General features: G+C 62.6%; 56 protein-coding genes. 40 read left to right on the top strand and 16 right to left on the bottom strand.

The window, feature by feature from the left end:
* Window positions 1-91 precede the first annotated feature (91 nt).
* The 4 genes from rpoN to lptC form a co-directional block, all read right to left on the bottom strand.
* Window positions 92-1,657 carry an RNA polymerase factor sigma-54 gene (rpoN, locus tag ACVTFQ_RS00280; protein WP_470423658.1) on the bottom strand — a complete coding sequence of 522 codons (1,566 nt, stop codon included), beginning with the start codon at window positions 1,655-1,657 and terminating at the stop codon, window positions 92-94.
* A 193-nt stretch (window positions 1,658-1,850) separates the two neighbouring features.
* On the bottom strand, window positions 1,851-2,633 hold the full coding sequence (gene lptB / locus ACVTFQ_RS00275) for an LPS export ABC transporter ATP-binding protein (protein ID WP_047507090.1): 783 nt from the start codon (window positions 2,631-2,633) through the stop codon (window positions 1,851-1,853).
* Between the two features lie 37 nt (window positions 2,634-2,670).
* On the bottom strand, window positions 2,671-3,288 hold the full coding sequence (locus ACVTFQ_RS00270) for an LptA/OstA family protein (protein WP_111561591.1): 618 nt from the start codon (window positions 3,286-3,288) through the stop codon (window positions 2,671-2,673).
* A gap of 11 nt (window positions 3,289-3,299) precedes the next feature.
* Window positions 3,300-3,965, bottom strand: a complete 666-nt coding sequence (lptC, locus tag ACVTFQ_RS00265; protein WP_111561590.1) for an LPS export ABC transporter periplasmic protein LptC — start codon at window positions 3,963-3,965, stop codon at window positions 3,300-3,302.
* 210 nt (window positions 3,966-4,175) lie between these two features.
* Here lptC and sppA point away from each other — a divergent pair, with 210 nt between their 5' ends.
* From sppA to ACVTFQ_RS00245, 4 genes are all read left to right on the top strand, one after another.
* Window positions 4,176-5,126: a signal peptide peptidase SppA gene (gene sppA, locus ACVTFQ_RS00260; protein WP_111561589.1), complete on the top strand. Its 951-nt coding sequence runs from the start codon at window positions 4,176-4,178 to the stop codon at window positions 5,124-5,126.
* Window positions 5,127-5,155: 29 nt separating this feature from the next.
* The gene (locus ACVTFQ_RS00255) at window positions 5,156-5,455 is read left to right on the top strand and encodes an integration host factor subunit beta (RefSeq protein ID WP_018898213.1); all 300 of its coding nucleotides are present in this window, start codon (window positions 5,156-5,158) and stop codon (window positions 5,453-5,455) included.
* A 121-nt stretch (window positions 5,456-5,576) separates the two neighbouring features.
* Window positions 5,577-5,909: a LapA family protein gene (locus tag ACVTFQ_RS00250; protein ID WP_111561588.1), complete on the top strand. Its 333-nt coding sequence runs from the start codon at window positions 5,577-5,579 to the stop codon at window positions 5,907-5,909.
* Between the two features lie 168 nt (window positions 5,910-6,077).
* Window positions 6,078-6,983 carry a S1C family serine protease gene (locus tag ACVTFQ_RS00245; protein WP_018898210.1) on the top strand — a complete coding sequence of 302 codons (906 nt, stop codon included), beginning with the start codon at window positions 6,078-6,080 and terminating at the stop codon, window positions 6,981-6,983.
* A gap of 5 nt (window positions 6,984-6,988) precedes the next feature.
* On the opposite strand, the gene ACVTFQ_RS00240 is transcribed toward ACVTFQ_RS00245, so the two are convergent.
* Both ACVTFQ_RS00240 and ACVTFQ_RS00235 read right to left on the bottom strand, forming a co-directional pair.
* Window positions 6,989-7,426, bottom strand: coding sequence for a GNAT family N-acetyltransferase (locus ACVTFQ_RS00240; RefSeq protein WP_018898209.1), 438 nt, complete (start codon window positions 7,424-7,426; stop codon window positions 6,989-6,991).
* Between the two features lie 62 nt (window positions 7,427-7,488).
* Complete coding sequence (locus ACVTFQ_RS00235) at window positions 7,489-7,941, bottom strand: SRPBCC family protein (RefSeq protein WP_111561586.1); 453 nt, start codon at window positions 7,939-7,941, stop codon at window positions 7,489-7,491.
* Window positions 7,942-8,058: 117 nt separating this feature from the next.
* Here ACVTFQ_RS00235 and ACVTFQ_RS00230 point away from each other — a divergent pair, with 117 nt between their 5' ends.
* From ACVTFQ_RS00230 to olsB, 5 genes are all read left to right on the top strand, one after another.
* Window positions 8,059-9,162: a class I SAM-dependent methyltransferase gene (locus ACVTFQ_RS00230; RefSeq protein ID WP_111561585.1), complete on the top strand. Its 1,104-nt coding sequence runs from the start codon at window positions 8,059-8,061 to the stop codon at window positions 9,160-9,162.
* Complete coding sequence (locus ACVTFQ_RS00225) at window positions 9,159-10,019, top strand: TrmH family RNA methyltransferase (RefSeq protein WP_111561584.1); 861 nt, start codon at window positions 9,159-9,161, stop codon at window positions 10,017-10,019. The genes ACVTFQ_RS00230 and ACVTFQ_RS00225 overlap by 4 nt, the downstream gene beginning before the upstream one ends.
* Window positions 10,016-10,519: a signal peptidase II gene (gene lspA / locus ACVTFQ_RS00220; protein ID WP_047507075.1), complete on the top strand. Its 504-nt coding sequence runs from the start codon at window positions 10,016-10,018 to the stop codon at window positions 10,517-10,519. Before ACVTFQ_RS00225 ends, lspA begins: the two co-directional genes overlap by 4 nt.
* A gap of 55 nt (window positions 10,520-10,574) precedes the next feature.
* Complete coding sequence (locus ACVTFQ_RS00215) at window positions 10,575-12,842, top strand: hybrid sensor histidine kinase/response regulator (RefSeq protein ID WP_111561583.1); 2,268 nt, start codon at window positions 10,575-10,577, stop codon at window positions 12,840-12,842.
* A 109-nt stretch (window positions 12,843-12,951) separates the two neighbouring features.
* Window positions 12,952-13,827: a l-ornithine N(alpha)-acyltransferase gene (olsB, locus tag ACVTFQ_RS00210; protein WP_111561582.1), complete on the top strand. Its 876-nt coding sequence runs from the start codon at window positions 12,952-12,954 to the stop codon at window positions 13,825-13,827.
* Between the two features lie 230 nt (window positions 13,828-14,057).
* Here olsB and ACVTFQ_RS00205 read toward each other — a convergent pair whose 3' ends face one another.
* Window positions 14,058-16,340, bottom strand: a complete 2,283-nt coding sequence (locus ACVTFQ_RS00205; protein WP_111561581.1) for an NADP-dependent malic enzyme — start codon at window positions 16,338-16,340, stop codon at window positions 14,058-14,060.
* A 304-nt stretch (window positions 16,341-16,644) separates the two neighbouring features.
* Here ACVTFQ_RS00205 and mutS point away from each other — a divergent pair, with 304 nt between their 5' ends.
* From mutS to murJ, 4 genes are all read left to right on the top strand, one after another.
* Window positions 16,645-19,365 carry a DNA mismatch repair protein MutS gene (gene mutS / locus ACVTFQ_RS00200; RefSeq protein ID WP_409527892.1) on the top strand — a complete coding sequence of 907 codons (2,721 nt, stop codon included), beginning with the start codon at window positions 16,645-16,647 and terminating at the stop codon, window positions 19,363-19,365.
* 4 nt (window positions 19,366-19,369) lie between these two features.
* On the top strand, window positions 19,370-19,645 hold the full coding sequence (locus tag ACVTFQ_RS00195; protein ID WP_047507061.1) for a hypothetical protein: 276 nt from the start codon (window positions 19,370-19,372) through the stop codon (window positions 19,643-19,645).
* Between the two features lie 110 nt (window positions 19,646-19,755).
* On the top strand, window positions 19,756-22,653 hold the full coding sequence (locus ACVTFQ_RS00190; protein WP_111561579.1) for a [protein-PII] uridylyltransferase: 2,898 nt from the start codon (window positions 19,756-19,758) through the stop codon (window positions 22,651-22,653).
* Window positions 22,654-22,700: 47 nt separating this feature from the next.
* Window positions 22,701-24,284 (top strand): murein biosynthesis integral membrane protein MurJ, encoded by a 1,584-nt coding sequence (gene murJ / locus ACVTFQ_RS00185; protein ID WP_111561578.1) that lies wholly within the window; start codon window positions 22,701-22,703, stop codon window positions 24,282-24,284.
* A gap of 22 nt (window positions 24,285-24,306) precedes the next feature.
* On the opposite strand, the gene ACVTFQ_RS00180 is transcribed toward murJ, so the two are convergent.
* Window positions 24,307-24,735, bottom strand: a complete 429-nt coding sequence (locus ACVTFQ_RS00180; RefSeq protein ID WP_026282947.1) for a YcbK family protein — start codon at window positions 24,733-24,735, stop codon at window positions 24,307-24,309.
* A 1,009-nt stretch (window positions 24,736-25,744) separates the two neighbouring features.
* On the opposite strand from ACVTFQ_RS00180, the gene trpS reads away from it, so the two are divergent.
* The 18 genes from trpS to ACVTFQ_RS00090 all read left to right on the top strand — a co-directional run bounded on the left by trpS (window position 25,745) and on the right by ACVTFQ_RS00090 (window position 40,427).
* Complete coding sequence (gene trpS, locus ACVTFQ_RS00175; RefSeq protein WP_018898196.1) at window positions 25,745-26,809, top strand: tryptophan--tRNA ligase; 1,065 nt, start codon at window positions 25,745-25,747, stop codon at window positions 26,807-26,809.
* 103 nt (window positions 26,810-26,912) lie between these two features.
* Window positions 26,913-27,344, top strand: a complete 432-nt coding sequence (locus tag ACVTFQ_RS00170; protein ID WP_111561577.1) for a cupin domain-containing protein — start codon at window positions 26,913-26,915, stop codon at window positions 27,342-27,344.
* Window positions 27,345-27,432: 88 nt separating this feature from the next.
* Entirely contained in the window at window positions 27,433-27,924 is a 492-nt protein-coding gene (locus ACVTFQ_RS00165; RefSeq protein ID WP_047507053.1) for a universal stress protein, read from the top strand.
* 111 nt (window positions 27,925-28,035) lie between these two features.
* Window positions 28,036-28,602: a NifU family protein gene (locus ACVTFQ_RS00160; protein WP_018898193.1), complete on the top strand. Its 567-nt coding sequence runs from the start codon at window positions 28,036-28,038 to the stop codon at window positions 28,600-28,602.
* A 97-nt stretch (window positions 28,603-28,699) separates the two neighbouring features.
* The gene (gene tsaB, locus ACVTFQ_RS00155) at window positions 28,700-29,359 is read left to right on the top strand and encodes a tRNA (adenosine(37)-N6)-threonylcarbamoyltransferase complex dimerization subunit type 1 TsaB (protein WP_111561576.1); all 660 of its coding nucleotides are present in this window, start codon (window positions 28,700-28,702) and stop codon (window positions 29,357-29,359) included.
* Window positions 29,356-29,856 (top strand): GNAT family N-acetyltransferase, encoded by a 501-nt coding sequence (locus ACVTFQ_RS00150; RefSeq protein ID WP_181459208.1) that lies wholly within the window; start codon window positions 29,356-29,358, stop codon window positions 29,854-29,856. The genes tsaB and ACVTFQ_RS00150 overlap by 4 nt, the downstream gene beginning before the upstream one ends.
* A 36-nt stretch (window positions 29,857-29,892) precedes the next feature.
* Window positions 29,893-30,321, top strand: coding sequence for a Fur family transcriptional regulator (locus ACVTFQ_RS00145; protein ID WP_018898190.1), 429 nt, complete (start codon window positions 29,893-29,895; stop codon window positions 30,319-30,321).
* A 30-nt stretch (window positions 30,322-30,351) separates the two neighbouring features.
* Complete coding sequence (gene olsA, locus ACVTFQ_RS00140) at window positions 30,352-31,152, top strand: lyso-ornithine lipid O-acyltransferase (protein WP_111561920.1); 801 nt, start codon at window positions 30,352-30,354, stop codon at window positions 31,150-31,152.
* A gap of 64 nt (window positions 31,153-31,216) precedes the next feature.
* Entirely contained in the window at window positions 31,217-31,429 is a 213-nt protein-coding gene (locus ACVTFQ_RS00135; RefSeq protein ID WP_111561574.1) for a hypothetical protein, read from the top strand.
* 5 nt (window positions 31,430-31,434) lie between these two features.
* Window positions 31,435-32,844, top strand: coding sequence for a tRNA (N6-isopentenyl adenosine(37)-C2)-methylthiotransferase MiaB (miaB, locus tag ACVTFQ_RS00130; RefSeq protein ID WP_111561573.1), 1,410 nt, complete (start codon window positions 31,435-31,437; stop codon window positions 32,842-32,844).
* An 18-nt stretch (window positions 32,845-32,862) separates the two neighbouring features.
* On the top strand, window positions 32,863-33,915 hold the full coding sequence (locus ACVTFQ_RS00125) for a PhoH family protein (RefSeq protein ID WP_111561572.1): 1,053 nt from the start codon (window positions 32,863-32,865) through the stop codon (window positions 33,913-33,915).
* Window positions 33,915-34,430, top strand: a complete 516-nt coding sequence (gene ybeY / locus ACVTFQ_RS00120) for an rRNA maturation RNase YbeY (RefSeq protein WP_018898185.1) — start codon at window positions 33,915-33,917, stop codon at window positions 34,428-34,430. The genes ACVTFQ_RS00125 and ybeY overlap by 1 nt, the downstream gene beginning before the upstream one ends.
* On the top strand, window positions 34,427-35,578 hold the full coding sequence (locus ACVTFQ_RS00115; protein ID WP_047507047.1) for a hemolysin family protein: 1,152 nt from the start codon (window positions 34,427-34,429) through the stop codon (window positions 35,576-35,578). Before ybeY ends, ACVTFQ_RS00115 begins: the two co-directional genes overlap by 4 nt.
* A 77-nt stretch (window positions 35,579-35,655) precedes the next feature.
* Complete coding sequence (gene lnt, locus ACVTFQ_RS00110; protein WP_111561571.1) at window positions 35,656-37,263, top strand: apolipoprotein N-acyltransferase; 1,608 nt, start codon at window positions 35,656-35,658, stop codon at window positions 37,261-37,263.
* A 151-nt stretch (window positions 37,264-37,414) separates the two neighbouring features.
* Complete coding sequence (locus ACVTFQ_RS00105; protein WP_018898182.1) at window positions 37,415-37,834, top strand: helix-turn-helix domain-containing protein; 420 nt, start codon at window positions 37,415-37,417, stop codon at window positions 37,832-37,834.
* Between the two features lie 180 nt (window positions 37,835-38,014).
* Complete coding sequence (gene metK / locus ACVTFQ_RS00100) at window positions 38,015-39,256, top strand: methionine adenosyltransferase (protein WP_111561570.1); 1,242 nt, start codon at window positions 38,015-38,017, stop codon at window positions 39,254-39,256.
* A gap of 4 nt (window positions 39,257-39,260) precedes the next feature.
* A complete protein-coding gene (gene trmB, locus ACVTFQ_RS00095; RefSeq protein WP_111561569.1) occupies window positions 39,261-39,962 on the top strand; it encodes a tRNA (guanine(46)-N(7))-methyltransferase TrmB in 702 nt (233 codons plus the stop codon).
* Window positions 39,963-39,983: 21 nt separating this feature from the next.
* Window positions 39,984-40,427, top strand: coding sequence for an NUDIX domain-containing protein (locus tag ACVTFQ_RS00090; protein WP_111561568.1), 444 nt, complete (start codon window positions 39,984-39,986; stop codon window positions 40,425-40,427).
* A gap of 35 nt (window positions 40,428-40,462) precedes the next feature.
* On the opposite strand, the gene ACVTFQ_RS00085 is transcribed toward ACVTFQ_RS00090, so the two are convergent.
* From ACVTFQ_RS00085 to ACVTFQ_RS00075, 3 genes are all read right to left on the bottom strand, one after another.
* Window positions 40,463-41,122 carry a carbon-nitrogen hydrolase family protein gene (locus ACVTFQ_RS00085; protein WP_313760107.1) on the bottom strand — a complete coding sequence of 220 codons (660 nt, stop codon included), beginning with the start codon at window positions 41,120-41,122 and terminating at the stop codon, window positions 40,463-40,465.
* Window positions 41,123-41,267: 145 nt separating this feature from the next.
* Window positions 41,268-41,525, bottom strand: coding sequence for a BQ00720 family protein (locus tag ACVTFQ_RS00080; protein ID WP_018898177.1), 258 nt, complete (start codon window positions 41,523-41,525; stop codon window positions 41,268-41,270).
* Between the two features lie 50 nt (window positions 41,526-41,575).
* Window positions 41,576-42,007, bottom strand: coding sequence for an Hsp20 family protein (locus ACVTFQ_RS00075; protein ID WP_047507035.1), 432 nt, complete (start codon window positions 42,005-42,007; stop codon window positions 41,576-41,578).
* A 288-nt stretch (window positions 42,008-42,295) separates the two neighbouring features.
* Here ACVTFQ_RS00075 and ACVTFQ_RS00070 point away from each other — a divergent pair, with 288 nt between their 5' ends.
* Window positions 42,296-43,240, top strand: a complete 945-nt coding sequence (locus ACVTFQ_RS00070; protein ID WP_112436640.1) for a nucleoside hydrolase — start codon at window positions 42,296-42,298, stop codon at window positions 43,238-43,240.
* Window positions 43,241-43,283: 43 nt separating this feature from the next.
* Here the strand turns inward: ACVTFQ_RS00070 and grpE are convergent, their stop codons facing one another.
* Window positions 43,284-43,904: a nucleotide exchange factor GrpE gene (gene grpE, locus ACVTFQ_RS00065; protein ID WP_018898174.1), complete on the bottom strand. Its 621-nt coding sequence runs from the start codon at window positions 43,902-43,904 to the stop codon at window positions 43,284-43,286.
* A gap of 219 nt (window positions 43,905-44,123) precedes the next feature.
* On the opposite strand from grpE, the gene ACVTFQ_RS00060 reads away from it, so the two are divergent.
* Window positions 44,124-44,558, top strand: a complete 435-nt coding sequence (locus ACVTFQ_RS00060) for a GFA family protein (protein ID WP_111561566.1) — start codon at window positions 44,124-44,126, stop codon at window positions 44,556-44,558.
* A 2-nt stretch (window positions 44,559-44,560) separates the two neighbouring features.
* On the opposite strand, the gene hrcA is transcribed toward ACVTFQ_RS00060, so the two are convergent.
* Entirely contained in the window at window positions 44,561-45,649 is a 1,089-nt protein-coding gene (gene hrcA, locus ACVTFQ_RS00055) for a heat-inducible transcriptional repressor HrcA (protein WP_018898172.1), read from the bottom strand.
* Window positions 45,650-45,832: 183 nt separating this feature from the next.
* Between hrcA and rph the strand changes: the two genes are divergently transcribed.
* The 5 genes from rph to ACVTFQ_RS00030 all read left to right on the top strand — a co-directional run bounded on the left by rph (window position 45,833) and on the right by ACVTFQ_RS00030 (window position 50,187).
* Window positions 45,833-46,549, top strand: coding sequence for a ribonuclease PH (gene rph, locus ACVTFQ_RS00050; RefSeq protein WP_111561565.1), 717 nt, complete (start codon window positions 45,833-45,835; stop codon window positions 46,547-46,549).
* Window positions 46,550-46,727: 178 nt separating this feature from the next.
* Window positions 46,728-47,132: a VOC family protein gene (locus tag ACVTFQ_RS00045; RefSeq protein WP_111561564.1), complete on the top strand. Its 405-nt coding sequence runs from the start codon at window positions 46,728-46,730 to the stop codon at window positions 47,130-47,132.
* A 10-nt stretch (window positions 47,133-47,142) separates the two neighbouring features.
* Entirely contained in the window at window positions 47,143-47,787 is a 645-nt protein-coding gene (rdgB, locus tag ACVTFQ_RS00040; RefSeq protein ID WP_111561563.1) for an RdgB/HAM1 family non-canonical purine NTP pyrophosphatase, read from the top strand.
* A gap of 10 nt (window positions 47,788-47,797) precedes the next feature.
* On the top strand, window positions 47,798-49,000 hold the full coding sequence (gene hemW / locus ACVTFQ_RS00035; protein ID WP_111561562.1) for a radical SAM family heme chaperone HemW: 1,203 nt from the start codon (window positions 47,798-47,800) through the stop codon (window positions 48,998-49,000).
* Between the two features lie 119 nt (window positions 49,001-49,119).
* Window positions 49,120-50,187, top strand: a complete 1,068-nt coding sequence (locus tag ACVTFQ_RS00030) for an IS5 family transposase (RefSeq protein ID WP_162718251.1) — start codon at window positions 49,120-49,122, stop codon at window positions 50,185-50,187.
* A 338-nt stretch (window positions 50,188-50,525) separates the two neighbouring features.
* Here ACVTFQ_RS00030 and ACVTFQ_RS00025 read toward each other — a convergent pair whose 3' ends face one another.
* Window positions 50,526-51,443 carry a DMT family transporter gene (locus ACVTFQ_RS00025; RefSeq protein ID WP_111563249.1) on the bottom strand — a complete coding sequence of 306 codons (918 nt, stop codon included), beginning with the start codon at window positions 51,441-51,443 and terminating at the stop codon, window positions 50,526-50,528.
* 213 nt (window positions 51,444-51,656) lie between these two features.
* Here ACVTFQ_RS00025 and gcvA point away from each other — a divergent pair, with 213 nt between their 5' ends.
* Window positions 51,657-52,541 (top strand): transcriptional regulator GcvA, encoded by an 885-nt coding sequence (gcvA, locus tag ACVTFQ_RS00020; protein WP_470423657.1) that lies wholly within the window; start codon window positions 51,657-51,659, stop codon window positions 52,539-52,541.
* Window positions 52,542-52,667: 126 nt separating this feature from the next.
* Window positions 52,668-53,432 (top strand): siderophore-iron reductase FhuF, encoded by a 765-nt coding sequence (gene fhuF / locus ACVTFQ_RS00015; protein ID WP_111563247.1) that lies wholly within the window; start codon window positions 52,668-52,670, stop codon window positions 53,430-53,432.
* 53 nt (window positions 53,433-53,485) lie between these two features.
* Here the strand turns inward: fhuF and ACVTFQ_RS00010 are convergent, their stop codons facing one another.
* Both ACVTFQ_RS00010 and dnaA read right to left on the bottom strand, forming a co-directional pair.
* Window positions 53,486-54,568 (bottom strand): saccharopine dehydrogenase family protein, encoded by a 1,083-nt coding sequence (locus tag ACVTFQ_RS00010; RefSeq protein WP_111563246.1) that lies wholly within the window; start codon window positions 54,566-54,568, stop codon window positions 53,486-53,488.
* A 133-nt stretch (window positions 54,569-54,701) separates the two neighbouring features.
* Window positions 54,702-56,252, bottom strand: a complete 1,551-nt coding sequence (dnaA, locus tag ACVTFQ_RS00005; RefSeq protein WP_111563245.1) for a chromosomal replication initiator protein DnaA — start codon at window positions 56,250-56,252, stop codon at window positions 54,702-54,704.

Here is a 56,252-nt window from a genome sequence, read left to right as displayed (position 1 = left end):
CGCGGCTTCTAGCCAGAAGTTACCAAAAAGTCAACACACGCCCTGTTTTCTCGCGGGGGCGGGACGCGTCGGCCGCAACAGACCGAACTCCTCAGAAGCCCGCGACCTTCGCGAGCGCCCGCTTTTCCCGCCGGCGCTGGACGGAAGAAACGATATTCATGGCTTCACGATACTTCGCGACCGTTCTGCGGGCAAGCTCCACCCCACTCCCCTTTAGGATGTCCACGATATCATCATCTGAGAGTACGGCGTCGGGGCTTTCCTGCGCTATAAGTGCGCGGATCTTGTGACGGACGGCTTCCGCCGAGTGGCTGTCGCCGCCTTCGACCGCGCTGATCGACACCGTGAAGAAATATTTGAGCTCGAACAGGCCGCGCGGCGTCAGCATGTACTTGTTCGACGTTACCCGGCTGACGGTGGATTCATGCATCTTGATGGCGTCGGCCACGGTCTTCAGATTGAGCGGGCGCAGGTGATCGACTCCGTGGAGCAGGAAGGCATCCTGCTGACGGACGATTTCGGTCGCCACCTTCATGATCGTCTTGGCGCGCTGATCGAGGCTGCGCGTCAGCCAGTTGGCCGTCTGCAGGCACTCCGACAGGAAGGCGTGGTCATCGCCGTTCTTGGTGACCTTGGCGAAATAGGCCTGGTTGACGAGCACGCGCGGCAGCGTATCCGGGTTGAGCTCCACCAGCCAGCTGCCATCGGCGCTGGGACGAACCACGACGTCGGGCATGATGGCCTCCGACACCGCGGTCTCGAAGCCGCTGCCCGGCTTGGGGTTCAGCTGGCGGATTTCGCTCAGCATGTCGAGCAAATCCTCTTCATCGACACCGCAAAGCCGCTTCAGCGTCGCGAAGTCGCGGCGGGCGAGCAATTCGAGATTGCCAACGAAAGCCTGCATCGCCGGATCGAGGCGATCCTTCTGACGCAGCTGGATCGCCAGGCATTCCGAGAGATTACGGGCGAAGACGCCGGGCGGATCGAGCGTCTGCAGTGCCGCCAGAACCCGCTCCACATCCGCAGCGCCAGCACCCAGCCGTTCCGCCGCTTCAGCGAGATCCGCGTGGAGATAGCCTGCCTCATCCAACTGGTCGGCAAGATACTGGCCGATCAGCTGGTCGGCCATATCGGGAAGGACGAAAGGCATCTGCTGGGCGAGATGATCGCGCAGCGAGACCTGGCCGGCGACGAAATCGTCGAGGTCATAGCCATCGGCACCGCCCTCACCGCCACCCGGCATCGACTTCCACTGGCTGATCAATTCGGGAGCGTCGGCGCGCTGCGGCACGCCATCGTCGGGAAAGACGTTGTCATAGTTGGCGTCGAGTTCGTCGCTCATTCTGGTGGCGCCGGCGCCATCTGCGCGATCGGACCAGTCGCCGGACATCACTTCCGAGCGGCTGTCGTAATCTTCGTCGAAGCTCTGCTCTTCGGCCTGGCGGGAATGGCCATCGTCGTCATCGCCGGCGCGATCACTGCCTGTTTCGGCGTCATTTGACGGAAACTCAAGCAGCGGGTTCTTTTCGACTTCCTGGGCGATGAACTGGTTGAGCTCGAAGTGCGTCATCTGAAGCAGCTGGATGGACTGCATCAGCTGTGGTGTCATCACCAGCGATTGGCTTTGGCGCAGGTATAAATTGGCCGAAAGTGCCATGATGGACGCAAAACTCCCGCTCGGTTCCTCCGGGAAACAGTGTCCTATAACGGGGCTAAGACCACTGAAATCCAAGTTGGCCCAAAAATTGCTTTTTTATTCTATTTGGTCAAGCGGAACTATGCGGGAAGGTGAATTTCCGCTGCGGGAGCCCCATGATCAAAGGGGCTCGCGATCAAAAAAAGATAAGCGATCAGAGGCTGAAGTTGTCGCCGAGATAAAGCCTGCGGACTTCGGCATTGTTAACAATGTCGTTTGCCCGGCCATGCGTCAATACTTCGCCCGCATGGATGATATAGGCGCGGTCGATCAGCCCGAGCGTCTCGCGCACATTGTGGTCGGTGATCAAGACACCGATGCCACGCGCCGTCAGGTGATGGACGAGGTTCTGGATGTCGGAGACCGAGATCGGATCGACGCCCGCGAAGGGTTCGTCGAGCAGCATGAAGGTCGGATCTGTCGCCAGCGCGCGGGCGATTTCCAGGCGGCGGCGCTCACCACCGGACAGGGAGACCGCGGCACTCTTGCGCAGCTTGCGAATGTGGAATTCGTCGAGCAGCTCGTCGAGCTTCTTTTCGCGCGCCGCCTTGTCCTTCACATGCACTTCGAGAACGGCGCGGATATTCTCCTCGACCGTCAGCCCGCGAAAGATCGAGGCTTCCTGCGGCAGATAGCCGACGCCGAGGCGCGAGCGGCGATACATCGGCATCGACGTCACATCGTTGCCGTCGATCTCGATCGTGCCTTCGTCGACAGGGACAAGGCCGGTGATCATGTAGAAACAGGTCGTCTTGCCGGCGCCGTTCGGGCCGAGCAGGCCGACGGCCTCGCCACGACGCACGACCAGCGACACACCATTGACGACGCGGCGGGTGCTGTACGTCTTCGTCAGACCGCGCGCGATCAGGGTTCCCTGATAGCGGCTCTTGTCAACGGCGCCATCTGCGGCGGCCTGTTGCCCGGTCTTGCCGAACATATTCGATAGCGAGAATAATTTCACGTGGCAGCCGGGGTCAGTTCTTTTTCTGGGATTGAGGATCGAGCTGGATCTGGACGCGCCCCCCGCAGCTGTCCAATTGTGCCTGACCCGTTTCCATGTGCACCGTCAGCTGGCAGCCGGTGAAGACATTGCCGCCATCGGTCAGAACGACCTTGTCGCCCTTCAGGATGAAGAGCTGCTTTGCCATGTCGAACGAACCGTTATCGGCGGTCGCGGTCTGCGTGCCCGAGGTGAGGTACACCTTGTTCGTCACGATGATGTGGTCGATGTCGGTGTTGCCCGACGACATCGAGGATGTCGGCGTCGTGGTTTCCGACGCCTTGGTCGCAGGCGCGGCACCATCGGCAGCACCCTTTGCCTTGTAGAAGACGGTCATGTGGCCGGCCTGCAGCGTGGTCGTTCCCTGAACGACCTTCACGTTGCCGGTGAAGTCGGCGGTGTGATCCTGATCGTGGATCTCAAGCTTGTCGCTTTCGATCTGGATCGGCTGATCCTTGTTGAGCTTCAGTCCGCTCATCTGGCTGGTCGTCGCCTGCGCCATCGCGGCTCCGGCCAACAGCAGGAGTGCAAGCGCACCGTTCGTGAATACTGCGCCCGCCTTGCGGGTAGAAATGCGACAATCTTTTGCCATGGTGACCCGGGTTAAGTGCCCTGTTTGCGGATAGCGGTGGGGTTCACATTCATTCGAACGTTCCCCTCGAATGTGATCGTCCGTCCCTTATCTGTCATCTTGAGCGAGCGCGCAACAACCGATGCGCCATCTTTTTTGATGTCGACAGGGTCGCTGGTTGTAAGCTTTCCGCCTTTCACATCGACCTGCGCGGTCTGGAATTTGGCGGTCAGGCCGTCGCTCATGTTGATGACGAAGGGTGACGTGATGTTCAGATTGTCGGTCGCGCGATCGTAATCGGCGGTCGTCGCCTCGACGCGGGCGACCAGATCGTCCTTGACCGGAACCACCGCCTTGACGGTTTCGAGCGAGATCAGGTTCGGATTCTTGATGTCCTGCAGCGCCCGTTCGGCGAGCATCGAGTAGTTGATGCCAGCGGCATTGCGGCCAGCGATCGCCGGCTTCAGCATCACGACCTTGCCGTTTTCGATCTTGGCGCCTTCGATCTTGATGTTCTCGGGCAGATAGGTGCGGATGACCGACACGCCGATAAAGGCGAGCGACACGATCACGGCCGCGACCGGCAGCAGAACCTTCAGCCGGCGAACGCGGGCGGAGTGAAACCGCGCGGCGCCATAGGCACTTTGGGCGGGCTTCGCATAGGCAGCCTGTCCGCCATTATCCAAGGTGTTGAGCATTCGTTCGGTCCGTGTCGATGATAGGACGGCGTATATAGGGAGCGCTTTCGCCCGATCACAGTTCGTTTCGCATTATTACACTGACTTGCCAATATGGATTTTTTTCTGCAACAAGCAAGAAAACCGCAAAACCAATCGACACAGCGTTAACGCATATCTATGCACTCTACGTAAGAAGAGTTGCGTCAGACTTGCCGACCGGAGGAATATATGGACAGCTCCATGATCGCAGATCGCCGCACGCTGCGCCGCAAGGTCGGCTTCTGGCGCGTGGTGGCAGTCCTGCTTCTTCTCGCGCTTGCGCTGGCTATTTACGGCTTTCTGTTCGCCGACAATGCAAACCGGCGCCCTCATGTCGCGCATGTGACGATCTCCGGCCTGATCACCGACGACAGCGAATTGCTTGAGCGGCTTGCCAAGATCAAGGACGACGACGCGGTGAAGGCGCTGGTCGTTTCCATTTCCTCTCCCGGCGGCACGACCTACGGCGGCGAGCGGATCTTCAAGGCGATCCGGGCAATCGCCGCCAAGAAGCCGGTGGTTTCCGACGTCCGCACGCTTGCGGCATCCGCCGGCTACATGATCGCGACAGCAGGCGACACGATCATCGCCGGCGACAGCTCGATCACCGGCTCGATCGGGGTCATCTTCCAGTATCCGCAGGTCAAGCCGCTGCTCGACAAGATCGGCGTCTCGATGGAGGAGATCAAATCCTCGCCGCTGAAGGCCGAGCCCTCGCCCTTCCATCCGGCCAGCGAAGAAGCCAAGGCGATGATCAACAACATGATCGTCGACAGCTATGCCTGGTTCGTCGATCTGGTGGCCGATCGCCGCAAGCTGCCGCGCGAGGACGTACTGAAACTCGCCGACGGCACCATCTTTACCGGGCGCCAGGCGCTGAAGATGAAGCTCATCGACCAGCTCGGCGGCGACGACGAAATCCGCGCCTATCTGGCCACCAAGAACGTCAGCAAGGACCTGCCCGAGATCGATTGGAACAAGAAGAGCAGCACGCCGTTCCTGCTTGCAGGCGCGGCCTCGCAGATCCTCACGCTTCTCGGTTACGGCGATCTCGCCAGAAGCCAGGACCTCACGGGAATTCTGCCGCAGAAGTTGCTTCTTGACGGGCTCGTTTCAGTTTGGCAGGTTGGCCATGATTGATAAGAAATCAATAATTTAAGGGGGCCACCGTGATCAAGTCCGAGCTGGTGCAGATAGTTGCGGCTCGCAACCCGCATCTTTACCATCGCGATGTGGAAAATATCGTGAACGCGGTTCTCGACGAGATCACCGATGCGCTGGCGGCGGGCAACCGCGTCGAGCTGCGCGGTTTCGGCGCCTTTTCGGTCAAGAACCGTCCATCCCGCTCGGGCCGCAACCCGCGCACCGGCGACACGGTGTTCGTCGAGGAGAAGTGGGTCCCCTTCTTCAAGACCGGCAAGGAGCTGCGCGAGCGGCTGAACCCGGGACAGGCCGATCAGGACGACTGATCGCCGCCTATAGGTCCGGCTGCGGCGAAACCGCACTTGAACTTCACGAGGTCTTTTCTATCCTGTGGCTGAAAGAACGCGCCGCTTACCATGAGCGTGCGTGAGCATGTGGAGGCCTGCGATGGCGAAGAAGATTATCAACCTCCTGATCCTGCTGCCGCTTGGCATCATCCTGATCATTTTTTGCGTTGCCAACCGCCAGAGCGTGACGCTGGCGTTCAATCCGTTCCGGCCGGAGGATCAGGTGCTGTCGGTCTCGGCGCCGTTTTTCGTGTTCCTCTTCATCGCGCTCATCATCGGCATGTTTGCCGGCTCGGCGGTGACCTGGATGAACCAGGGCAAGCATCGCAAGCGCGCGCGCAGCGAAGCCAAGGAAGCCGTCCGCTGGCAAGGCGAGGCCGACCGCCACAAGGCGCGCTCGGAAGAAATCGCCGGACAGTTGCCGTCGCGGTAAGAATTCACGCTTTTCAGCCTTCCCTGACATCAATGCGCGCGGCGATTTCGGCTTGCCAAGCCCTTGCACCGCGCCATCTGTCTTCATAGCTATGTCCAAAGAACCCGCTGCGCCCTTCTCCCAAAGCAGTTTCACTGCCTCAGCGCGTCGCTTCATGAGGATGAAACCATGAACACAGATCAGATCCTGAAATCGGTCGTCGCCGTCCGCGGCATCATTCCCGATGACGCCTATACCGCCGATACGCTCGGCACCCGGCGCGAGGGCAGCGGCGTGGTCATCAAGGACAGCGGCCTGGTGCTGACGATCGGCTATCTGATCACCGAGGCCGAGGAAGTGTGGCTCACCGCCCATGACGGACGGGTGGTCGCGGCGCATCCGCTCGGCTATGACCAGGAAACGGGCTTCGGCCTGCTTCAGGCGCTTGGCCCTCTCAACCTGCCGGCGCTGGAATTCGGCGATGCCACCTTGGCCGAGCTTGGGCAATCGGTGACGCTGATCGACGGGATCGGTGAGTTCGTCGATGCCAAGATCGTGGCAAAGCAGGAATTTGCCGGATATTGGGAATATCTGCTCGACGAAGCGATCTTCACCACGCCCGCACACCCCTCCTGGGGCGGAGCGGCACTCGTAGATGGCGACGGCAAGCTCATCGGCATCGGTTCGCTGCGCTTGCAGATGAGCCAGGGCGGCGAGGTGGCGGATATCAACATGATCGTGCCGATCAATCTTTTGACGCCGATCCTCGACGACCTGACCACCCGCGGGCAGGTCAACAAGCCGGCGCGCCCGTGGCTCGGTGCGTTCTCGGCCGAAAGCAACGGCGACGTGATCGTGATGAGCGTTGCGGAAGGTAGTCCTGCAGATCAGGCCGGGCTCAAGCGTGGTGACGTCATCTCGGAAATCCGTGATGGCGAGGTCGATGGGCTGGCCGATTTCTACCGCAAGATCTGGAGCAGCGGCCCCGCCGGCGCCGAGATTCCCATGCGTATCTTGAGAGACGGCCGCGAGGCGTGGCTGCGCGTGCGCTCGGCCGATCGCAACAGCTTCCTGCGCAAGCCGCAGATGCAGTAAGCCGATCAGCGCTCGGGGAAGAAGGTCATCTCTTCGTATTCGCCTTCACGCGATGAGCCCTTGCCTGTGACCACGAACCCCCGGGCGCGATAGAAGGCCTTGGCGTTTTCGTTGCGGTCTAGGCACTTCAGCCGGTAGGTCTTGTCAGGCCAGTAGGGCAGCGCTTTCAGGAGAGCCTGGCCGATGCCGAGGCCGCGATACTGTTTCCTGATGTAGAGCATGTGGATGAAATCATCGGGCGACCACAGCGTCATGAAGCCCGCGATCTCGCCATCCGGCATCTCGGCGAGCCACAGAAGTTCGCCCTGCGTGTGCGCGTGAAAATCCTCGTGGCGGAAAACCTGCGGGTCGACCCAGGTGAAGGTGTCGCGACGCACCGCGAGATAGATATCCGCGAGTTCTTCCAGGTCGGCCTTTTCTGGCGATCGGATGGTCCACTGCATGGTTATGGATGTAGCCGAGACGGGATGGGCTGCCAATTACCTCGTTGGGCGGCAGCGGCCTTTTATTCGCCTGCCTTGGCGCTGACCGCCGCATTGAAATCGGAGAAGAACCGTTGCGCGAGCTTCTGCGACGAGGAATCGATCAGCTTGGCGCCGAGCTGGGCGATCTTGCCGCCGACATCGGCGCCGGCGCGATAATGCAGGATGGTTTCGCCGCCGTCGTCCTCGAGCGTCACATCGGCCGACCCCCTGGCGAAGCCGGCGATGCTGCCCTTGCCTTCGGCAGACAGCGTGTAGCTCAGGGGTGCATCGATGTTGGAGACGCGGATTTCGCCGGTGAAGGTCAGCGGCACCATGCCGATCTTGACCCTGATCGTGGCTACGAGCTCGTTCGGACCCGTAAACTCCAGCGATTGGCAGCCGGGTATGCATCCCTTGAGGATATCGGGATCGTTGAGGCCGGCCCACACGGCATCGCGCGGCGCGGTGATCCGCTCTTGTCCGACGAAGTGCATCACAATCCTCCCATTTTCACCTTGTCGAACATATCGCGGCGGGAAAGCGCTTTGCCAAGGTGAAAATGGGATGCTATTTGCACGGGCTCTATCAAAATCAGCACGCGGAACACCACGTTGAGACAAAAAGAACGCCGGCCGGGCCAGAAATCCGGCACCGGCCCCGCCAGTGGACGACGCGGCGACGAGCGCGGCAACAGCCGCCCGCCGAAGCCCGCGAACAGACCCGCAGCGCCGCAACAGGCCGCGCGCGAGCCCGCCTCCGTGCCCGCGGCAATGGAGCGCCCATTGATGGAGCGCACCGGGGAACGCCCGCCCGAACGCGTGCCGATCATTCTCGAATCCCTCGGCGCCGGCGATTTTCACCTGATCGATAGCGGCAATGGGGAAAAGCTCGAGCAATACGGCCCCTACCGGATCATTCGTCCGGAAGGACAGGCGCTGTGGAAGCCATCGCTTCCGAAACACGTCTGGGACAAGGTCGATGCCGCCTTTACCGGCGATACCGATGAAGAAGGCACCGGCCGCTGGCGTTTTCCCAAGGAAGCGCTGGGCGAGACCTGGCCGCTCAACCTTCTCGGCGTCGATTTCCTCGGGCGTTTCACCTCGTTTCGCCATGTCGGCGTGTTTCCCGAGCAGATCGTTCACTGGACGTGGATGAAACAGCAGGTCGAAGCCGCCGGCCGGCCGCTGAAGGTGCTGAACCTCTTCGGCTACACCGGCGTTGCCTCGCTTGTCGCGGCTGCCGCGGGCGCCGAGGTCACGCATGTTGACGCTTCCAAAAAGGCGATCGGCTGGGCGCGAGAGAACCAGGCGATGAGCGGGCTCGAAAAGGCACCGATCCGCTGGATCTGCGAAGACGCGATGAAGTTCATCCTGCGCGAGGAACGCCGCGGCAACACCTACGACATCATTCTGACCGATCCGCCGAAGTTCGGCCGCGGCCCGAATGGCGAGGTATGGCATCTGTTCGAGCACCTGCCCGTCATGCTCGACATCTGCCGCGAGATCCTGTCGCCGAAGGCTGTCGGCCTCGTGCTGACGGCCTATTCGATCCGCGCCAGCTTCTATTCCATCCATGAGCTGATGCGCGAGACGATGCGCGGAGCCGGCGGCGTGGTCGAATCCGGAGAGCTGGTGATCCGCGAAGCCGGGCTTGATGGCAACACGCCGGGCCGCGCGCTCTCCACATCCCTCTTTTCCCGCTGGGTGCCGAAATGAGCCACGAACACCGCGACAACGGTCCGCGCAGGGTCGGCCAGGTGAAGGAAGTCACCTCGCTTGCCAATCCCATCATCAAGGACATCAAGGCGCTCAGCGACAAGAAGACCCGCGAGCAGAGCGGCACCTTCATGGCCGAGGGCCTGAAGCTCGTCATCGACGCGATCGAGCTTGGCTGGACCATCCGCACGCTGGTTTACGCCAAGGCCGCCAAGGGCAAGCCGCTGGTCGAGCAGATGGCGGCAAAGACCGTCGCCTCCGGCGGGCTGGTGCTCGAGGTCAGCGAAAAGGTTCTCTCCTCGATCACCCGCCGCGACAATCCGCAGATGGTGGTCGGCGTGTTCGAAAACCGCTGGAAGCCGCTCCGCGACATTCGCCCGGCCAAGGGCGAGACGTGGATCGCGCTCGACCGGGTTCGCGATCCCGGCAATCTCGGCACGATCATCCGCACCGCTGACGCGGCCGGCGCTTCCGGCGTCATCCTGGTCGGCGAGACCACCGACCCGTTTTCGCTTGAGACCGTACGCGCCACGATGGGTTCGGTCTTCGCCATGCCTGTGTCGCGCGCGACGCCGGAGGAATTCATCGCCTGGAAGAAGCAGGCGGGCGTGTCGCTGGTCGCCACGCATCTGGCTGGTTCGGTCGATTACCGCACGATCGACTACAAGACGAAGCCCGTTGTCATCCTGATGGGCAACGAGCAATCCGGCCTGCCGGAGCAGCTTGCGCGCGAAGCCGATGCGCTTGCCCGCATTCCGCAGCAGGGCCTGGCGGATTCGCTCAATCTGGCGGTCGCCAGCGCCGTCATGATGTTTGAGGCACGCCGCCACCTTCTCTCACTCACCGAGGCCAAATGACCGATCAGACGCTAGACCGCCCGACGCTGTTTTCGCGCCCGCTGCCGATCCTGATCTTCGTCGTTCTTGCCGTGGTGCTCGACCAGATCATCAAGATCGTGGTCGATCACACGCTGCCGCTTCAAGAGGCGGTCCACGTCATCCCGATGCTGGCGCTCTACCGCACCTACAATCTCGGCGTCGCCTTCTCGATGCTCTCAGGCATGGACGGGTGGTTCATCGTCGGCATGCGGCTGATCATCGTCGCCTTCGTGCTCTGGCTCTGGCACCGCACGGGCAAGCAGCGCACCTTTGCCCATCTCGGCTACGCACTGATCATCTCAGGCGCGCTGGGCAATCTCCTCGACCGTTTCCTTTATGGACACGTCATCGATTACATCCTGTTCTATACCGAGACATGGTCGTTCGCGGTTTTCAACTTGGCCGATAGTTTCATCACCATCGGCGCGGGATGCGTGATTTTGGACGAGCTATTGCAACCCAAGACCGCCGATAAGTAAAATCTTAGCAGTTTACTGAAGGCATTTGGAACAGCCGGCGTGCTAATTTGAACCTATGGTCGGACTGGGTCAGTTACACGAGAAGCTTGCCGCTGCCTTCGGCGCGCCTGCCGCTCATCCTCAAGATGAGCAGGCCGCGATCCCGGCTGACATGTCGCCTGCTACCCCTGAGCACAGCCCTATCGTCGCCCCCTCGGCGCGCAAGCTGATCTCCTATTGGCTCGGCGGCACAGGCATTCTTTCCGCTATCCTCTTGCTCGCGCTCGGCTATATGGGCGGCCTGCTCTGGGTCGCGATCGGCATCGGCGGGCTGGTGCTTGCCGCGATCGTCTGCTTCGCCGTTGTCTCCACACGTCGCCATCATATCAAGGCCCGCGCCGGCGACGACACCGTGCGCGGCGGAAGCGATGCGGCGCTGTTCGCCAGCATCCACGATGCGCTCGGCGACATCACCGTGACCCGGACGATGGATCGACGGATAGTCGCTGCAAACGACATGTTCCGCCGGCTGACCGGGCGGCTGAACCCGATCGGGCAGACCTGCGAGGAGATCGGCATCGCCTTTCGCCCCGGCACGGAGCCGCATCGCTACGATGTCGAGATGTCGACGCCGGAGGGGCAGCGCATCTTCTTCTGGCGCGATGTCGTCACCCGCAACCCCTCGGACGGAAAGCTTTTGCTGCACAGCATCGCCCGCGACGTGACGGCCGATCGCATCGCTGCCCAGGAGCGTGAAGAGGCGCGGCAGAAGGCGGAGTTCAACAGCGCCTCGAAATCACGACTGCTTGCGACCGTCAGCCACGAGCTGCGCACGCCGCTCTCGGGCATTCTCGGCATGACGCATCTTCTGACCGAGACTCGGATGACGCAGGAGCAGGACAATTACCTGACCGGCATCCGCCAGTCGGGCCACGCGCTGACCCAGCTGGTCGAGGATCTCCTCGATTTCTCGACCATTGAGGTCGGGCGCTTCCAGCTGCGCCCGCGTTCGGAATCGGTGCGCAAGCTGCTCGAAAGCGTCGTCGAGATGCTCGCACACCGCGCCCACGAGAAGGGCATCGAGATCGGCTCTACCGTGTCGTCGGATGTTCCCGAGCTGATGAATTTCGACGCGGCGCGTCTGCGCCAGGTCTTGTTCAACGTCATCGGCAATGCGGTGAAATTCACCCAGGTCGGCGGCGTGTTCATTCGCGTGTCGCTGCAGGATGGCGAGCTTGCGATCACGGTCACCGACACCGGCCCCGGCATGACGGAAGAAGAGCAGGCGCGTGTCTTCGGCGAATACGAACAGGCGGGCACCATGGTGGAGAAGAGCAACGGCACCGGCCTTGGCCTTGCCATCTCGGCGCGGATCATGCGCGAGTTCGGCGGCGCGCTGACGGTCGCCAGCGAAAAGGGCACCGGCACGGAATTCTGCATCCGCTTCCGTACCGAAGGGGACGAGGAGCCCGCGGCCCGCCGCGACACGCTGCTTTCGGGCAATCTCGTCGTGCTCTTGGCGCCGGCCGGTGCCGCGCGCATGGCGATTTCGGAGACCATCCGCACGCTCGGCGGCCAGTGCCACTTTGTCGAGGATGGCGAGACAGCGCGTTGGATCCTGCTCGACATGGCGGCCAACGGACGGCGTCCGACCGACATCATCGTCGACCACCGCATGTCGGCCGAATTCGCGGCACACCTCGCCGACCGGACGGATATCGCAGCCCTTGGCCTGCGCAAGATCTTCCTGGTCAACCCGGAAGAGCGCAACGCCCATTCGCTCGATCTCTTCGACGCCTGGCTGATCCGGCCGCTGCGCGAACAGTCGCTGATCGACGTCTTGCGCGGGCGCATGCGCGGCATGGAAAAGCGCGACGCGCTCAACGACAACCAGCCCGGCTTCAGCCCCGGCATCCCGGAGGCCGGCATTCAGGGCGGGCTGAAGATCGTGCTCGCCGAAGACGATCCGATCAACGCCATGCTGATCCGCGCCATGCTCGAAAAAGCCGGCCACAGCGTGCAGCATGTCGAACATTTCGAAGCGCTGCTCGACGCGGCGCTGGCGGAAGGAAGCGTGCGGCCGGATATCGTGATCAGCGATCTTTCCATGCCCGGCGGCGACGGGATCGAAATGATTGGCCGGCTACGTGGCCATGAGCGCCGGCTTGAGGTTCCCTCGGTGCCGATCATCGTTCTGACCGCCGACAAACGCGATGAATCGCGTCGTCAAGTCTTGCTGAACGGGGCAAACCGCGTCATGCTGAAACCCATAGACCCCATACGGCTGCTGACGGAAGTTCAGGCTGTCGCCGCGCTTTCGGCACGTCGCGCAGAAGCACTGTAGCTCCACCGCCACCCATGTGTTTCTTGCGTATCTGGGGGTTTAAAATGTCACTTTGCTGTCGCATATAAGTGTTTTATGGCGTCCTAAAGCCGGCAATGAAAGATTCGTCATGTCCGTAGATATCTGCAACCGTGACACCCTCGTCGAGGCTCTTCCCCCTGCGCGGAAAGCCGAACAGATCGAGAGCGACGTGTTCGGCCGGATCGGCAATCTCGAGACACGCCTTGCCCGTACGCCTGGCGAAATCGATGCCGCACAGTCCGTGCGCTACCGTGTTTTCGTCGACGAGATGAAGGCCGAACTGCCTGCGGAAGCGATGCGCCGCAAGCGCGATTTCGACGCCTACGACGACTTCTGCGACCACCTTCTGGTGCTCGATCGCTCGATCGAGGGCGACAGCGAGGACCAGATCGTCGGCACCTACCGCCTGCTGCGGCAGGATGTGGCGATGGCCAATGGCGGCTTTTACTCGGCTTCCGAATTCGACATCGACACGCTGATCGCGCGCCATCCGGATAAGCGCTTCATGGAGCTCGGCCGCTCCTGCGTGCTACCGGACTACCGCACCAAGCGCATCGTCGAGCTCTTGTGGCAGGGCAACTGGGCCTATGCGCTGAAGCACGGCATGAGCGCGATGTTCGGCTGCGCCTCCTTCCCCGGCATTCACCCGGAACAGCATGCGCTGGCGCTTTCCTTCCTGCGCCACAACGTCGCAGCCAAGGACGAGTGGGCCGTCGACGCGCTACCGCATCTCGCCCGCGACATGGACCTGATGCCGGTCGAGGCCGTCAATCCGAAGCGCGCCCTGATGGCGCTGCCGCCGCTGATCAAGGGCTACCTGCGCCTCGGCGCCATGGTCGGCTCCACCGCCGTGGTCGACAAGGCATTCAACACGACGGATGTGCTGATCGTTCTGCCGATCGCGAGCATTTCGGATCGGTATGTGAATTATTACGGTGCCGATGCCGGGCGGTTTGCCAGCTGATTGGCATAACTACCTATAGTTAGCGTTCTACCGTGTAGCCCCCTCATCCGCCTGCCGGCACCTTCTCCCCGTCGGGGAGAAGAGACTCGGGGCTGGCCGCTCGCGCCGACCTCCCCTTCTCCCCCACGGGGAGAAGGTGGCCCGAAGGGTTCAGGTGCAGCTTGCTGCACCGGGGATGAGGGGGCCACACGGCACACCCTCACCCGTAGCCACCTCACCCCATTACCAACTCACGACCCCGTATAAGCCGCAATCGCGGCCATGTTGACGATGTCGCTGTCCTTCGCCCCCATCGAGGTGATCTGCACCGCCTTGTCGACGCCGACGAGGATGGGGCCGATGACGGTGGAGCCGCCGAGTTCCTGCAGCATCTTGGTGGAGATCGACGCCGAGTGGAACGCCGGCATGACCAGGACGTTGGCGGGGCCGGACAGGCGGCAGAAGGGGTATTGCTCCATCGCCTTGCGGTTCAGCGCCACATCAGCCGCCATCTCGCCGTCATACTCGAAATCCACATGGCGGCGGTCGAGGATGGCGACGGCTTCGCGGACGCGCTCGGAGCGTTCGCCGGAGGGGTGGCCGAAGGTCGAGTAGGCGAGCATGGCAACGCGGGGATTGTAGCCCATGCGGCGCGCGAAGCCGGCGGCCTCCACCGCGATATCGGCCAGCTCCTCGGCGGACGGCATATCGTGGACCGCCGTGTCGGCCACGAAGACGGTGCGGCCGCGGCAGAGCGCGATCGACACGCCGATCACCCGGTGGCCGGGCTTCTCGTCGATGCAGCGACGAACATCCTCGAGCGCCGTCGAGTAGTTGCGGGTGATGCCCGTCACCATGCCGTCGGCATCGCCGAGCGCCACCATGCAGGCCGCGAAGTGGTTGCGGTCGTTGTGGATCAGGCGCTGGGCATCGCGGTGGAGGTAGCCTTTGCGCTGCAGGCGCGCATAGAGATAGTCGATATAGGCTTCCACTCGGTTGGAGATGCGGGCGTTGACGATCTCCAGGCCGGGGCGGTTGAGATCGATGCCGGCACGCTCTGCGGTCGCATGGATCAGATCCTCGCGGCCGAGCAGGATGGCGGTGCCGAGCTGCTGGTTGGCGTAGGAGAGTGCGGCGCGCATGACCTGCTCCTCCTCGGCCTCGGCGAAGACCACGCGCTTAGGATGGCGGCGCACGCGCTCATAGAGGCTGGCGAGCGTCGAGGCGATCGGATCGCGACGCGCCGACAGTTCGCGGGCATAGGCGGCCATGTCGGGGATCGGCTTGCGGGCGACGCCGCTTTCCATGGCGGCCTGAGCGACCGCCACGGGGATTGCCGAAATCAGGCGCGGATCGAAGGGCACCGGAATGATGTATTGCGGGCCGAAGCGTGGGCGATTGCCCTGATAGGCGGCGGCGACATCGTCGGGAACGTCCTCTCGGGCGAGGCTCGCCAGCGCCCGGACGGCCGCGATCTTCATATCGTCGTTGATCGTCGTGGCGCGGACATCGAGCGCACCGCGGAAGATATAGGGGAAGCCCAGCACGTTGTTGACCTGGTTCGGATAATCCGAACGGCCGGTCGCCATGATGGCGTCATCGCGGATGCCGGCCACTTCCTCGGGCGTGATCTCAGGATCGGGATTGGCCATGGCGAAGATGATCGGACGGTCGGCCATCGACAGGATCATCTCCTCGGAGAAGGCGCCCTTCTGCGACAGGCCGAAGACGACATCGGCGCCCTTCATCGCTTCTTCCAGCGTGCGCGCCTTGGTCTTGACCGCATGCGCCGACTTCCACTGGTTCATGCCCTCGGTGCGCCCCTGGTAGATCACGCCCTTGGTGTCGCAGAGCACGATATTCTCGGGCGCGAAGCCCATGGCCTTGATGAGCTCGACGCAGGCAATCGCTGCCGCACCGGCGCCGTTGCAGACGAGCTTCGTCGTCTTCAGGTCCCGGCCAGTCAGCTCCAGCGCGTTGATGAGGCCGGCGGCGGCGATGATCGCGGTGCCATGCTGGTCGTCGTGGAAAACCGGAATGTCCATGAGCTCGCGCAGGCGGCTCTCGATGATGAAACAGTCCGGCGCCTTGATGTCTTCGAGATTGATGCCGCCGAAGGAGGGGCCGAGAAAGCGGACGCAGTTGATGAACTCGTCGACATTTTCCGTATCGACCTCGAGGTCGATGCTGTCGACATCGGCGAAGCGCTTGAAGAGGACCGACTTGCCTTCCATGACGGGCTTCGACGCCAGTGCGCCAAGATTGCCGAGGCCGAGGATGGCGGTACCGTTCGAGATGACCGCCACCATGTTGCCGCGCGAGGTATAATCATAGGCGGTGGCGGGATCGGCGGCGATGGCCTTGACGGGAACGGCGACGCCCGGCGAATAGGCAAGCGAGAGATCCCGCTGCGTGGCCATCGGCTTGGTCGGGTTGACCTCGAGCTTGCCGGGTTTTCCCTGCGAATGGAAGTCGAGCGCTTCCTTGTCGGTAATGCCGTTGGCGGGGCGCTGCTTGCTGTTCATGTCGGGCATATCTCCTCCAAATCTCCTGACAACCGGCCTTCGATTGCGCTAGTCGACCCTCTATAGACACGCTCTATGGGGCTGACACGACGCCTTGCGAAAAAGCCGTACGGCTACAATCGATTAAAATATCCGGTGGAACTGACAGGCGCCCTTCCAAGGGGTTCCTGACCTTGCGGCTCGTTGAATACCTCCCTTAATCCTCCTGTGGGCTAACGGCTCCCATTTCCCGATAGCTGTTGTCTTCTATAGCCGCGCTTCGATAGGGTGGCACCCTGTTTTTTAGGGAAAAGCCCACTCCGTGAACGATCGAATGACCTTGAGACACGAAGCCTTTTCGGCTGCCGAGCTTGCAACGGAAGAGAGCCGCGCCTCGGCCACGCCGATGATGGAGCAGTTCATCGAGATCAAGGCGAACAATCCGGATTCGCTTTTGTTCTACCGCATGGGCGATTTCTACGAGCTGTTCTTCGAAGACGCGCTCGACGCCTCGCGTGCACTCGGGATCACGCTGACGAAGCGCGGCCAGCACATGGGGCAGGATATCCCGATGTGCGGCGTGCCGGTTCATGCGGCCGACGACTATCTGCAGAAGCTGATCGGGCTCGGTTTCCGCGTGGCGGTCTGCGAGCAGGTCGAGGATCCGGCGGAAGCGAAGAAGCGCGGCAGCAAGTCGGTGGTCAAGCGCGACGTCGTGCGCCTGGTGACACCGGGAACGATCACCGAGGAAAAGCTGCTTTCGCCTTCGGAATCGAATTACCTCATGGCGCTGACCCGCATTCGCGGCGCCTCCGAGCCTTTGATGGCGCTGGCCTGGATCGACATTTCCACCGGCGTTTTCCGCCTGGCGGAGACCGAGGCATCGCGGCTGCTTGCCGATATCTTGAGGATCGATCCGCGCGAGCTGATCGTGCCGGATACGATGTTCCACGATCCGGAGCTGAAGCCGGTGTTCGACGTGCTTGGGCGCACCGCTGTGCCGCAGCCATCGGTGCTGTTCGATAGCGCCACGGCGGAAGGCCGGATCGCGCGCTATTTCGGCGTCTCGACGCTCGATGGCTTCGGCACCTTCTCGCGCTCGGAACTCGCGGCAGCGGCAGCAGCCGTCGCCTATGTCGAGAAGACGCAGATCGCCGAACGGCCGCCGCTCGGCAAGCCGGAGCGCGAAAGCGCTGCCTCGACGCTCTTCATCGACCCGGCGACACGCGCCAATCTCGAACTTGCACGCACGCTTTCCGGCGACCGCAACGGATCACTGCTGAAAGCCATCGACCGCACCGTGACCGGCGGCGGCGCGCGGTTGCTCGCCGAGCGCCTGATGTCGCCGCTGACCGATCCCGCGCGGATCAACGAACGGCTGGATTCGATCGGCTTCCTGATCGAGGAGCCCTCGCTCTCGGGCGACCTGCGCGATCTCCTCAAACACGTGCCCGATATGCCCCGCGCGCTGTCGCGCCTGGCGCTCGAGCGCGGCGGTCCGCGCGACCTCGCGGCGATCCGGCAGGGGCTGAACGCGGCGACCGACGTGGCGCTGCTCTTGGAAGCCGCGATGCTGCCCGAGGAACTGGCCGGCGCGCTGGCGGGCCTCATCGCCCTGCCGCAACAGGTGGCGGCACTGCTCAGCGAAACACTCGGCGACGAGCTGCCGCTACTGAAGCGCGACGGCGGCTTCCTGCGCGACGGGGCCAATGCAGAGCTGGACGAGGTGCGCGCGCTGCGCGACCAGTCGCGCCGGGTGATCGCCGGGCTGCAGCTGCAATATGCCGACGAGACCGGCATTAAGTCGCTGAAGATCAAGCACAACAATGTGCTCGGCTATTTCATCGAGGTGACGGCGGGCAATGCAGGGCCGATGACCGACACACCGGAAGCCAAGGCGCGCTTCATCCATCGCCAGACGATGGCGAACGCCATGCGCTTCACCACGACCGAGCTTGCCGATCTCGAAAGCCGCATCGCCAATGCCGCCGACCAGGCGCTGTCGATCGAGCTTGCGGCCTTCGACCATATGAGCGCGGCTGTCGTCGCCGAGGCCGAAACCATCAAGGCCGGCGCGCGGGCGCTTGCCATCATCGACGTCGCCGCGGGCCTCGCGCTGCTTGCCGATGAGCAGGCCTATTGCCGGCCGCTGGTCGATGGCTCGACCATGTTTGCCATCGAGGGCGGGCGGCATCCCGTCGTCGAGCAGGCGCTGCGCCGCCAATCCACCGGCCCCTTCGTTGCCAACAATTGCGACCTCTCGCCCGAGGGAGACGGCAAGGATGGGGCGATCTGGCTTTTGACCGGCCCGAACATGGGCGGTAAATCGACCTTCCTGCGCCAGAACGCGCTGATCGCCATTCTCGCGCAGATGGGCTGCTTCGTGCCGGCGACGTCGGCGCATATCGGCATCGTCGACCGGCTGTTTTCACGCGTCGGCGCTTCCGACGATCTGGCGCGCGGGCGTTCGACCTTCATGGTCGAGATGGTGGAGACGGCGGCGATCCTCAACCAGGCGACCAGCCGCTCGCTCGTCATTCTCGACGAGATCGGGCGCGGCACCGCGACCTTCGACGGCCTGTCGATCGCCTGGGCATCGGTCGAGCATCTGCATGAGGCAAACCGCTGCCGCGGGCTGTTCGCCACGCACTTCCACGAATTGACGGTTCTGTCGGAAAAGCTGGCGCGGCTTTCCAACGCGACGATGCGCGTGAAGGAATGGGACGGCGACGTGATCTTCCTGCACGAAGTCGGCCCCGGTGCTGCCGACCGCTCATACGGTATCCAGGTGGCGCGGCTTGCCGGCCTGCCGGCCTCCGTCGTTTCCCGCGCCCGCGATGTGCTGACGCGGCTTGAAGACGCCGACCGCAAGAACCCGGCGAGCCAGCTGATCGACGATCTGCCGCTGTTCCAGGTGGCGGTGCGGCGTGAGGACGTGGCGCGCGGGCCTTCCAAGGTCGACGAAGCGCTGAAGAACATGAGCCTCGACGACATGACGCCGCGCGAGGCGCTGAACGCGCTCTACGACCTCAAGAAGAAGCTGAAGCAGGGGTAGGCGCATGTTCATGGACCGCCTGCTTCGCGAAACGCAGCTGCTCGCCAATATCTTCACGGCGATCGAGGCGCTTCGCCTTGCCGACGAACACGGCAATCCGCGCGGCTGGGCCTCGCCTTTCGGGCTGCTGCAGATCATCGCCTGCTGCTCGCGCATATCGGATCTGACGGCATCCATCGCCAAGGCGGGCTACCGCGAATGCGACAGGGAGATGCTCGAAGAGATCGCCAGCGAAAACCGCAAGGTGCTCTATTCCGTGAACGAGCAGATCGCCGCTTAAAGCTCACTGCCCCGCACGCCGTCTCGCCGCACGATCACCTTTTCGCCAAAATTAAAGGTTCTTGCAGTATGAAAGCCCGTGTCAAACAGCGGGCAAAGAGGCTATAGCGCATGCAGACGAAACGAGAGGCGCAGCAGATGGCCGCGCCGCGCGAACAGGAAGCCGCCCAGCGCATGGCGCCGACGAACGATATCGATTTCTCCGACATTCTCGACACCGACTATCTGCGCAAGCAGTGCGACGCCGTGGTGGAGGCCAACAAGAACCGGCCGGACGCGATGCGCTCCGATCTGCTCGCAATCTTCAAGAAGGCCAGCACGGATGGGCGCAACAAGGCGCGCGAGCTGCTGTCGGCCGACGGCAGCGGCTTGAAATGCGCGCGGCGGATCTCCTGGCTGCAGGACCAGATCATCACCGTTCTCTACGAATTTTCCACCGACCACGTCTTCCCGAAGCAGAAGGACAAGTTCTCGGTGACCGCCGTCGGCGGCTATGGCCGCGACACGCTGGCGCCGGGCTCGGATATCGACCTGCTCTTCCTGTTCCAGCCGAAGCCGGCGGAAGAGACGCATAAGGCGGTCGAGTTCATCCTCTACATGCTGTGGGACATGGGCTTCAAGGTCGGCCACGCCACGCGCACCGTGGAAGAATGCATCGCGCTGTCGAAGTCCGACATGACGATCCGCACGGCGATCCTCGAGATGCGCTACATCTGCGGCCTTCGTTCGCTCGAAACCGAGCTCGAGGCCCGCTTCGACAAGGAGATCGTCACCGGCACCGGCCCCGAATTCATCGCCGCCAAGCTCGCAGAACGCGACGAGCGCCACCGCAAGGCAGGCGACACGCGCTATCTCGTCGAGCCGAACGTGAAAGAAGGCAAGGGCGGACTGCGCGACCTGCACACGCTGTTCTGGATCTCCAAATATTACTACCACGTGCGCGACACCGCCGAACTGGTGGCGCTCGGCGTTCTCTCCAAGCACGAATATCGCCTGTTCGAGAAGGCCGACGACTTCCTCTGGGCCGTGCGCTGCCACATGCACTTCCTCACCAACAAGGCCGAGGAACGTCTGTCCTTCGACATCCAGCGCGAGATCGCCGCAGCACTCGACTATCATTCGCGCCCCGGCCTTTCGGCCGTCGAGCGCTTCATGAAGCACTATTTCCTGGTGGCCAAGGACGTCGGCGACCTGACGCGCATCCTTTGCGCCGCGCTCGAGGACCAGCAGGCGAAATCGACGCCGGGGCTTTCGGGCGTGTTCAGCCGCTTCACCCACCGCACCCGCAAGATCGCCGGCAGCACCGACTTCATGGAGGATCGCGGCCGCATCGCGCTCGCCAGCCCCGATGTGTTCAAGCGCGATCCCGTCAACATCATCCGGCTCTTCCATGTGGCCGATATCAACGGGCTCGAATTCCATCCGGATGCGCTGAAGCGCGTGACGCGCTCGCTCAGCCTGATCGACAACAGCGTGCGCGAGAGCGAGGAAGCCAACCGGCTGTTCCTTTCGATCCTGACATCGAAGCGCGATCCGGCGCTGATCCTGCGGCGCATGAACGAGGCCGGCGTGCTCGGCCGCTTCATTCCCGAATTCGGCAAGATCGTCGCGATGATGCAGTTCAACATGTATCACCACTACACTGTCGACGAGCATCTGCTGCGCAGCGTCGACGTGCTCTCGGAGATCGACAAGGGCAAGGCCGAAGAGCTGCACCCGCTCGCCAACAAGACGATGCCCGGGATCGAGGATCGCGAGGCGCTCTATGTGGCGGTGCTGCTGCACGACGTCGCCAAGGGCCGCCAGGAAGACCACTCGATCGCTGGCGCCCGCGTCGCCCGCAAGCTCTGCGCCCGCTTCGGCCTGTCGCACAAGCAGACGGACACCGTGGTCTGGCTGATCGAGGAACACCTGACCATGTCGATGGTGGCGCAGACGCGCGACCTCACCGACCGCAAGACGATCACCGACTTCGCCGACCGCATGCAATCGCTCGAGCGGCTGAAGATGCTGATGATCCTGACGGTCTGCGACATCCGCGCCGTCGGCCCGGGCGTCTGGAACGGCTGGAAGGGCCAGCTCTTGCGCACGCTCTATTACGAGACCGAGCTTCTGCTTGCCGGTGGTTTCTCCGAGGTGTCGCGCAAGGAACGCGCTGCCGTGGCCGCCGAGGCGCTGTTCAACGCACTTGCCGACTGGAGCCAGAAGGATCGCAAGATCTACAGCAAGCTGCACTACCAGCCCTACCTGCTTTCGGTACCGCTGGAAGACCAGGTGCGCCATGCCGGCTTCATCCGCCAGGCCGACAAGGCAGGCCAGGCGCTGGCGACGATGGTGCGCACCGACAGCTTCCATGCGATCACCGAGATCACCGTGCTCTCGCCCGACCACCCGCGCCTGCTCGCCGTCATCGCCGGCGCCTGTGCCGCGGCAGGTGCCAATATCGTCGACGCGCAGATCTTCACGACCTCAGATGGCCGGGCGCTCGACACGATCCATGTCAGCCGCGAGTTCAAGGACGATGCGGACGAGCTTCGCCGCGCCGGCACGATCGGGCGGATGATCGAGGACGTGCTCTCCGGCCGCAAGCGGCTGCCCGAGGTGATCGCGACGCGCACCAAGAACCGCAAGAAGAGCAAGGCCTTCTTCATTCCGCCGTCGGTGCATATCTCCAACAGCCTGTCGAACAAGTTCACCGTCATCGAGGTCGAGTGCCTCGACCGTCCGGGCCTGTTGTCCGAAGTGACGGCCGTGCTGTCGGATCTGTCGCTCGACATCCAGTCGGCGCGGATCACGACCTTCGGCGAGAAGGTGATCGATACGTTCTATGTCACCGATCTCGTCGGCCAGAAGATATCGGGCGACAGCAAGCGCTCCAACATCACCGCCCGGATGAAGGCCGTGATCGCCGAAGAGCAGGACGAGCTGCGCGAGCGCATGCCATCAGGCATGATCGCGCCGGCGGCCACACCACGCACCCCCGGCCCCACCCAGGAGACGGCGGAGTGAGCCGATCCGGCCGGTCCGCCTGAAACAACCGTCATGAGAGCGTCCGCATGAGCCTCGTCAAGAAATTCGCCACCGTCGGCGGCGCCACGCTGGGCAGCCGGTTGTTCGGCTTCGCCCGCGAAACGCTGATGGCGGCAGCGCTCGGCACCGGGCCGATGGCCGACGTGTTCTACGCGGCCTTCCGCTTTCCGAACCTGTTTCGCCGGCTGTTTGCCGAGGGCGCCTTCAACGCCGCCTTCGTGCCACTCTTCGCCAAGGAGATCGAGGCGAACGGCACCGACGGCGCCAAGCGTTTTTCCGAGGAAGTGTTCGGCGTTCTGTTCTCGGTGCTGCTCCTCATCACCATCGTGATGGAGCTCTCGATGCCGCTTCTGGTGCGCTTCATCATCGCGCCGGGCTTTACCGACGATCCCGAGAAGTTCTCGATCACCGTGCGCATGGCGGCGGTGATGTTCCCCTATCTGATGTGCATGTCGCTGACGGCGATGATGAGCGGGATGCTGAACTCGCTGCATCACTTCTTCGCCGCCGCCGTGGCGCCCGTCTTCCTCAACGTCGTGATGATCGGCGCGCTGTTTTACGCGCTCTACACCGGCGCCGAACCGCTGCAGACCGCCTGGTACCTCTCCTGGGGCGTGCTGGTCGCAGGTGTCCTGCAGCTCGCGGTCGTCTATTTCGGCGTGCTGCATGCGGGCATGAGCATCGGTATCCGCTTTCCGAGGATCACGCCCAACGTCAAGCGGCTTTTGATCCTTGCCATCCCCGCCGCCGTGACCGGCGGCATCACGCAGATCAACCAGATGATCGGCCAGGCGATCGCTTCCAGCAAGGAAGGTGCGATCGCGGCGCTGCAATATGCCGACCGCATCTACCAGCTGCCGCTCGGCGTGGTCGGCGTCGCCGTCGGCGTCGTGCTCCTGCCGGAACTTGCGCGCGCGCTGAAAGGCGGGAACCTGCGCGAGGCGGGCAACCTGCAGAACCGCTCGATCGAGTTCGTGATGTTTCTGACGATCCCCGCCGCCTTCGCGCTGTGGATCCTCTCCGACGAGATCATTCGCGTGCTCTATGAGCGCGGCGCGTTTCATCAGGAAAACACCATGATCGTCGGCTCGATCCTGGCGATCTATGGTATCGGCCTGCCGGCCTTCGTGCTGATCAAGGCGCTGCAGCCGGGCTTTTACGCCCGCGAGGACACCAAGACGCCGATGCGCTTCTCAGCCGTTGCCGTCGGCGTCAACTGCGCCACGGCGCTGACGCTGTTTCCCTATCTCGGCGCGCCGGGCATCGCGGTCGCGGAAGCCACGGCCGGATGGATCAGCACGGTTCTTCTGTTCTCCACGCTTCTGCGACGGGGCCACCTGACATGGGAATGGGCGCTCGCGCGGCGCACGGCGCTGCTCGTCGTGTCTGCCGCCGTCATGGGCGCGGTCATCATGTATCTCCAGCACCGCTGGGAACCATGGCTTGCCTCGAGCGCTTCGCTCGCCACCAAGGTCGGCACGCTCGGCATGCTGATCGGGATTTCGATGGTCGTCTATTTCGCCACCGCGTTTTTGATCGGCGGCGCGAACCTCGGCATGATCCGCCGCAACCTCAATCGCAAGCCGGCGGTTACCAAGACCGACGGCTGAGCCGCCCCCGGCTGGCGCAGCGCTAACAGTGCGTCCAGCGGCGCTTCGGGCCGACATCGACATGGATGATGCCGTTGCAATAACGGCCGATGCCGCCGATGCCCGGCGCCTGCGCGGCAATGGCGATGATCGTCTTGTCGGACACGCCGGGCACCCGGATATCGGCGGCGGCGCAATGGCGATGCTGCGAATGCGAGCGGCCGGAATGCGCCCTCAGCCCCGAGGTGACCAGCGGCCGGCGGCCCGTCTTGTCGGCGATATAGGTGAGGATGCCCCTCAGTTTCGGCGGAAAACAGCCGGCGCGGACGCTGACGGTCTGCAGGCTATAAGCGAGCGTTTCATTTTTCTTCAGCGGCCCGATCGAGAGTTTTCGAACATTCTGGGCCGTGGCGCCGTTAAGGCTGGAGAGGCTGAACAAGCCGGCGAGTGCGATTGAGAATGCAGGATGCATCATGTCGTCCCCCAGTTGGGAGCGCCGCCAGGGCGGTGCTCGCGTTTGCGGGCGGAAAAACTCTCCTCAAAAATGGCCAATTTAAGGAAACTCCTACCTAGTATATCAGTTGAATGCCTTATTTTACGTCGAATTGCTACATTCAAGATACCTAAAATGAAGTATGAATTGCCCTTTTCGCGAGATCGACGGAGCATGTTCACAAAAAATCGCCCGCCGATTTTCCCCGCCTCGAAAACCCCGCCATACACTATCGGCGTCCCGTCATCGGATACACCGGCAGGCGTGCCGGCGAGGCGGGATCGGCGCGGAGCGTGAGGGTGAGACGCAAAACCTTACGGTCCGGGTCCGCGGAAAATGATCTCCCTCCGGGGACGGCGGGTTCCATCGCAAGATGGTGCCTGAGTTGAGCCCGGACGTGCCTGTGAGGCACACATGGTTCCGCCGCGAAGTTGGGCGGAAAGGCAGAGAGATCGGAGTCGCGGACAAAAACCGCCGAACGGGGCGCTGGGAAGCGCCATATTTTACTTACTCAATCGAGGTGATTTCCAGCGCCCCGTCCGAGTGAAGTGCATGGTGGAGACACGGGTGAGAGCCGCGTGGGGATTTGGTGTGTGGTTAGATGTGATGATGAGAGGTTTTGCCGTGGGATACCCCCCTCTGCCCTGCCGGGCATCTCCCCCACAGGTGGGGAGATTGGCTGGGCGCAGCCGCTCGCTCTACCTTCATTGCTTGATTGGGGAGCAAGCCACTTGCCGATCTCCCCCCTTGTGGGGGAGATGCCCGGCAGGGCAGAGGGGGGTATCACACGGCACAACAATCACGTTCGCAGCTGCCGCCCGACAACGCCGCCCAGGATTTCCGGATCCCAACCGCAACACCTCCAACCCCATCCGCCACGCCACCACCACAACCCCTTGATCACAACCCCTCCGACGTGCATAAGCCGCGACGTTAGCAACATGGGCCGTTGGCCCTGGGGCCCTCCACAAGCCTAATCGAGGACATGATGAACGAATTCAAGAAACTGGTCTTTTCGGGCGTTCAGCCGACCGGCAATCTCCATCTCGGCAACTATCTCGGCGCGATCCGCAAGTTCGTGGCGCTGCAGGACGGCAACGACTGCATCTATTGCGTGGTCGACATGCATGCGCTGACCGCGCAGCTGGTGCATGAGGACATGCCGAACCAGATCCGCTCGATCGCCGCCGCCTTCATTGCCTCCGGCATCGACCCGGTGAAGCATATCGTATTCAACCAGTCGGCCGTGCCGCAGCATGCCGAACTCGCCTGGATCTTCAACTGCGTGGCGCGCATCGGCTGGATGAACCGCATGACGCAGTTCAAGGACAAGGCCGGCAAGGACCGCGAGCAGGCCTCGCTCGGTCTCTACGCCTATCCGAGCCTGATGGCCGCCGACATTCTCGTCTATCGCGGAACGCATGTTCCCGTCGGCGACGACCAGAAGCAGCATCTGGAACTTGCCCGCGACATCGCGATGAAGTTCAACCTCGATTACGCCGAGCATATCCGCAAGGCTGGATACGGGGTTGATATCACCGTCGGCAAGGAGCCGGTGCATGCCTACTTCCCGATGGTCGAGCCGATGATCGACGGCCCGGCGCCGCGCGTCATGTCGCTGCGCGACGGCACCAAGAAGATGTCGAAGTCGGACCCGTCGGATCTGTCGCGCATCAACCTGATGGACGACGAGGATGCGATCTCGAAGAAGATCCGCAAGGCGAAGACCGATCCGGATGGCTTGCCGAGCGAACTCGACGGTCTGCAGGGTCGCCCGGAGGCCGACAACCTCGTCGGCATCTATGCGGCGCTCGCCGACAAGTCGAAGGCCGAGGTGCTCGCGGAATTCGGAGGACAGCAGTTCTCGGTGTTCAAGCCGGCGCTGATCGACCTCTCGGTCAAGGTGCTTTCGCCGATCACCGCCGAGATGCGCCGCCTGATGGCCGACACCAGCCATATCGACGCGATCCTGCGCGATGGCGGCGAGCGGGCTCGGGCGCGTGCCGAAGTGACGATGAAGGAAGTCCGCGACATCGTCGGCTTCCTCTACTAGCAAGTTGAGCCGGGCGGCTTCGGCCGCCCGAGCCTATCGACGGCCCAGACTTGTCGAAAACTGGACGGCGGCGTACTCTCCTTAGAGCCATGAGGAGGCCAAGATGCGCAACCGGAACCTCATTCAGATTGGCATGATGGAGGTTCGGCTGCTGGTCGATGAAGACCAGAGCGCGGGCAGCATGGTCATGTTCGAATTCGTGGTCCCCTACCAGTCGCGCGTGCCGGCGGCGCATTATCACGACGATGTCGACGAAGTGATCTTCGGTCTCTCGGGAACAATGACGACAACAGTCGATGGCGAGCGCTGCGAGGTGCGGGCCGGCGACACGGTGTTCATTCCGCGCGGCGTGGTCCACACGCATGAGAACCTGCACCAGGAAACGGCACGCGCCCTGATCACGATGACGCCCGGCCTGATCGGCAGGCGGTTCTTCGAGGAGATCGCCTCGGCCATCAATGTCATCGGCAAGCCCGATATCGAGCATGTGAAGGAAATAATGCTGCTTTACGGGCTCGTTGCAGCACCACGATAGCCTCGGCCGAACACCTGTCGGTGAGCGGACAGTTTGCGGCAAAACGGGGACTTGCAAATCTCCCGGATCAAGTGTCAGAGTCGCACCCATGGTATCAAAACGACTCTCACGGCTCGAAGGTCACCGCCGCAAGTTCATGGCCGTGATCGATGACACGCCCGAATGCCAACGCGCCGTCCATTATGCCGGCCGGCGCGCCAAGAATTCCAATGGCGGATTGGTGCTCGTCTACGTGATCCCCGATGGCGACTTCCAGCAATGGCTGGGTGTCGAGGAGATCATGCGGGCCGAAGCACGCGAGGAAGCAGAAGCGGTCGTCGCCAAGTCGGCCCAGCTGGTGCGCGAGAATATCGGCATCGAGCCGGAGATCGTCATCCGCGAGGGCGGTGCGGCAGAGCAGATCAACGCCGTCATCGAGGACGACCGCGACATCGCCATTCTGGTACTGGCCGCAAGCTCCGCGAAAGAAGGACCGGGACCGCTGGTGTCGTCGGTTGCCGGCCGTGGCGCGGCTTTTCCCATCCCCGTTACCGTCTTGCCTGATACACTGAGCGATGAGGAACTGGACGCGTTGGCGTGATTGCGATTTCCTGAGTATCAGTCTCTTGAATTGCACCGCCAAACGGCTTATTTCTACTTTTGAAGAATTCTAAATACGTCGCGGGCGCGCGCCTGCCGCACGGAGAGCACCATGTTTATCCAGACCGAAGCCACGCCGAACCCTTCCACGCAGAAGTTCCTGCCGGGCAAGATCGTCATGGAGAGCGGCACCGCCGAGTTCCGCAATCGCGAGGAAGCGGCTGCCTCGCCGCTCGCCGCGCGCCTGTTCGAGATCAATGGCGTCACCGGCGTCTATTTCGGCTATGATTTCATCAGCGTTTCCAAGGAAGACCAGGAGTGGCAGCACCTGAAGCCCGCCATCCTCGGCTCGATCATGGAGCACTTCATGTCCGGCAAGCCGGTCATGGGCGCGTCTTCCGTGCTTGGTGAAGCAGCCGATGCCGATGGCGAATTCTTCGACGAGGGTGACGAGACGATCGTTCTGACCATCAAGGAACTGCTGGAGACGCGCGTGCGCCCGGCCGTTGCCCAGGATGGCGGCGACATCACCTTCCGTGGCTTCAAGGACGGCACCGTCTATCTGAACATGAAGGGCTCCTGCGCGGGTTGCCCTTCTTCGACGGCAACGCTGAAGCACGGCGTCCAGAACCTTTTGCGCCATTTCGTGCCGGAAGTTCAGGAAGTCGAAGCCGTCTGACGAACTGAACCAACATTCGCGACGACGCGGCGTTTGCAAACGCGGCGTCTTGCGATGTATGGACAGGTCAGGAACGGTTTATTCGGAAATAGATGCCATGATCATACTGGCGCTCGACACCGCAGGTGTGGATTGCGCTGCTTCTGTCTATGACAGCAGCAGGAATACGGTGCTGGGGGAGGCATCGGACATGATCGGCAAGGGGCATGCAGAGCATCTGATGGGAATAGTGGATCGCGCGCTGGATCAGGCGGGCGTTCAGCTCTCCGATGTCGAGCGCGTAGCCGTCACCATCGGTCCAGGCTCATTCACCGGTATCCGCGTCGGCGTCGCCGCCGCCCGTGGCTTTGCCCTTTCGCTCGGCGTTCCCGCCGTCGGCATCACGACGCTAGCGGTCATGGCCGAGGCCGAGCGCGAGCGCTCGCCGGGCCAACAGGTGCTGGCCGCCATGGATGCCAAGCGCAACGAAATCTATCTGCAGGCCTTTGACGCCGACGGCACGCCGCTCGATGAAGCCAGGGCCGTGACGGTCGAGGACGCGCAGGCTTTCGCGGCGTCCTTCGACGGCGTCGTCACCGGCTCGGCGACACCCTTGCTGCGGCCCGATGCTACCGGCGACCACGCCAACCATTTCCCGATCTCCATCGTGGCGCGCCTTGCCGCTGCCGCCGACCCCTCTTCCGGAAAGCCGAAGCCACTTTATCTGCGCGGACCCGATGCCAAACCGCAGGCCGGGTTTGCGATTGCGCGAGTATGACCATGCTGGAATCCTATCTGTCGCTGAAGCCGGAATTCGAAATCATCCCTATGGATGCCGATGATTGCCATGCGGTCTCGACACTGCATGGAGAGCGCTTCGCCCGCCCCTGGGGCGATGGCGAGTTCTACAGCCTGCTCAGCCAGAGCAACGTCTTCGGCTTCGTGGCGCGGCAGACCAATGCCTTCCTGAAGAAGCCGCTGCCGGGCTTCGTCCTGGCGCGTGAGGTTGCCGGCGAGGCCGAGATCCTGACGATCGCGGTGCAGGCGAAGGTCGGACGGTCGGGGCTTGGATGGCGGCTGATGCAGGCGGCTATGCGCGAGGCAAAGCAGCGCGGCGGCGAAAGTATCTTCCTCGAGGTCGACAAGGGCAACGCTGCTGCGCTCGGTCTTTACCGCAAGCTCGGTTTCGACCAGGTCGGAGAACGCCGTGGATACTACAAGGACGCCAATGGCGACGTATCTACGGCGCTTGTCATGAAGCGCATTCTTCGCTAGTTCCGTCTTGAGACGTTGACTATCGAAAGGCTCCTGATGACGGATGTGGCAAAGACCCTTGAGGAACTCTGCACCGAGCGCGGCATGCGCATGACGGAGCAGCGCCGGGTCATTGCGCGCATTCTTGAGGAATCAGAAGACCATCCTGACGTTGAGGAGCTCTATCGCCGCTCCGTGAAGGTCGACGCCAAGATTTCGATTTCCACCGTCTATCGCACCGTCAAGCTGTTCGAAGACGCCGGCATCATCGCCCGCCACGACTTCCGCGACGGCCGCTCGCGCTACGAGACGGTGCCGGAAGAGCATCACGATCACTTGATCGACCTGAAGACCGGCGTCGTCATCGAGTTCCGCTCGCCGGAGATCGAGGCGCTGCAGGAGCGGATTGCCCGCGAGCACGGTTTCACGCTGGTGGATCACCGGCTCGAGCTCTACGGCATACCGCTCAAGAAGGACGATCACTGATATCATGCGTGCAGCCGCGGAGTGTTCGATTTGATCGCCTGGCTGCGCGTCGCCCTCGCCGGCATCGTCATTCTCATCGCCAGCATCCTGCTCATGCCCTGGCAGCTTCTTGCCCTGCGCTACGACTGGAAGATGCGCCGCTGGCTGCCGCGCGTCTGGCACCGCATCATCTGTTTCTGTCTCGGCATCCGCGTTCGCGTTCACGGAGAGATGGAAACGCATCGGCCGCTGATGCTGTGCGCCAACCATTCCTCGTGGATGGACATCATGGTGCTGTCCTCGATCGCCGACGTCGCCTTCATCGCCAAGAACGAGGTGCGTGACTGGCCGATCTTCGGCACGCTCGCCAAGCTGCAGAAGAGCGTGTTCGTGGTGCGCGAGGAAAAGCGCAACACCGGCAACCAGGTGAGCGAGATCGCCGCGCGCATGGCCGACGGCGAGATCGTGGTGCTGTTTCCCGAGGGGACGACATCGGATGGCAACCGGCTGCTGGAGGTGAAATCCTCGCTGTTCGGCGCCGCCGCCATGGCTGTACCCGCGTCCCCCACCGGCACCGTCATCGTGCAGCCAGTAGCGGTCGCCTATACCGGCGTGCATGGCCTTCCCATGGGCCGCTACCACCGCCCGCTCGCCTCCTGGCCTGGTGATGTCGAGATGCTGCCGCACCTCAAAGACATGCTCCGCTGCGGCGCCTTCGACGTCGATGTCCACTTCGGCGAAGCCGTCTCCTACAGCGCCGAGACCAACCGCAAGCAGGTGAGCGCCACGATCGCCAGCCGTATCCGCGCCATGCTCGGTGCGGCGCTCAGGGGGCGGGACGTCCAAGCGTAAAAGCCGTTGCCGATATCTGCATAATCTTGCAGACTTCAAAGCTGACGCTGGAGAACCGTCTGGCATGGCAAAGCGAAAAGCGGAAGCAAACACAGATTGGGCACGCATCCAGGCGCTCTCCGATGACGAGATCGAGCGCATGGCAAAAGAGGATGCCGAGAACCCTGCCAGCAAGGCAGCCGATTGGGCCGATGCCATGATCGGGCTCCCCAAGTTCGACGCCACCGGAAGACGGGATAACAAGCCCTTTTCTCCCGGCGCAAAAACCACTAAATAGCCGGCATGACCCAGGACAGCGCCCTCCTCCCGGCCCCGGAGACCACACTCCGCGATGGCAGCAACAGCCGCAAGGTTTTCATCAAGACCTACGGCTGTCAGATGAACGTCTATGACTCCACGCGCATGAGCGATGCTCTGGCGCGCGACGGCTATGAGCCGACGGAAGACATGGAGCAGGCCGATCTCGTGCTGCTCAACACCTGTCATATCCGCGAGAAGGCGGCCGAGAAGGTTTACTCGGCGCTCGGGCGGCTGCGCGACATGAAGAAGGAGCGCAACAAGGAAGGCCGCGAGTTCATGATCGGCGTGGCCGGTTGCGTGGCGCAGGCCGAAGGCGAAGAGATTCTGCGCCGTGCGCCCGCCGTCGATGTCGTCATCGGGCCACAGACCTATCACCGCCTGCCGGAAGCGCTGCGCCGCGCCAAGGAAGGGCAGCGCATCGTCGATACGGAATATGCGCTGGAAGACAAGTTCGAGCACCTGCCGATCGCCGAAAAGACCAAGATCCGGGCGCGCGGCGTCACCGCGTTCTTGACCGTGCAGGAAGGCTGCGACAAGTTCTGCACCTTCTGCGTGGTGCCCTATACGCGCGGCTCGGAAGTGTCGCGCCCGGTGAGCCAGATCGTCGAGGAAGCGCAGAAGATGGTCGAGGGCGGCGTGCGCGAGATCACGCTGCTCGGCCAGAACGTCAATGCCTGGCACGGGCTTGGCCCTGATGGCCAGGAATGGACGCTGGGCGACCTGCTTTATCGGCTGGCCGAAATCCCCGGCCTTGCCCGGCTTCGCTACACCACCAGCCATCCGCGCGACATGGACGACCGGTTGATCGAGGCGCACCGCGACCTCAGAGCGCTGATGCCCTATCTGCATCTTCCGGTGCAGGCCGGCTCCGACCGGATCCTGAAGGCGATGAACCGCCGCCACACCGCTGCCGAGTATCTGACGCTGGTCGAGCGCATCCGCGCCGCGCGTCCCGATATCGCGCTCTCGGGCGACTTCATCGTCGGTTTTCCGGGGGAGACAGATGCCGATTTTGAGGATACACTAAAACTCGTTGAGAAGGTCCGCTATGCGCAGGCCTTCTCGTTCAAATACTCGACGCGGCCGGGTACGCCCGGCGCTGATCTGAAGGACCAAGTGCCGGAAGAGATCAAGGCAGAAAGGCTCGAACGCCTGCAGGCGCTTCTCTTGAAGCAGCAGCAGGAATTTGCCGAATCCTGCGTCGGGAAGACCATCGAACTGTTGCTCGAAAAGCCCGGTCGCATGTCTCAACAACTTATCGGCCGTTCCCCCTGGCTTCAGTCGGTGAATGTTGATGCAAAAGCATCGCAAATCGGTGACATTATTAAAGTGCGAATCACAGGTACCGGACCCAACAGCCTGTTTTCCGAGATGGTAGAGGCTGGTGCCTAACTCAAGGAGCTCGACCGCTTGAACGGACAAGAATTGGTTTCTTCTTCACCGCGCCACCCACGCATCGCGAGCGACGCCAATCACTTTATTCTGACGTTCGAAAACAATCGGTTCGCCAGCGAACTGTTTGGTCAATTCGACCAGAACCTCAAGCTACTCGAGGAACGCCTGAACATCGACGCTCGAGCGCGAGGGAACTCCGTCGTGATCTCGGGTGACATCGTCACCACCAATCAGGCGCGGCGGACACTCGACTATCTCTACGACAAGCTCCAGAAGGGCGGCAGCGTTGAACGCTCCGACGTCGAAGGCGCGATCCGCATGGCTGTTGCAGCCGACGATCAGCTGAGCCTGCCGACGATGGAGAAGAAGGCCAAGCTGACGATGGCGCAGGTCTCCACGCGCAAGAAGACCATCATTGCCCGCACGCCGACGCAGGATGCCTATCTGCGCGCACTCGAGCGGTCCGAACTCGTCTTCGGCTGTGGTCCGGCCGGTACCGGCAAGACCTACCTCGCCGTCGCCCACGCCGCCCAGCTTCTGGAGCGCGGCGTCGTCGAAAAGATCATCCTTTCCCGCCCGGCTGTCGAAGCCGGCGAGCGCCTGGGCTTCCTGCCCGGCGACATGAAGGAGAAGGTCGACCCCTATCTGCGCCCGCTCTACGACGCGCTCTATGACATGATGCCGGCCGACAAGGTCGATCGCGCCATCACCGCCGGCGTCATCGAAATCGCGCCGCTGGCCTTCATGCGCGGACGTACGCTGTCGAATGCCGCCGTCATCCTCGACGAAGCGCAGAACACGACGTCTATGCAGATGAAGATGTTCCTGACGCGCCTCGGCGAGAACTCGCGCATGATCGTAACCGGCGACCCGAGCCAGATCGACCTTCCGCGCGGCGTCAAGTCGGGCCTGGTCGAGGCGCTGCAGCTCCTGAACGGTGTCGAGGGCATCTCGATCATCCGCTTCAAGGACACGGACGTCGTGCGCCATCCGCTGGTCGGCCGCATCGTTCGCGCCTATGACGCGACCTATCTGACGGACACTCCAGAGGCCGCGCAGCAGGACTGATGGCCGAACTCGACATACAGATCAGCATCGAGGAGGGCGAATGGCCCTCCGAAGACGCGCTCCACGCGCTGGCCGACCGCGTGCTGGAGACGGCCGCGACCTATCTGCGCGAGACCGAGAAGCAGCCCTTTCCGAAAATGGTCCCCGAGGTGTCGCTGGTCTTCACCGACGACGCCTCGATCCAGGACATCAATGCGGAATGGCGCGGCAAGGACAAGCCGACCAACGTGCTTTCATTCCCCGCCTTCCCGGTTCAACCGGGCAAGGTTCCGGGGCCGATGCTTGGCGATATCATCATCGCCAGGGAGACCGTGGCCCGCGAGGCGGTCGAGCTCGAGAAGAGCTTCGACGACCATCTCACCCACCTAATGGTGCACGGCTTCTTGCATCTCTTCGGCTACGATCATAATAATGATACCGAAGCCGAGATAATGGAGGGGCTGGAGACTCGCATTTTGGCGAAACTCGGCCTATCTGACCCATACGAGGGTCAAGACCTTAAAATGGAACCATGAGCGACTTTACGACGAGACCGGCCACCGAGGCCAAGGACACCGCCGATCAATCATCCTCCGACGAGGGTGGCAGTAGTAGCAGGCAGTCCGGACGATCCCAATCCTTCTGGTCGCGGGCTGCCCGCATATTGAGGCCACAGCAGGGTTCGCGCATCCGCGAAGACCTTGCCGACGCGCTGATGACCGACGCGGCCGATGGCGATGCCTTCTCCGCCGACGAGAAGGCGATGCTCAACAACATCCTGCGCTTCCGGGAAGTGCGCGTTGCCGACGTGATGGTGCCGCGCGCCGATATCGAGGCGGTGGACCAGACCATCACCATCGGCGAGCTGATGATCCTGTTCGAGGAATCCGGCCGCTCGCGCATGCCCGTCTATGCCGAAACGCTGGATGATCCGCGTGGCATGGTGCACATCCGCGATCTGCTCTCCTACGTCGCCAAGCAGGCGCGCAACAAGCGCCGCGGATCGACCAAGGCTGCCAAGGGCGCCGAGCCGATCGTCGAGGTCGCGCCCGAGAACCTGCAGAAGGCGCCGCGCTCGGCCAAGCCGAATTTCGACCTTGCCCGCGTGGACCTGCAGAAGACGCTTTCCGAAGCGGGCATCATCCGCAAGATCCTGTTCGTTCCGCCCTCGATGCTGGCCTCCGACCTTCTGCGCCGCATGCAGGTAAACCGCACGCAGATGGCACTCGTCATCGACGAATATGGCGGCACCGACGGCCTGGCCTCGCATGAGGACATCGTGGAAATGGTCGTCGGCGACATCGACGACGAGCATGACGACGAAGAAGTCATGTTCAAGCGGGTTTCCGAGGATATGTTTGTGGCCGACGCCCGCGTCGAGCTCGAGGATATCGCCGAAGCGATCGGCCCGGATTTCGACATCACCGAGCAGGTCGACGAAGTGGATACGCTGGGCGGCCTGATCTTCTCCGAGCTTGGGCGCATTCCCGTGCGCGGCGAAGTCGTTCAGGCGTTGCCGGGCTTCGAGTTTCACATTCTCGACGCCGATCCGCGCCGCATCAAGCGCGTGCGGATTACCCGCAAGCGTCAGGCGATCCGCCGGCGCGCGAAAAGCGATGGTGACGGCGCAATCGGTCTCGACCACGGCGACGAGCGACAGAGCGAGACGCCGACGGCAAACTGATCACTGCCAACCACGACAACGGGCGGCTTTTTTGAAACACTGCGACCTCAGTTGATTCGCGGATTGGTGGGGTGCGCATGGAGCGAATTGCCGACAGGGTCATCCTGGTTTGGGGCTACAAGAGAGTGCTGCTGGCGATCCTTGCAGGCGCATTCGGCGTTCTGGCCCTCCCCCCCATCGGCTTCTTCGCCGCGATGTTCGTGTCCTTCACGCTGCTGGTCTGGCTGATCGATGGCGCGGCTGCCGCGCCGGACAGCGGCATCATCGGGCGCCTCTGGCCATCCTTCGTCACCGGCTGGCTGTTCGGCTTCGGTTACTTTGTCGCCGGTCTCTGGTGGCTCGGGCATGCGCTGATGATCGATGCCGAGGAGTTCGCATGGGCGCTGCCGCTGGCGATCTTCGGGCTTCCGGCGGTGCTTGCGATCTTCTACGGCCTGGCGACAGCACTCGCCCGCATCCTCTGGTCCGACGGGGTCGGGCGGATCGTGGCGCTGGCAGCAAGCTTCGGCCTGCTCGAATGGGCGCGCAGCGTGCTCTTCACCGGCTTTCCGTGGAACGCCATCGGCTATGGCATGACGCCGGTGCCCGTGATGATGCAGTCGGCCCATATCATAGGGATCATGGGCATCACCGCGCTGTCGGTCTTCGTCTTCGCCGCTCCTGCCCTCATAGGCACCAAGCAGGGCGCCAAAACCGGCATTTCGCTGGCGCTGCTGCTGCTTGCCGCGCATGTCGGATATGGCGCCTATGTGCTTTACGGCGCACCGAAGCCTGTTGCCGCCGCCGCCGCCGACAACAGCCCCGTCATCCGCCTCGTGCAGCCGATGATCGACCAGAGCGCCAAGATGGACAGCGACGCCGACCGCGCCGCGATCTTCGAGAAGCATCTGAAGCTTTCGGCGGAGGCGCCGAAAGACGGCGGACGCAAGCCTGATATCATCGTCTGGCCGGAGACGGCGATCCCCTTCATCCTGACCGATAACCAGGATGCGCTGACGAGGATCGCCGACACGCTTGATGACAACCAGGTGCTGCTGGCCGGCGCCGTGCGCGCCGAGGACATGGGTCCCGGCAATCCGCCGCGCTACTATAATTCGATCTACGTGATCGACGGTCGCGGCCAGATCATCGCCGCCTCCGACAAGGTGCACCTCGTGCCGTTCGGCGAATACATGCCGTTCGAGAGCCTTCTCAGCGAGTTCGGCATCCAGAACATCGTCGAGATGCCCGGCGGCTTCTCGGCCGCCGCCACGCGCCAGCTGCTGACGCTGCCAAGCGGTCTGAAGCTCTATCCGCTGGTCTGCTACGAGATCATTTTCCCCGGCGAAATGACCGGCGATATCGGGTCCGCATCGGCCATTTTGAACATCACCAACGATGCCTGGTTCGGCGCCACGCCCGGCCCCTACCAGCACTTCCAGCAGGCCCGCGTTCGGGCCGTGGAAACGGGTCTGCCGCTGATTCGCGACGGCAATAGCGGGATTTCCGCCCTTGTCAGCCCCCGTGGTGAAATTATTGCAGGTCTTTCGCTCAATGAGACCGGCTTTATTGACGCAACCCTTGATAGTTTCGCCTCTCCGACCCATCTGCCGCTGTCACGCGAAACGTACTTCTGGTTGATCGAAACACTTCTGCTTGCAATTGCACTGGCTTCGCGTTTTGGTTTTGTTTTCAAGCGTAATTGACCGAAAACCCCTAAAATTGCATAGTAGTTAGGATCGGCATTCTTAACGTATGGTTCAAGGTGAATAGATCGCACTTTGCAACGTGGCGTTTTGGGGATGGGTTTGGGCGTGCCGGTTTAAACAAGGGCAGAATTATTGTTAGGGCAGCACCATGATTGAGAACAAGAAGAAGCCGAACCCGATCGACATCCATGTTGGCAGTCGCATCCGTCTTCGCCGAACGATGCTTGGAATGAGCCAGGAAAAGCTTGGGGAAAGCCTCGGCATTACATTCCAGCAGATCCAGAAATACGAAAAAGGCACCAACCGCGTCGGCGCGAGCCGGCTGCAGAATATCTCCAGCATTCTGAACGTTCCGGTCTCCTTCTTCTTCGAGGATGCACCCGGCGAGAACGCTGGCATGGCGGGTGGCATGGCGGAAGCCTCCAGCTCCAACTACGTGGTCGACTTCCTGTCCTCCTCGGAAGGCTTGCAGCTGAACCGCGCCTTCGTGAAGATCACCGATCCCAAGGTGCGCCGCAAGGTCGTCGAACTGGTCAAGGCGCTCGCCGCCGAAGCCGACTCCGAATAAGCATCCCTCAGAAGTCACAGTCGAGAAAGCGGTCGTAAAGGCCGCTTTTTTGCGTTTTTTGGGCAAAATTTGTCACTTCGTCGCAGATATAAAGATATATTTATGTCCTTCTGCGCTTGTTTTTCGGCCCTGAACTGAGTACCACTACGCAGCTTTTTATTCTTTGAGGGGAATCCCGGAATGCGTGCCAATTACCTCTTCACCAGCGAATCCGTAGCCGAAGGTCACCCGGACAAGGTCTGCGACCGTATCTCCGACGAGATCGTGGATCTGGTGTACCGCGAAGCCGCCAAGACCGGCATCAACCCATGGGGCGTGCGCATCGCATGCGAAACGCTGGCAACCACCAACCGCGTGGTCATCGCCGGTGAAGTTCGTCTGCCGCCGAGCCTGATGAAGAAGGACAAGAACGGCGCCGACGTCATCAACCCGTCGAAGTTCAAGACCGCCGCACGCCGCGCCATCAAGGACATCGGCTACGAGCAGGACGGCTTCCACTGGAAGACGGCCAAGATCGACGTTCTCCTGCACTCGCAGTCGGCTGACATCGCGCAGGGCGTCGACAACGCCGCCGACCAGCAGGGCGACGAAGGTGCCGGCGACCAGGGCATCATGTTCGGCTACGCCTGCAAGGAAACGCCGGATCTCATGCCGGCGCCGATCTACTATTCGCACAAGATCCTGCAGCTGCTCGCCGCCGCCCGCAAGGCCGGCAATGGCGACGCCGCCAAGCTCGGCCCGGACGCCAAGAGCCAGGTCACCGTTCGCTATGTCAACGGCCACCCGGCCGAGGTCACCTCGATCGTTCTCTCCACGCAGCACCTCGACGACAGCTGGGATTCGAAGAAGGTTCGCGCCGTCGTGGAGCCCTATATCCGCGAAGCTCTCGGCGACCTGCCGATCGCCAAGGATTGCGCCTGGTACATCAACCCGACCGGCAAGTTCGTCATCGGCGGCCCTGACGGCGACGCCGGCCTGACCGGCCGCAAGATCATCGTCGACACCTACGGCGGTGCGGCTCCGCACGGCGGCGGCGCATTCTCCGGCAAGGACACGACCAAGGTCGACCGTTCGGCAGCCTATGCCGCCCGTTATCTCGCCAAGAACGTCGTGGCAGCCGGCCTTGCCGAAAAGTGCACGATCCAGATTTCCTACGCCATCGGCGTTGCCCAGCCGCTGTCGATCTATGTCGACCTGCACGGCACCGGCAACAAGGTGACGGAAGACCAGGTCGAAGCGGCAATCCGCAAGACCATGGACCTGTCTCCGACCGGCATTCGTCGTCACCTCGACCTCAACAAGCCGATCTACGCCAAGACCTCGGCATACGGCCACTTCGGCCGCAAGGCTGGCCGTGACGGCTCGTTCTCCTGGGAGAAGACCGATCTGGTGAAGCCGCTCAAGGAAGCGATCAAGGCTTAAGACGATGACTGACATGGAACGTCGCGGACGCGCGACCGAGGCTTTCTTCGGTCGCCGCAAGGGTAAGGCACTTCGCGGACAACAGGCGGAGAAGCTCAGCACCCTCTTGCCGGCGTTCATCATCGACCTCTCGGCGGCTCCCCCGGAGCCGCCGAGCACGCTCTTTCCCGTCGAGACCAACCGGCTGCGTCTTGAGATCGGCTTCGGCGGCGGCGAGCATCTGATCCACCGCGCGATCGAGACCCCTTCCACCGGGTTCATCGGCGTCGAGCCTTTCATCAATTCGATGCAGAAGCTGCTTGCCAGCGTCGACAATGCCGGCGCCCGCAATGTCCGCGTCTACAATGACGATGCGACGCAGCTGCTCGACTGGCTGCCGGATGGATCGATCGACCAGATCGACCTGCTCTACCCGGATCCCTGGCCGAAGCGGAAGCACTGGAAGCGCCGCTTCGTCTCCAAGACCAATCTCGATCGCTTTCACCGCGTGCTGAAGCCCGGCGGCTTGTTCTGCTTCGCCTCCGACATCGACACCTACGTGAACTGGACGCTGCTCAAGTGCCGCGACCACGGCGGTTTCGACTGGCAGGCCAGCAACGCGGCCGACTGGCTGACGCCCTACGAGGGCTGGCCGAGCACGCGCTACGAGGCCAAGGCCCGGCGCGAAGGACGCTCATCGGCCTATCTGACGTTCAAGCGCGTCTAAACGATCAAGCGAGGTCGGCGAATGGCATCCTACCTGACCGACCTTCGTAAACTGATCGGCAATCGCCTCATCCTGCTTCCCGCCGTCGCCGCCGTCATCCATGACGAGGCGGGTCGCCTGCTGCTGCAGGAAAAATCATCCGGAGAAGCATGGAGCCTGCCCGCCGGCGCGATCGAGCCGGGCGAGACGCCGCGGGAAGCCATTATCCGTGAGGTCATGGAAGAGACCGGGCTTGCTGTGACCTCGACCGGCATTCTCGGCGTCTTCGGCGGACGCGAGTTCAGATATGTTTATCCGAATGGCGATCAGGTCGAGTATGTCGTGACGCTGTTCAAGTGCCAGATCGGCGGCGGCAGCGGCGCCTGGACGGACAGCGAGACGAAATCCATCCGGTACTTCACACGAGACGACATGCCGCCGCTGGCGCTGCCTTATCCAATGTCCATGCTGTTTGGCCAAAACTGAGCATCGGGACTGAGCATCGGCTTAGGCCGGCAGCGTCAATCAATATCCAGCAGGATAGCGCCTTCTTCCCATTCAGGCACCTTGCTCGCGATCACGCCATCAGGCCCGACGGCGAGCGTGCAGCCGCAGCTCATCCAGCCCTCTCCCCTGTCGCCGACGACATCGGAGGAGATGACCCAGCTGCCCGTGCGGACCGCGCAGGCGCGAAGGCTCTCGATCGCGGGCTCGCGCCACTGGTCCACCTTGTGCGCCCGGATCAGCATGTTGAGCGGAGCGCAGACGACGGAGGCGCCGTTTGCCACGATGGCATCGGAGAATGCCGGATCGCGGAAGTCGCTGCAGATATTGATGCCGAAGCCGCGGCCGGCTCTTTGCCAGACGGGAAATGCATCGCCCGGGGTGCAGCCATCTTCGAGCGGGTTCGCCTTGGTGTACACGCCCGCCACGGCGCCGCTCTCGATCAGCATGGCGCTGTTGTAGACCAGATCACCGCGACGCTCGATGAAGCCGACGATCGCCGCTGTCCTGACGGAACGGAGCGGCTTGAGCAGCTTTTGCAGCGCCGGATCATCGACGCAAAGCGCGCGCCGCTCGTTGATCGACCTGTCGTAGCTGTGGCCCTGGAGGTAGCATTCGGGAAAGATGGCGAGATCGGCACCGTGGCTATCGGCCCATGTCAGGTCGCGCAGGATCACGTCCGCCGCCTTCTCAGCGTCATCGAAAATGGGGAAACGCTGGAAGGACGCTATTCGCATGAGATGGGGCGTAGCATGAGTCGCCCCTCAGAAACAAAACAACGGCGCTCCGGGGAACGCCGTCTGTTTTCATGCTGACCCGCCTTTAATGCAGGCTGACCGTCTTCAGCTCGTCTTCAGCGGCCTTGAAGAAGGTGCTGGAGCGGTTGTCCGTGAGGAGGATCGGGGTTCCGTCTGCGCCGAAGAGCGCCCAGAGATCGACGTTGGGATCGATATCGGGAGCTTCCGGAAAACACCGGGGAACATCCTCGGAGCGGATTTTCCTGATATAGGCGACCTCGCCGTTGCCGATGCCGGCAAGCTCGGTCTTGGTCAGGTGCGAATTGGCTTCTTTCATCAACATTCCTGTACCTCCAGAGAGAAGGGACCAACGGTGCGATTTGCGCCGTTGTCCTACTGTGGGACCGAAATGTTAATTTTCTTCACCATACGCGACGGCTCCGGGCGAATGAGATCCACCGACAGCAGGCCGTTCTTGAGGCCCGCGCCGAGAACCTGCATGCCGTCAGCCAGCACGAAAGTGCGCTGGAATTGCCTGGCGGCGATGCCGCGATAGAGATATTCCCGCTCGCCCTGCTCGACCTGGCGGCCACGGATGACCAGCTGGTTTTCCTCGACGGAGATGTCGAGTTCCTCCTCGCTGAAGCCGGCGACAGCCAGCGTGATGCGCAGGCGCTCCGGATCATCAGTGATGCGGTCGGCGGCGAGGCGCTCGATATTATAGGGGGGATATCCGTCACTCGCCTTGGAAATCCGCTCCAGCGTCTTTTCCATGGCGTCGAAACCCAGCAACAGCGGGCTGGCGAAAGGCGTCATACGGCTCATCAGCGTTCCAAGTCCTTGATGCAAGCGACCCTTCCGGACCTGAAGACAGCATCCGGATATTGCTAATATGGGAACGAATGCTGTCATTCGCAAGACAGGGCGCAAGACGTGGGACGCAAGACGTGCGGTCCTCCAGCACGCGATTGCACCGCCTTGACAAAGCTTGCTGCGCCTCGCATCAAATCCTGCCCCGCGCCGGCTGTGCCGATTTGCGCCGGGAAGATAAACAGATGGTGCATGCATCGATATGTGCATCGATACAGGCACCGGGAGGATGGGACGAACGGAATGGCAAACCCGAGAAAGATCATTATCGACACCGACCCAGGTCAGGACGATGCGGCCGCGATCATGCTGGCCTTCGGCAGCCCCGAGGAACTGGAACTGCTCGGCATCACCACCGTCGCCGGCAACGTGCCGCTCTCCTACACCAGCCGCAATGCGCGCATCGTCTGCGAGCTCTGCGGCAAGACCGACACCAAGGTTTTCGCCGGCGCCGACAAGCCGATCGCCCGGCCGCTCGTCACCGCCGAGCATGTGCACGGCAAGACCGGCCTCGACGGCCCCGAGCTCGACGAACCGACCATGCCTTTGCAGGCAGGCCACGCCGTCGACTTCATCATCGAGACGCTGCGCAGCGAGCCTGAGGGCACGGTGACGCTCTGCACGCTCGGACCGCTGACCAATATCGGCCTCGCCTTCCAGAAGGCACCAGATATCATCGGCCGCGTGCGCGAACTCGTCATGATGGGCGGCGGCTATTCCGAAGGCGGCAACATCACGCCCGCGGCCGAATTCAACATCTACGTCGATCCCGAAGCAGCCGACATCGTGTTCCGCTCCGGCGTGCCGATCGTGATGATGCCGCTCGACGTGACGCACAAGCTGCTGACACTGAAATCCCGCGTCAAACGCATGGCCGAGATCGGCACGCGGCCGGCGATCGCGATGGTGGAGATGCTGGAATTCTTCGAGCGCTTCGATATCGAGAAATACGGCTCGGACGGCGGCCCGCTGCACGACCCGACGGTCGTTGCCTATCTGCTGAAGCCGGAGCTTTTCAAGGGACGGGTCTGCAATGTGGAGATCGAAGTGAAGTCGGAACTGACCGTCGGCATGACCGTGGTCGACTGGTGGCACGGGACCGACCGCAAGCGCAACGCGACCGTGATGCGCGACGTCGACGCGGACGGCTTCTTCGATCTCCTGATCGAACGCTTCGCCCGCATCTGACTGTCTGAATGAGATCAGGCCCGCTTAGGCGGGCCTGATCGGATCAGGCGTCTTTCTGGTCGAAGACCGAGTTGGTTTCGGCTTCGACGATCTTCGGGCCGCCCTTGGCGACGCCGACCATGGCGGGGCGCAGGACGCGTTCGCCGATGGAATAGCCGGCCTGGACGACCTGGACGACGGTGTTGTTGGGCACGTCGGGGTTCGGCACTTCGAACATCGCCTGGTGGAAGTTCGGGTCGAACTTCTGGCCGACCGGCTCCAGCTTGCGCACGCCGTGGCGCTCCAGCGTCGACAGCATCGAGCGCTCGGTCATTTCGACACCTTCGATCAGCGTCGTCAGGCCGGCATCGGCGCCGGCGCGGGCCTCTTCCGGGATGGCGTCGAGCGCGCGGCGCAGGTTGTCGGAGACAGCCAGCATGTCGCGGGCAAAGCCGGCCGCGGAGTAGGACTTGGCGTCCTTGACTTCGCGCTCGGTGCGGCGACGCAGATTGTCCATGTCGGCGGCGAGGCGCAGATAGCGGTCGCGCAGCTCGGCATTCTCAGCCTTCAGGAGCTCGATCGGATCGGGCTCGGCTGCGGTCTCGTTCTCGACGTTTGCGGCGGCGTCGGCTGCGGCTTCTTCCGCGGCTGCGTCAGGTCCGTTCTTCGTCGTCTCGTCAGTCATGACGTTCTCCGGTCATTGGTGGCTTTTGGATGTGCCCGATATCGAACTTTGAACATCAAAAATCAAGTCTGCGTGACGAAGAAGGTCGGAAACACAGGCATGTTCGGCCCATGACGGCCGCATATGAAAGCGACAGCGAGGCGTCAGCCACATGTCATTCTTACTTTCGCAAAGTCTGATATGGTGCGACACTCATCTCCCAACCTGGGAGGTGCTGAGATGGCCGACGAAAACGTCTATGTCGGGAAATGCTTTTGCGGTGCCGTGGAACTGACCGTGACCGGTACGCCTGTCGCGATGGGCTATTGCCATTGTCGCTCCTGCCAGCACTGGTCGGCCGGGCCGATCAACACCTTCACGCTCTGGCAGCCGCAGGCAGTTCGTGTCACCAAGGGTGGCGAGCATGTCGAGAGTTTCCAGAAGACCGATTACAGCGTGCGCAAATTCTGCGACACCTGCGGCGGGCATCTCTATAGCGAGCATCCGCTCTGGGGCGTGACCGACGTCTATGCGCCTGTGATCCCCGATCTCGACTACAAGCCGACCATGCATGTGAACTATGAGGACACCATCCTGCACGTGAAGGACGGGTTGCCGAAGTTCAAGGACATGCCTTCGGAGATGGGCGGCTCCGGCGTGCAGCTGCCGGAATAGCGTTATTTGGACGGGCGCGAGAGCCTTGCCATGAGCTGGGCGGTGTAATCGACCATCGGCACGATGCGCGAATAGTTGAGCCGCGTCGGGCCGATGACGCCGACGGCGCCGACGATGCGGTCGTCCTCGTCGCGATAAGGTGCGACGATCAGCGAGGAGCCGGAGAGCGAGAAGAGCTTGTTTTCCGAGCCGATGAAGATGCGCACACCAGGGCCGCTTTCGGCCAGGTTCAGCAGCTCCAGCAGACTGTCCTTCTTTTCGAGATCGTCAAACAGCATGCGAAGGCGATCGAGATCATCTGGATTGCCCAGCCCCTCCAGGAGGTTGGCGCGGCCGCGGATGATGAGCTGCGCGGGCTTGCCTTCATCCGCGCTGCCGGACCAGACGGCTATGCCGCGCTCCACCAGATCCTGCGACAGCGCGTCGAGCTCGTGGCGCACATCGGCCTTCAAGCGGCCGAGCTGGCTGCGCAGTTCGGGCAGTGTCTGGCCGGTCATGTGGGCGTTGAGGAAGTTCGCGGCTTCGGTGAGCTGCGAGGAGGTGACGCCGGCGGGGAGTTCGATGATGCGGTTTTCGACCTGATCGTGATCGCCGACGAGAACGGCCAGCGCCTTGGTGGGTTCCAGACGGATGAACTCGACGTGCTTGAGCACGGGATCGCTTTTCGAGGTGATGACGAGACCGGCGCCGCGCGACATGCCCGATAGCATGCGGCTTGCCTCGTTCATCATCGCTTCCATCGGGCCGTCACGGCTTTCCGCCCGCACCTGCCGGTCGATATTGGCGCGGTCCTCGGCGGAGAGATCGCCGACCTGCATGAAGGCATCGACGAAGAAGCGCAGGCCCACCTGCGTGGGCAGCCTGCCGGCGCTGACATGCGGGGAATAGACGAGGCCGAGCTCTTCGAGATCGCTCATGACGTTGCGCACCGAGGCCGGTGATAGCGACATGGGCAGGATGCGCGAAAGATTGCGCGAGCCCAGCGGCTCGCCCGTCTCCAGATAGCCCTCGACGATGCGACGGAAGATTTCCTTGGAGCGTTCGTCCAGCGCGGCAACGGCGTCCGAAATCGTCGACGACCTGAATTCCATTAAGCCTTGCGCACCCATGCTGATAATGATGCCGCAAAATATAGCCAATCTCCCCGTGCGCGCAAAAGGGAATTTGCAAATGCGCGCCGCCAATCGTAGAAGCGGTCAACAACAGACCCGCACATAGGATGAAGCCTGGGATCGCGCCCGCGTTCCCGGTCCCGTGCACCGAGGAGAATTAGGATGCGGCCATCAGGCAGAAAAACCGACCAGATGCGCAAGGTCACCTTCGAGCGCAACTTTTCCAAGCACGCCGAAGGCTCCTGTCTGGTGAAATTTGGCGACACGCACGTGCTCTGCACGGCGAGCCTTGAAGAAAAGACGCCACCGTGGCTGCGCAACACCGGCAAGGGCTGGGTCACCGCCGAATACGGCATGCTGCCGCGCGCCACCGGCGACCGCATGAAGCGCGAAGCCGCCGCCGGCAAGCAGGGTGGCCGCACCCAGGAAATCCAGCGCCTGATCGGCCGCTCGCTGCGCGCCGTGGTCGATCTCAAGGAACTCGGCGAACGCCAGATCACGCTCGACTGTGACGTGATCCAGGCCGACGGCGGCACCCGCACGGCGTCAATCACCGGCGCGTGGATCGCGCTCTACGACTGCCTGAAGTGGATGGAGAGCCGCAACATGATCAAGGTCGAGCGGGTTCTGAAGGACCACGTCGCCGCGATCTCCTGTGGCGTCTTCGCCAGCCAGCCTGTGATCGATCTCGATTACCTCGAGGACTCGTCGGCCGAGACGGATGCGAACTTCGTGATGACGGGTTCGGGCGGGATCGTCGAGATCCAGGGCACGGCCGAGGGCACGCCGTTCAGCGAGGAAGAGTTCGGCGCGCTGATGGCGCTTGCCAAGAACGGGATTGCCGAGCTGGTGGAGCTGCAGAAGGCGGCGATCGCCTGAGGTTTTGAGGTCCTAGTAAAGACCCCTCCCCAACCCTCCCCACAAGGGGGAGGGCTTAACCTAGCGGCACCGCCGAGCCTCGATTGAGGCAGGCGGGCGCGCCCAGCGGTTCTCCCCCCTTGTGGGGGAGATGGCCGGCAGGCCAGAGAGGGTCTTTTGGCCCCCGGAGAATGACAGCATGATCGACGGCATTCTTGAAACCGCGCTTTATGTCGACGACCTCGATGCCGCCGAACGCTTCTACGGCGACGTTCTCGGCCTCGAGAAGGTTTTACGCCATGACAACCGGCACGTCTTCTTTCGCTGCGGCCCGGGCATCCTGCTAATCTTCAACCGCCAGGAAACGACCAAACCACCCTCATCGGACGCGCTGCCGGTTCCGCCGCATGGCAGCACCGGCGCGGGGCATGCGTGTTTCCGGATGCGTGCGGAAGCGATTGACTTGATCGCGGAAAAGCTCAACAAAGCGGGCGTTTCCATCGAAAGCGATTTCTGCTGGCCGAACGGGGCGCGATCGATCTATTTCCGCGATCCTGACGGCAACAGCCTGGAATGCGCCGAACCCAAACTTTGGAATCTTTGAAGGACCGCTCATGCGCAAGCTCGATACCCGCACCATCGTCGTTGCCAGCCACAATGCCGGCAAGATACGCGAGATCGCCGACCTGATCGGTCCTTTCGGCTTCTCGGCGAAATCGGCAGCCGAACTGAAATTCGAGGAGCCGGATGAGACCGGCACGACCTTCGAAGAGAACGCCGCGATCAAGGCGCTGGCTTCGGCCAAGGCGTCGGGCCTGCCGTCGCTCTCCGACGACAGCGGCCTGGTGATCGACGCGCTGGATGGCGCGCCCGGCGTCTACACCGCCAACTGGGCGGAAACGGCTGACGGCACGCGCGATTTCGCGATGGCGATGCAGAAGGTCGAGACGGCACTCGAGAAGGTCGGCGCCACCACGCCGGAGCAGCGCACCGCGCGCTTCGTCAGCGTGCTCTGCCTGGCATGGCCTGATGGGCACACCGAAATGTTCCGCGGTGAAGTGGAAGGCTTCGTCGCCTGGCCGCCGCGCGGCACGGAAGGCTTCGGCTACGATCCGGTCTTTCAACCTGAGGGCTACGACACCACATTCGGCGAGATGAGCGCGGAAGAGAAGCACGGATGGAAGCCGGGCGACGCTGCCGCCCTCTCGCACCGCGCCCGCGCCTTCAAGATCTTCGTCGAAACCTGCCTGGACGCATAAAACCCGAATCGTGGACACTTTGGAACAGCCTAACCTGACGCGCTATGCATCTCTTTTGCCCGATACCGGCGAGCCCGGTTTCGGCGTCTACGTGCATTGGCCGTTCTGTGCCGCCAAGTGCCCCTATTGCGACTTCAACAGCCATGTGCGCCACCAGCCTGTGGACCAGGAGCGCTTCACCGCCGCCTTTCTGAAGGAGACGGCGGCGATGCGGCAGCTGAGCGGCCCGAAGACGGTGACCAGCGTGTTTCTCGGCGGCGGGACACCCTCGCTGATGAACCCATCCACGGTCTCGGCCATTCTCGACGGCATCGCGAGGGAATGGCACATGCCCGAGGGTATCGAGATCACCATGGAGGCCAACCCCTCCAGCGTCGAGGCGGAGCGTTTTCGCGGCTACCGCGCCGCCGGCGTCAACCGCGTGTCGCTCGGCGTGCAGGCGCTGAACGACCGCGACCTCAAGTTTCTCGGGCGTCTGCACGATGTCGAGGATGCGCTGAAGGCGATCAAGCTGGCGCGCGACATCTTCCCGCGCATGTCCTTCGACCTGATCTATGCCCGTCCCAAGCAGACGGTGGAGGAATGGGAGCGGGAGCTCAAGCAAGCGATCTCCTATGCCGTCGATCACCTGTCGCTCTACCAGCTGACGATCGAAGAGGGCACGCCCTTCTTCGGGCTGCACAAGATGGGCAAGCTCATCGTGCCCGACGACGACCAGTCGGCGCTGCTCTACGAGGCGACGCAGGACATCACCGCCGCCGAGGGCATGCCCGCCTACGAGGTCTCCAACCACGCCCGCCCGGGCGCCGAGAGCCGCCACAACCTCACCTACTGGCGCTACGGCGACTATGCCGGCATCGGCCCCGGCGCGCATGGACGGCTGACGCGCGGCCCCATCAAGCTCGCCACCGCCACCGAGCGCAAGCCGGAAGCCTGGCTCGAGCTCGTGGAACGCGACGGCCACGGCGTACTCGACCAGGAGCAGCTCGGCTATGACGAACAGGCCGACGAACTGCTCCTGATGGGCCTGCGCCTCACCGAAGGCGTCGACCTCGCCCGCTGGCAGCAGCTCTCGGGCCGAGATCCCGACCCGAAACGCGAAGAGTTTTTACTGGAACACGGGTTTATCGAGCGGATCGGCAACTCGCGTATCCGCTGTACGCCATCGGGGATGCTGATTTTGGATTCGGTGGTGGCTGATCTGGCTTGTTGATTTTGGGGGTGGTTCAGGCGGTTAGCTTGTGCTGTGTGGCCCCCTCATCCGCCTGCCTGCACCTTCTCCCCTATGGGAGCCGTTGCAAAATCTCACCGTTGTGATTCTCTGTCTTAGCGATGAGCGGAGATGATGCGATGTCGGTTCGGGATGGTGGCCAGTTCAGTTTCGCCGATGCGTTGATCCCTCAGGGCAAAGGGTCGGGTCGGCTGGACAAGTTGTCGTCGCTGGTGAGGTGGTACCGTTTCGAGAAGCACCTTGCGCGGCTGCGTGATGACACGGGCAAGGGCGCCGGTCGGCCCGCTTATAGACCGCTGGTGATGTTCAAGGCGCTGCTTCTGCAGTCGCTATACGGCCTCTCGGACATGGAGCTTGAGGAAGCGTTGTGCGACCGGTTGTCGTTCAAGCGTTTCGTCGGCCTTGCTCTGGATGAAGCTTTTCCGGATCACTCAACGCTGTGCCGATTTCGCAACCTTTTGATCAGCGAAGCGCTGCTGGACAAGCTGTTTGCCGAGCTCGACCGGCAGTTGGATGCCGCCGGTCTGATCCTGCGGCGTGGCACGATGCTGGATGCGACGGTGATCGAGACGACGGCGGCCCGCCCGCCTCGCGGTCGCAATGGCGACCTTGATGCCAATGCCAATCTCGATGCCGACGCGTCCGGTTCGGACGGGGACGAGCCGGGCGAGCGGTTGCCGCGTCAGGCACCGAGCGATCCGGATGCGCGGTTCACGCAGCGCAAGGGCAAGGCAGGTTCGGCCTATGGTTACAAGGCTCATGTCGGGGTCGATGAAGGATCCGGCCTGATCCTGAGGGTCGTGACCACGCCGGCCAATGTCAACGACACCGTCGTCGCCGACCTTCTGATTACCGGCGACGAATCCTGCGTGCTGGCCGACAGCGCCTATCATACCCATGCACGCGAGAAGGCCCTGAGGAGCCAGGGCATCAAGCCGCGGCTGATGCGCCGGCCCAACCGGCATCACCGCGTCCTGCCGCCAAGGCTTGCCCGCCTCAACCGGATGATATCGAAACGTCGTGCGGCCGTTGAGACGACCTTCGCCACGCTCAAGCATCGCATGGGCCTCGGGCTGATCCGTTATCGCGGGCTCGTCAAGGCGCGGGCCCAGGTGCTGATGGCGACGATCGCCTTCAACATGCGCCGCTGGGTGACGATGGCGACGTGACCAAGGCCGAACTGCGCCCGCAAACCTGAAAACGCCAGCCTGAAGCCAACAAAAACCCCGCTCAAGGCATTGAGCGGGGAAAAGGGCAGGTCGGTTCGCCATAGAGCTGCCGCGATCGCGTATTTTGCAACGGCTCCCGTTGGCGAGAAGGGGAGGTTGGCGCGAGCGACCCACCACGAATCTCTTCTCCCCAACGGGGAGAAGGTGCCGGCAGGCGGATGAGGGGGCTCCGGTCTCCATCATATCCCATTGTTTTAAATACATAAATTGCCGACACCTCACTCCGCAGCCCCCTCACCCTACCCTCTCCCCGAGGGGAGAGGGGGAGCAAGTGGCACTCAAACCACTCTCCTCCGCACCCGCGCAAACAACCGCCCATCGATCGCAGCCAAACCGATCGCGATCATCGCCATGCCGATCAGATGCTTGGCCTGCAGCTGCTCGCCCAGGATGGCGGCGCCGAGCAGGATGGCGCTGACGGGGATGAGGAAGGTGACGAGCATGAGGTTGGTGGCGCCCGCCGTGGCGAGGATGCGGAAGAAGAGGACGTAGGCGACCGCTGTCGAGAGCAGCGCCAGGCCGAAGAGCGCCATCCAGGTCTCGGCCGAGGGGGCGGCGAGCGTCCAGGGGTGGTCGACGATGAGGGCGATGGGGAGCATCAGCACGCTGGAGGCGGTGACCTGGCCGGCGGCGGGGAGAAGCGGCGCCATGCCCATCTGGCGGAAGCGGCGGCCGTAGATGCCGGCGAAAGAATAGGAGAGCGCGGCGCCGAGAACGGCGAGCTGCGCCAGCACATTGGTTCCCAGATCGCGCAGCACATCGAAGCCGATCATGTAGGCGACGCCGGCGAAGCCGACGATGACGCCGAGCAGGCGGTTTCCGGTCATCTTCTCATCCGCCGTCAACAGATGCGCGACGACGACGCCGAAGAGCGGCGTGGTGGCGTTGAGGATCGAGGCAAGGCCGCTCGCAATATGGGTCTGGCCCCAGACGATGAGGCAGAAGGGGATCATGTTGTTGATCAGGCCCATGACGAAGAAGGCCGCCCAAGACTTGCCATCACGCGGCATGGAGTGGCCGGTTGCGCGCACGATCAGGTTCAGCGCGACGGCAGCGATCAACACGCGGCCGGTGACGATGGTAAACGGCGGCAGGGTTTTCACCAGGATGCCGTTGAAGAGGAAGGAGCCGCCCCAGAGCAGCGACAGCACCAGCAACATTCCCCATTCGGCAAGGCCCATCTGTCTTTGCTGCATCGCTTCTCTCCCTTTTGCGGCATGACCGGCTTAGCGCTCGGCGCTAGCCTGCGCCACCCGATTCCTGCGCGGCTTGTTATCGTCTGTCGAGTTATTCTTATCCGTTGCGATCAAGCTCTGACTTGGAATGATCGCCTTGATGCATATACTATGGCGGTCAGAGCCATGCGACAAACGAGTCTTTTTCGTTTCATGATTGAGCTGAGCTAAAGCATGAGTGATTTTCTTCCATCGCTATCGGCGCTCCGCGCCTTCGAGGCCGCCGCCCGGCATCTCAGCATGACGCTTGCCGCGCGGGAACTCAATGTGACGCCTGGCGCCGTCAGCCTGCAGATCCGCGATCTCGAGACGTCGCTGGGCGTGCGCCTGTTCGAGCGCAAGACGCGCGCGCTGGCGCTAACACCAGAGGGTGCGGACTATTTCACGACCTTGCGGGCGGCGTTTCGGCTGGTGCGCGAGGCGACGGCGGCGATCACGGCGCGAAACCGCGGCACGGTGCTGAACGTCACATGCACCGCGGGCTTTGCGACCTACTGGCTGGTGCCGCGGCTTTCGCGCTTCGAAGCGCTGAACCCGGAGATCGACGTACGCATCAGCGCCTCGCACAGGGTGATGGATTTCCAGCGCGACGGCATCGACCTCGCCATCCGCCACGGGCTCGGGGGCTATGACGGGCTCGTCAGCGAACGGCTGGTGGATGACGAGCTGGTGCCGGTCTGCACGCCGAAGCTCGCCGATGAGCTCGGCCCGGATCCATCGCCCGATGCGCTGGCGCCGTTCCAGCTGATCCACGACGTCTACCGTCACGATTGGCAGCTATGGCTGGAAGCGGCGGGCGCGAGCAATGTCGATGCCGCCCGTGGGCCGGTCTTCATGCACGGCAACGGCGCTTACGAGGCGATGAAGGCGGGGCTCGGCTTCGCTCTGATGCGGCGCTCCTTCGTGACGACTGAACTGGAAGAAGGCCAGCTCGTCGCCCCCTTCCCTGTCAGCGTCGCCAGCCGGCTCGCCTTCCATCTCGTCTATCCCGGCCAAGCGCTGGAGCGGCCGACTGCCGCCGCCTTCCGCCGCTGGCTGCTTTCCGAAGCGCAGCGGTAATCCGCGCTTATTTCAGCAATCGCCGAAAAAGTGGACACCTGCACTCATAAAACACTTTCCTGCCGCGTATTTGCTGATTATCATAGTCAGGATTAAGACGCATACGGGCAAGGCCGAACCTCAGTCATGGCAGTTCAACAGATCGCGCGGACGGCGCCCGGGCTTCCGCAGCCGATCGGCTTGTCCCACGCTTTTTCCGGCGATCACGCCTGGTGCCGCGAGAAGATGATGCTGGCGGATGAGCTGGCCGGTGGCGTCGCCCTCGCGACATTCTTCGAGGATGGCGGTTTCGAGCGGGCGATCGACCGGTACACCGAGGTCACCAAGGGTACCGATCGCCGCGCCGTTGTCTCCATGTGGTCGCTCTATTACTTCGCCGGGATCAGCATTCCCTATCTGCTCGCCCGCCGCCTGGCGGGCCAGGTGCTGCCGGTGGCCTTCGATGAGATGACGATCGCGCTCACCGAGGACGGGCTGCCGCGCGCCTTCGGCGTTTCTCATCGCGGCATGATCGGCGAAGAGACGAGCGGCGACGAATTTTCCGTGGTCGGACCGCTGATGTCCGGCCATCTCAACATCGCAGTCGAGCGCTTGAAGCGCTGCGGCCTCTCGGCCAAGCTCCTGTGGAACAACGCCGCCGTCTACATCGACTATACGCTGCGGCTGACCGATAGCGAGGGCGGCGGGCGTTCCGCGCCCGACCTGCCGCTCTTCGTGCGCGGTTGCCTGCCGGATGGCGGGCCGAACCCCTTGTGCGGCAGCGTCAGACAGGTCGAGGAAGGCGGGCAGATGATCCAGCGGCGCAAGCTCTGCTGCCTGCGTTACATGCTTCCCGGGGTCGCGAGCTGCGGCAATCGCTGCGCACTGCCCAGCCAGCGTAATCCGCAATAGCGATGTCCACACCGCCGCCCTGAGAGCGGCGATGTGTCGAAACGCTTGGCCGATCAGGCTCTGCGGGACGCGCCCGTCTTGAAGAGGCTACCGGTCGGCGTTTTCAGGAACATGTCGAGCGGAATGTGCTCCTGGTGCAGGAAGCCGGTTGCGGGCAGCAGGCCGTCGCGCACCATCTCGATGACGGCGACGACCGATGCCGAGGTTGTCCAGGCGATCGCCGTGCGGCGGGCGCCTGATATCTCGATCGGGTAATAGGCGCGCACGAATTCCTTGCGGCGCAGGCTGCCGCGCTCTGTGCCTTCGGCGGCCACATGCACATAGACGACATCATCATCGACGGGGGGCTTGGCTTCCGTCAGGATCTCGCCGGCGAGCTTGCGCTTGTCGCGCATCAGAAGCTCGTGGAAGAAGAAGTTCATCAGATCCATGTGGCCGGGATAGCGCATGGTCTTGTAGTCAAGGTTCTCGACCTTGCCCAAGAGCGTGTCGCACATCGTGCCGAGACCGCCCGAGGTCGTGAATGCCTCAAGCTTTACGCCTTCGACATAGATGGTCTCCAGCCACTCCATCGGTGACACCAGCTTGCGCACGCCGCCTTCGATCACTTCGCAATCGTTCAGATACTCGTTGACCACGCCCTCGGGCGACCAGTTGAAGGCATAGCCCAACAGGCCCGTCGGATTTTGCGGCAGGGCGCCGACGCGCATGCGGATCGAGCGGCAGCGGTCGAAGCCATCAGCAAGGCTTGAGCCGACGATGCCGACGAAGCCCGGAGCAAGCCCGCATTGCGGCGCCATCAGGCCACGCGCGGTTTTCGACAGCTCGATGATGAAATTGGTGGTGGGCACATCTTCCGTCAGATCGAAATAATGGATGCCGGCTGCATGGGCGGCGCGCGCCAGCCCGATGTTCAGGTGATAGGGCAGGCACGACAGCACCGCATCGACACCCGACAGCAATTCACCGATGACGGCGGGGTCGGAGATATCGCCGCTATGGCACTTGAACGGCACCTCGCCCACAGGCAACTGCGCATCCACACCCGTGACCTCGAAGCCGCCCTCATGCAAAAGCGTGGCGGCCAGCCGCCCGACCTTGCCCAGACCGAGTACGGCGATTTTCGTAAAGCTCATTTATATCCTCCCAAGGCGCGGCGTTTTCCTCCCGCCGCGCGTATGCTTGAAAGGGCTGTATAAAATAAACAGCGCATAAAAGGAAACGGCCGGGATCGCTCCCGGCCGCTTAATTTCGATGCTGTGATCGCGACTATTCGTTGATCAGGCGCTTCAGCAGCTCGATCTCGTGCGACAGCTTGCTGTCACCTGAGATCAGCTCCTCGATCTTGCGCACGGCGTGCAGAACCGTCGTGTGGTCACGTCCGCCGAAGCGACGACCGATCTCCGGGAAGGAGCGCGGCGTCAAGGTCTTGGCCAGATACATGGCGATCTGGCGCGGCTTGACGATGACGCGCGTACGGCGGTTCGAGACCAGCTCCTGGCGCGACACGTTGTAGTGACGGGCGACGATGCGCTGGATATCCTCGATACGCACGCGGCGCGGCTCGCCGGAGCCGACCAGGTGGGCGAGAAGCTCGTCCACACGCTCGACCGTCAGGTTCGGCTCGAAGGAGCGACGGAAGAGCAGCTGGTTGAAGGCGCCTTCCAGTTCGCGGCCGCTGGCGGTGATGCTGCGGGCAACGTGGTTGAGCAGCTCGCTCGACATTTCCAGCGACGGATCTTCGCCACGGGCGACCTCAAGGCGACGCTGGAGGATTTCGAGACGCATCTCGTAATCCGGGCCGTCAAGCTCGATCGCCACGCCACCCTGCAGACGCGAACGAACGCGCGGGTCGAGCGATTCCAGCTCCCAGGGTGCGCGGTCGGCGGCGACGACGACCTGCTTGGCGCTGTCGAGCAGCATGTTCAGCAGATGGCAGAACTCGTGCTGGATCATCTTGCCCTGCAGGAACTGCATGTCGTCGATGATCAGAAGGTCGATGTTGCGAAGCGAGTCCTTCAGCGTCAGCGCATCATTGTCGCGGATCGCAGTCGCGAAACGCCACATGAAGTATTCGGCCGTCAGGTAGACGACGCGCAGCTGGCGCGGGTTCTGTACGGCTGCATTGGCGATTGCCTGCAGCAGATGGGTCTTGCCGAGACCGACCGTGGAATGAACGAAGAGCGGGTTGAAGCGCACTGCGCCCTGACCGGCTTCGGCAATGGTCTTTGCGGCCGCGAGAGCGACGCGATTGGAGCTGCCTTCGACGAAGGTGTCGAAGGTGAAGCGGTTATCGAGCGGCGAGCCGAAGAGCGGCTGGCCAGAGGTGGCCGGACGCGCCGCGGAGGCTGCCGAAACGGTCTGCTGTACGATCTGGCCGGCCTGCTGAGCGACCGGGCGACGGATCGGCGCGACGGATGATACCGGCTCCTGGGCCGCCGTTTCTTCCGGCTTGCTGGTTGCGCGCGCTGCCGTGCGAACCAGGATTTCGACCTTCAGGATTTCAGCGTCTTCCGCCTGGAAAATGCCGGTGATCAGGTCGAGATAGCGATTGTTGATCCAGGACTTCAGAAAAGTTGTTGGGACCGTCAGCCGTACGACACTCTTGGAGACGGAATGGAGCTTCAGTCGTGCAAACCAGCTTGCGTAGACATCCGGACCGACCTGCGCCTTCAGGCGTGCACTTGCTCGTTCAAAAAGTATGCCATCATTCTTCATGTCTCCCTTTTCCCCCGCCGCGTCTGGGCAAATAGAGCCTAACGTCTGAGATACCTTGTCCGAGTTGTCCAAAGCACTCGCCGCCATCGAATTCATGTGCAT

The organism is Rhizobium sp. O111 (genome assembly GCF_055616315.1).
The sequence above is the reverse complement of the archived record's forward strand: the minus strand, read 5'-3'. Positions and strand labels throughout refer to the sequence as shown.

Bases quoted from the DNA above. Each gene is read 5' to 3' on its own strand.
- trpS (WP_018898196.1), top strand. From the start codon at position 25,745: ATGAACGAATTCAAGAAACTGGTCTTTTCGGGCGTTCAGCCGACCGGC.
- ACVTFQ_RS00070 (WP_112436640.1), top strand. From the start codon at position 42,296: ATGGCAAACCCGAGAAAGATCATTATCGACACCGACCCAGGTCAGGAC.
- grpE (WP_018898174.1), bottom strand. From the start codon at position 43,904: ATGACTGACGAGACGACGAAGAACGGACCTGACGCAGCCGCGGAAGAA.
- tsaB (WP_111561576.1), top strand. From the start codon at position 28,700: ATGATCATACTGGCGCTCGACACCGCAGGTGTGGATTGCGCTGCTTCT.
- murJ (WP_111561578.1), top strand. From the start codon at position 22,701: ATGAGCCTCGTCAAGAAATTCGCCACCGTCGGCGGCGCCACGCTGGGC.
- ACVTFQ_RS00090 (WP_111561568.1), top strand. From the start codon at position 39,984: ATGGCATCCTACCTGACCGACCTTCGTAAACTGATCGGCAATCGCCTC.
- hrcA (WP_018898172.1), bottom strand. From the start codon at position 45,649: ATGGAATTCAGGTCGTCGACGATTTCGGACGCCGTTGCCGCGCTGGAC.
- rph (WP_111561565.1), top strand. From the start codon at position 45,833: ATGCGGCCATCAGGCAGAAAAACCGACCAGATGCGCAAGGTCACCTTC.
- ACVTFQ_RS00030 (WP_162718251.1), top strand. From the start codon at position 49,120: ATGAGCGGAGATGATGCGATGTCGGTTCGGGATGGTGGCCAGTTCAGT.
- ACVTFQ_RS00010 (WP_111563246.1), bottom strand. From the start codon at position 54,568: ATGAGCTTTACGAAAATCGCCGTACTCGGTCTGGGCAAGGTCGGGCGG.
- sppA (WP_111561589.1), top strand. From the start codon at position 4,176: ATGGACAGCTCCATGATCGCAGATCGCCGCACGCTGCGCCGCAAGGTC.
- metK (WP_111561570.1), top strand. From the start codon at position 38,015: ATGCGTGCCAATTACCTCTTCACCAGCGAATCCGTAGCCGAAGGTCAC.
- lspA (WP_047507075.1), top strand. From the start codon at position 10,016: ATGACCGATCAGACGCTAGACCGCCCGACGCTGTTTTCGCGCCCGCTG.
- ACVTFQ_RS00240 (WP_018898209.1), bottom strand. From the start codon at position 7,426: ATGCAGTGGACCATCCGATCGCCAGAAAAGGCCGACCTGGAAGAACTC.
- ACVTFQ_RS00115 (WP_047507047.1), top strand. From the start codon at position 34,427: ATGAGCGACTTTACGACGAGACCGGCCACCGAGGCCAAGGACACCGCC.
- ACVTFQ_RS00135 (WP_111561574.1), top strand. From the start codon at position 31,217: ATGGCAAAGCGAAAAGCGGAAGCAAACACAGATTGGGCACGCATCCAG.
- ACVTFQ_RS00195 (WP_047507061.1), top strand. From the start codon at position 19,370: ATGTTCATGGACCGCCTGCTTCGCGAAACGCAGCTGCTCGCCAATATC.
- ACVTFQ_RS00105 (WP_018898182.1), top strand. From the start codon at position 37,415: ATGATTGAGAACAAGAAGAAGCCGAACCCGATCGACATCCATGTTGGC.
- lnt (WP_111561571.1), top strand. From the start codon at position 35,656: ATGGAGCGAATTGCCGACAGGGTCATCCTGGTTTGGGGCTACAAGAGA.
- rdgB (WP_111561563.1), top strand. From the start codon at position 47,143: ATGCGCAAGCTCGATACCCGCACCATCGTCGTTGCCAGCCACAATGCC.
- ACVTFQ_RS00060 (WP_111561566.1), top strand. From the start codon at position 44,124: ATGGCCGACGAAAACGTCTATGTCGGGAAATGCTTTTGCGGTGCCGTG.
- ACVTFQ_RS00150 (WP_181459208.1), top strand. From the start codon at position 29,356: ATGACCATGCTGGAATCCTATCTGTCGCTGAAGCCGGAATTCGAAATC.
- ACVTFQ_RS00160 (WP_018898193.1), top strand. From the start codon at position 28,036: ATGTTTATCCAGACCGAAGCCACGCCGAACCCTTCCACGCAGAAGTTC.
- ybeY (WP_018898185.1), top strand. From the start codon at position 33,915: ATGGCCGAACTCGACATACAGATCAGCATCGAGGAGGGCGAATGGCCC.
- dnaA (WP_111563245.1), bottom strand. From the start codon at position 56,252: ATGCACATGAATTCGATGGCGGCGAGTGCTTTGGACAACTCGGACAAG.
- ACVTFQ_RS00165 (WP_047507053.1), top strand. From the start codon at position 27,433: ATGGTATCAAAACGACTCTCACGGCTCGAAGGTCACCGCCGCAAGTTC.
- rpoN (WP_470423658.1), bottom strand. From the start codon at position 1,657: ATGGCACTTTCGGCCAATTTATACCTGCGCCAAAGCCAATCGCTGGTG.
- lptB (WP_047507090.1), bottom strand. From the start codon at position 2,633: ATGTTCGGCAAGACCGGGCAACAGGCCGCCGCAGATGGCGCCGTTGAC.
- lptC (WP_111561590.1), bottom strand. From the start codon at position 3,965: ATGCTCAACACCTTGGATAATGGCGGACAGGCTGCCTATGCGAAGCCC.
- ACVTFQ_RS00080 (WP_018898177.1), bottom strand. From the start codon at position 41,525: ATGTTGATGAAAGAAGCCAATTCGCACCTGACCAAGACCGAGCTTGCC.
- fhuF (WP_111563247.1), top strand. From the start codon at position 52,668: ATGGCAGTTCAACAGATCGCGCGGACGGCGCCCGGGCTTCCGCAGCCG.
- mutS (WP_409527892.1), top strand. From the start codon at position 16,645: ATGACCTTGAGACACGAAGCCTTTTCGGCTGCCGAGCTTGCAACGGAA.
- ACVTFQ_RS00245 (WP_018898210.1), top strand. From the start codon at position 6,078: ATGAACACAGATCAGATCCTGAAATCGGTCGTCGCCGTCCGCGGCATC.
- ACVTFQ_RS00075 (WP_047507035.1), bottom strand. From the start codon at position 42,007: ATGAGCCGTATGACGCCTTTCGCCAGCCCGCTGTTGCTGGGTTTCGAC.
- ACVTFQ_RS00180 (WP_026282947.1), bottom strand. From the start codon at position 24,735: ATGCATCCTGCATTCTCAATCGCACTCGCCGGCTTGTTCAGCCTCTCC.
- ACVTFQ_RS00025 (WP_111563249.1), bottom strand. From the start codon at position 51,443: ATGCAGCAAAGACAGATGGGCCTTGCCGAATGGGGAATGTTGCTGGTG.
- ACVTFQ_RS00190 (WP_111561579.1), top strand. From the start codon at position 19,756: ATGCAGACGAAACGAGAGGCGCAGCAGATGGCCGCGCCGCGCGAACAG.
- ACVTFQ_RS00205 (WP_111561581.1), bottom strand. From the start codon at position 16,340: ATGCCCGACATGAACAGCAAGCAGCGCCCCGCCAACGGCATTACCGAC.
- trmB (WP_111561569.1), top strand. From the start codon at position 39,261: ATGACTGACATGGAACGTCGCGGACGCGCGACCGAGGCTTTCTTCGGT.
- ACVTFQ_RS00225 (WP_111561584.1), top strand. From the start codon at position 9,159: ATGAGCCACGAACACCGCGACAACGGTCCGCGCAGGGTCGGCCAGGTG.
- olsB (WP_111561582.1), top strand. From the start codon at position 12,952: ATGTCCGTAGATATCTGCAACCGTGACACCCTCGTCGAGGCTCTTCCC.
- ACVTFQ_RS00250 (WP_111561588.1), top strand. From the start codon at position 5,577: ATGGCGAAGAAGATTATCAACCTCCTGATCCTGCTGCCGCTTGGCATC.
- gcvA (WP_470423657.1), top strand. From the start codon at position 51,657: ATGAGTGATTTTCTTCCATCGCTATCGGCGCTCCGCGCCTTCGAGGCC.
- ACVTFQ_RS00045 (WP_111561564.1), top strand. From the start codon at position 46,728: ATGATCGACGGCATTCTTGAAACCGCGCTTTATGTCGACGACCTCGAT.
- ACVTFQ_RS00235 (WP_111561586.1), bottom strand. From the start codon at position 7,941: ATGCACTTCGTCGGACAAGAGCGGATCACCGCGCCGCGCGATGCCGTG.
- ACVTFQ_RS00215 (WP_111561583.1), top strand. From the start codon at position 10,575: ATGGTCGGACTGGGTCAGTTACACGAGAAGCTTGCCGCTGCCTTCGGC.
- miaB (WP_111561573.1), top strand. From the start codon at position 31,435: ATGACCCAGGACAGCGCCCTCCTCCCGGCCCCGGAGACCACACTCCGC.
- ACVTFQ_RS00270 (WP_111561591.1), bottom strand. From the start codon at position 3,288: ATGGCAAAAGATTGTCGCATTTCTACCCGCAAGGCGGGCGCAGTATTC.
- ACVTFQ_RS00145 (WP_018898190.1), top strand. From the start codon at position 29,893: ATGACGGATGTGGCAAAGACCCTTGAGGAACTCTGCACCGAGCGCGGC.
- ACVTFQ_RS00170 (WP_111561577.1), top strand. From the start codon at position 26,913: ATGCGCAACCGGAACCTCATTCAGATTGGCATGATGGAGGTTCGGCTG.